The organism is Neobacillus sp. PVCKKU3, assembly GCF_058323225.1.
Genome location: NZ_JBLVQN010000004.1, coordinates 115,343 through 173,013 on the forward strand (window position 1 = coordinate 115,343; position 57,671 = coordinate 173,013).

General features: G+C 41.2%; 52 protein-coding genes (2 of these 52 running past the window's edge). 10 read left to right on the forward strand and 42 right to left on the reverse strand.

What is annotated here, in order from left to right; genetic code table 11:
- The 10 genes from ACNQGS_RS04370 to ACNQGS_RS04415 form a co-directional block, all read right to left on the reverse strand.
- On the reverse strand, positions 1 to 470 hold the 5' portion of the coding sequence (locus tag ACNQGS_RS04370) for a transketolase (RefSeq protein ID WP_464494071.1). 355 nt of this gene lie to the left of the window's left edge; only the first 470 of its 825 coding nucleotides appear in the window; its start codon is at positions 468 to 470; its stop codon lies off the left edge, out of view.
- Between the two features lie 373 nt (positions 471 to 843).
- Positions 844 to 1,599: an IclR family transcriptional regulator gene (locus ACNQGS_RS04375; protein WP_213140218.1), complete on the reverse strand. Its 756-nt coding sequence runs from the start codon at positions 1,597 to 1,599 to the stop codon at positions 844 to 846.
- 150 nt (positions 1,600 to 1,749) lie between these two features.
- Positions 1,750 to 3,006 (reverse strand): ArgE/DapE family deacylase, encoded by a 1,257-nt coding sequence (locus ACNQGS_RS04380; protein ID WP_491486288.1) that lies wholly within the window; start codon positions 3,004 to 3,006, stop codon positions 1,750 to 1,752.
- Positions 3,003 to 4,274, reverse strand: a complete 1,272-nt coding sequence (locus ACNQGS_RS04385; protein ID WP_491486289.1) for an allantoate amidohydrolase — start codon at positions 4,272 to 4,274, stop codon at positions 3,003 to 3,005. Before ACNQGS_RS04385 ends, ACNQGS_RS04380 begins: the two co-directional genes overlap by 4 nt.
- Positions 4,275 to 4,547: 273 nt before the next feature.
- Positions 4,548 to 5,060 (reverse strand): RNA polymerase sigma factor, encoded by a 513-nt coding sequence (locus tag ACNQGS_RS04390; RefSeq protein WP_423802205.1) that lies wholly within the window; start codon positions 5,058 to 5,060, stop codon positions 4,548 to 4,550.
- A 37-nt stretch (positions 5,061 to 5,097) separates the two neighbouring features.
- Complete coding sequence (locus tag ACNQGS_RS04395) at positions 5,098 to 7,326, reverse strand: sensor histidine kinase (RefSeq protein ID WP_491486290.1); 2,229 nt, start codon at positions 7,324 to 7,326, stop codon at positions 5,098 to 5,100.
- A complete protein-coding gene (locus ACNQGS_RS04400; RefSeq protein ID WP_491486291.1) occupies positions 7,304 to 7,996 on the reverse strand; it encodes a response regulator transcription factor in 693 nt (230 codons plus the stop codon). Before ACNQGS_RS04400 ends, ACNQGS_RS04395 begins: the two co-directional genes overlap by 23 nt.
- Before the next feature lie 870 nt (positions 7,997 to 8,866).
- A complete protein-coding gene (msrA, locus tag ACNQGS_RS04405) occupies positions 8,867 to 9,823 on the reverse strand; it encodes a peptide-methionine (S)-S-oxide reductase MsrA (protein WP_491486292.1) in 957 nt (318 codons plus the stop codon).
- Positions 9,824 to 10,071: 248 nt separating this feature from the next.
- Complete coding sequence (locus tag ACNQGS_RS04410; RefSeq protein WP_464494065.1) at positions 10,072 to 11,046, reverse strand: bile acid:sodium symporter family protein; 975 nt, start codon at positions 11,044 to 11,046, stop codon at positions 10,072 to 10,074.
- Complete coding sequence (locus ACNQGS_RS04415; protein ID WP_491486337.1) at positions 11,046 to 12,437, reverse strand: FAD-binding oxidoreductase; 1,392 nt, start codon at positions 12,435 to 12,437, stop codon at positions 11,046 to 11,048. Before ACNQGS_RS04415 ends, ACNQGS_RS04410 begins: the two co-directional genes overlap by 1 nt.
- A 165-nt stretch (positions 12,438 to 12,602) precedes the next feature.
- Between ACNQGS_RS04415 and ACNQGS_RS04420 the strand changes: the two genes are divergently transcribed.
- Positions 12,603 to 13,355, forward strand: a complete 753-nt coding sequence (locus ACNQGS_RS04420) for a FadR/GntR family transcriptional regulator (protein WP_491486293.1) — start codon at positions 12,603 to 12,605, stop codon at positions 13,353 to 13,355.
- Between the two features lie 46 nt (positions 13,356 to 13,401).
- On the opposite strand, the gene ACNQGS_RS04425 is transcribed toward ACNQGS_RS04420, so the two are convergent.
- From ACNQGS_RS04425 to ACNQGS_RS04450, 6 genes are all read right to left on the reverse strand, one after another.
- Positions 13,402 to 14,250 carry a VOC family protein gene (locus tag ACNQGS_RS04425; protein ID WP_491486294.1) on the reverse strand — a complete coding sequence of 283 codons (849 nt, stop codon included), beginning with the start codon at positions 14,248 to 14,250 and terminating at the stop codon, positions 13,402 to 13,404.
- A 136-nt stretch (positions 14,251 to 14,386) separates the two neighbouring features.
- Positions 14,387 to 14,734 carry a YrdB family protein gene (locus ACNQGS_RS04430; protein ID WP_491486295.1) on the reverse strand — a complete coding sequence of 116 codons (348 nt, stop codon included), beginning with the start codon at positions 14,732 to 14,734 and terminating at the stop codon, positions 14,387 to 14,389.
- 461 nt (positions 14,735 to 15,195) lie between these two features.
- Positions 15,196 to 15,522 carry a nitrite reductase small subunit NirD gene (gene nirD / locus ACNQGS_RS04435; protein ID WP_491486296.1) on the reverse strand — a complete coding sequence of 109 codons (327 nt, stop codon included), beginning with the start codon at positions 15,520 to 15,522 and terminating at the stop codon, positions 15,196 to 15,198.
- Positions 15,523 to 15,553: 31 nt separating this feature from the next.
- Entirely contained in the window at positions 15,554 to 17,968 is a 2,415-nt protein-coding gene (nirB, locus tag ACNQGS_RS04440) for a nitrite reductase large subunit NirB (RefSeq protein ID WP_491486297.1), read from the reverse strand.
- 108 nt (positions 17,969 to 18,076) lie between these two features.
- Positions 18,077 to 20,212 (reverse strand): assimilatory nitrate reductase catalytic subunit NasC, encoded by a 2,136-nt coding sequence (gene nasC / locus ACNQGS_RS04445; RefSeq protein ID WP_491486298.1) that lies wholly within the window; start codon positions 20,210 to 20,212, stop codon positions 18,077 to 18,079.
- On the reverse strand, positions 20,205 to 21,149 hold the full coding sequence (locus ACNQGS_RS04450; RefSeq protein ID WP_491486299.1) for a (2Fe-2S)-binding protein: 945 nt from the start codon (positions 21,147 to 21,149) through the stop codon (positions 20,205 to 20,207). Before ACNQGS_RS04450 ends, nasC begins: the two co-directional genes overlap by 8 nt.
- A gap of 216 nt (positions 21,150 to 21,365) precedes the next feature.
- On the opposite strand from ACNQGS_RS04450, the gene ACNQGS_RS04455 reads away from it, so the two are divergent.
- Positions 21,366 to 22,571: a nitrate/nitrite transporter gene (locus ACNQGS_RS04455; protein ID WP_491486300.1), complete on the forward strand. Its 1,206-nt coding sequence runs from the start codon at positions 21,366 to 21,368 to the stop codon at positions 22,569 to 22,571.
- 76 nt (positions 22,572 to 22,647) lie between these two features.
- Here the strand turns inward: ACNQGS_RS04455 and ACNQGS_RS04460 are convergent, their stop codons facing one another.
- The 4 genes from ACNQGS_RS04460 to ACNQGS_RS04475 all read right to left on the reverse strand — a co-directional run bounded on the left by ACNQGS_RS04460 (position 22,648) and on the right by ACNQGS_RS04475 (position 26,700).
- Entirely contained in the window at positions 22,648 to 23,961 is a 1,314-nt protein-coding gene (locus tag ACNQGS_RS04460) for an ammonium transporter (RefSeq protein WP_491486301.1), read from the reverse strand.
- Between the two features lie 5 nt (positions 23,962 to 23,966).
- Positions 23,967 to 24,326 (reverse strand): P-II family nitrogen regulator, encoded by a 360-nt coding sequence (locus ACNQGS_RS04465; RefSeq protein ID WP_378581639.1) that lies wholly within the window; start codon positions 24,324 to 24,326, stop codon positions 23,967 to 23,969.
- Between the two features lie 286 nt (positions 24,327 to 24,612).
- Positions 24,613 to 26,274, reverse strand: coding sequence for an AAA family ATPase (locus ACNQGS_RS04470; protein WP_491486302.1), 1,662 nt, complete (start codon positions 26,272 to 26,274; stop codon positions 24,613 to 24,615).
- 135 nt (positions 26,275 to 26,409) lie between these two features.
- A complete protein-coding gene (locus tag ACNQGS_RS04475) occupies positions 26,410 to 26,700 on the reverse strand; it encodes a hypothetical protein (RefSeq protein ID WP_213115825.1) in 291 nt (96 codons plus the stop codon).
- Positions 26,701 to 26,865: 165 nt separating this feature from the next.
- Between ACNQGS_RS04475 and ACNQGS_RS04480 the strand changes: the two genes are divergently transcribed.
- The gene (locus ACNQGS_RS04480; RefSeq protein ID WP_491486303.1) at positions 26,866 to 27,291 is read left to right on the forward strand and encodes an HIT family protein; all 426 of its coding nucleotides are present in this window, start codon (positions 26,866 to 26,868) and stop codon (positions 27,289 to 27,291) included.
- A gap of 48 nt (positions 27,292 to 27,339) precedes the next feature.
- Here the strand turns inward: ACNQGS_RS04480 and ACNQGS_RS04485 are convergent, their stop codons facing one another.
- The gene (locus ACNQGS_RS04485; protein WP_491486304.1) at positions 27,340 to 29,334 is read right to left on the reverse strand and encodes an acetoacetate--CoA ligase; all 1,995 of its coding nucleotides are present in this window, start codon (positions 29,332 to 29,334) and stop codon (positions 27,340 to 27,342) included.
- A 235-nt stretch (positions 29,335 to 29,569) separates the two neighbouring features.
- On the opposite strand from ACNQGS_RS04485, the gene pdxR reads away from it, so the two are divergent.
- Positions 29,570 to 31,006, forward strand: a complete 1,437-nt coding sequence (gene pdxR, locus ACNQGS_RS04490; RefSeq protein WP_491486305.1) for a MocR-like pyridoxine biosynthesis transcription factor PdxR — start codon at positions 29,570 to 29,572, stop codon at positions 31,004 to 31,006.
- Positions 31,007 to 31,405: 399 nt separating this feature from the next.
- On the opposite strand, the gene ACNQGS_RS04495 is transcribed toward pdxR, so the two are convergent.
- The 4 genes from ACNQGS_RS04495 to ACNQGS_RS04510 all read right to left on the reverse strand — a co-directional run bounded on the left by ACNQGS_RS04495 (position 31,406) and on the right by ACNQGS_RS04510 (position 34,698).
- A complete protein-coding gene (locus tag ACNQGS_RS04495) occupies positions 31,406 to 31,795 on the reverse strand; it encodes a DUF6010 family protein (protein WP_491486306.1) in 390 nt (129 codons plus the stop codon).
- A gap of 179 nt (positions 31,796 to 31,974) precedes the next feature.
- Complete coding sequence (locus tag ACNQGS_RS04500; protein WP_491486307.1) at positions 31,975 to 33,147, reverse strand: ABC transporter permease; 1,173 nt, start codon at positions 33,145 to 33,147, stop codon at positions 31,975 to 31,977.
- Positions 33,140 to 33,817 (reverse strand): ABC transporter ATP-binding protein, encoded by a 678-nt coding sequence (locus tag ACNQGS_RS04505; RefSeq protein WP_491486338.1) that lies wholly within the window; start codon positions 33,815 to 33,817, stop codon positions 33,140 to 33,142. The genes ACNQGS_RS04500 and ACNQGS_RS04505 overlap by 8 nt, the downstream gene beginning before the upstream one ends.
- An 11-nt stretch (positions 33,818 to 33,828) precedes the next feature.
- A complete protein-coding gene (locus ACNQGS_RS04510) occupies positions 33,829 to 34,698 on the reverse strand; it encodes an efflux RND transporter periplasmic adaptor subunit (protein WP_491486308.1) in 870 nt (289 codons plus the stop codon).
- A 191-nt stretch (positions 34,699 to 34,889) separates the two neighbouring features.
- Here ACNQGS_RS04510 and ACNQGS_RS04515 point away from each other — a divergent pair, with 191 nt between their 5' ends.
- On the forward strand, positions 34,890 to 36,581 hold the full coding sequence (locus tag ACNQGS_RS04515) for a ribonuclease J (RefSeq protein WP_491486339.1): 1,692 nt from the start codon (positions 34,890 to 34,892) through the stop codon (positions 36,579 to 36,581).
- Positions 36,582 to 36,620: 39 nt separating this feature from the next.
- Here ACNQGS_RS04515 and ACNQGS_RS04520 read toward each other — a convergent pair whose 3' ends face one another.
- Positions 36,621 to 37,508, reverse strand: coding sequence for a gamma-glutamylcyclotransferase family protein (locus ACNQGS_RS04520; protein ID WP_491486309.1), 888 nt, complete (start codon positions 37,506 to 37,508; stop codon positions 36,621 to 36,623).
- Between the two features lie 447 nt (positions 37,509 to 37,955).
- On the opposite strand from ACNQGS_RS04520, the gene ACNQGS_RS04525 reads away from it, so the two are divergent.
- Positions 37,956 to 39,062 (forward strand): AbrB family transcriptional regulator, encoded by a 1,107-nt coding sequence (locus ACNQGS_RS04525; protein ID WP_491486310.1) that lies wholly within the window; start codon positions 37,956 to 37,958, stop codon positions 39,060 to 39,062.
- A 71-nt stretch (positions 39,063 to 39,133) separates the two neighbouring features.
- Here the strand turns inward: ACNQGS_RS04525 and ACNQGS_RS04530 are convergent, their stop codons facing one another.
- The 8 genes from ACNQGS_RS04530 to ACNQGS_RS04565 all read right to left on the reverse strand — a co-directional run bounded on the left by ACNQGS_RS04530 (position 39,134) and on the right by ACNQGS_RS04565 (position 46,489).
- Positions 39,134 to 39,871 (reverse strand): response regulator, encoded by a 738-nt coding sequence (locus ACNQGS_RS04530; protein WP_491486311.1) that lies wholly within the window; start codon positions 39,869 to 39,871, stop codon positions 39,134 to 39,136.
- A complete protein-coding gene (locus ACNQGS_RS04535; protein ID WP_491486312.1) occupies positions 39,849 to 41,459 on the reverse strand; it encodes an ATP-binding protein in 1,611 nt (536 codons plus the stop codon). The genes ACNQGS_RS04530 and ACNQGS_RS04535 overlap by 23 nt, the downstream gene beginning before the upstream one ends.
- Positions 41,460 to 41,529: 70 nt before the next feature.
- Positions 41,530 to 43,056 carry a tripartite tricarboxylate transporter permease gene (locus ACNQGS_RS04540; RefSeq protein ID WP_423802176.1) on the reverse strand — a complete coding sequence of 509 codons (1,527 nt, stop codon included), beginning with the start codon at positions 43,054 to 43,056 and terminating at the stop codon, positions 41,530 to 41,532.
- A 64-nt stretch (positions 43,057 to 43,120) separates the two neighbouring features.
- Positions 43,121 to 43,576, reverse strand: coding sequence for a tripartite tricarboxylate transporter TctB family protein (locus ACNQGS_RS04545; protein ID WP_491486313.1), 456 nt, complete (start codon positions 43,574 to 43,576; stop codon positions 43,121 to 43,123).
- A gap of 60 nt (positions 43,577 to 43,636) precedes the next feature.
- Positions 43,637 to 44,677, reverse strand: a complete 1,041-nt coding sequence (locus tag ACNQGS_RS04550) for a tripartite tricarboxylate transporter substrate binding protein (RefSeq protein WP_491486314.1) — start codon at positions 44,675 to 44,677, stop codon at positions 43,637 to 43,639.
- A 236-nt stretch (positions 44,678 to 44,913) separates the two neighbouring features.
- A complete protein-coding gene (locus tag ACNQGS_RS04555) occupies positions 44,914 to 45,054 on the reverse strand; it encodes a YrzI family small protein (RefSeq protein WP_423802173.1) in 141 nt (46 codons plus the stop codon).
- Positions 45,055 to 45,250: 196 nt separating this feature from the next.
- Entirely contained in the window at positions 45,251 to 45,856 is a 606-nt protein-coding gene (locus tag ACNQGS_RS04560) for a TetR/AcrR family transcriptional regulator (protein ID WP_491486315.1), read from the reverse strand.
- A 93-nt stretch (positions 45,857 to 45,949) separates the two neighbouring features.
- Positions 45,950 to 46,489 (reverse strand): cupin domain-containing protein, encoded by a 540-nt coding sequence (locus ACNQGS_RS04565; RefSeq protein WP_491486316.1) that lies wholly within the window; start codon positions 46,487 to 46,489, stop codon positions 45,950 to 45,952.
- Between the two features lie 288 nt (positions 46,490 to 46,777).
- Between ACNQGS_RS04565 and ACNQGS_RS04570 the strand changes: the two genes are divergently transcribed.
- On the forward strand, positions 46,778 to 46,975 hold the full coding sequence (locus ACNQGS_RS04570; protein ID WP_213115843.1) for a hypothetical protein: 198 nt from the start codon (positions 46,778 to 46,780) through the stop codon (positions 46,973 to 46,975).
- Positions 46,976 to 47,068: 93 nt separating this feature from the next.
- On the opposite strand, the gene ACNQGS_RS04575 is transcribed toward ACNQGS_RS04570, so the two are convergent.
- The 3 genes from ACNQGS_RS04575 to ACNQGS_RS04585 all read right to left on the reverse strand — a co-directional run bounded on the left by ACNQGS_RS04575 (position 47,069) and on the right by ACNQGS_RS04585 (position 50,318).
- Positions 47,069 to 48,439, reverse strand: coding sequence for an MATE family efflux transporter (locus ACNQGS_RS04575; RefSeq protein WP_491486317.1), 1,371 nt, complete (start codon positions 48,437 to 48,439; stop codon positions 47,069 to 47,071).
- 190 nt (positions 48,440 to 48,629) lie between these two features.
- Positions 48,630 to 48,947, reverse strand: a complete 318-nt coding sequence (locus tag ACNQGS_RS04580) for a hypothetical protein (protein WP_491486318.1) — start codon at positions 48,945 to 48,947, stop codon at positions 48,630 to 48,632.
- An 87-nt stretch (positions 48,948 to 49,034) separates the two neighbouring features.
- The gene (locus ACNQGS_RS04585) at positions 49,035 to 50,318 is read right to left on the reverse strand and encodes an MFS transporter (RefSeq protein WP_491486319.1); all 1,284 of its coding nucleotides are present in this window, start codon (positions 50,316 to 50,318) and stop codon (positions 49,035 to 49,037) included.
- A gap of 196 nt (positions 50,319 to 50,514) precedes the next feature.
- Here ACNQGS_RS04585 and ACNQGS_RS04590 point away from each other — a divergent pair, with 196 nt between their 5' ends.
- Positions 50,515 to 50,796 carry a hypothetical protein gene (locus tag ACNQGS_RS04590; protein ID WP_213140248.1) on the forward strand — a complete coding sequence of 94 codons (282 nt, stop codon included), beginning with the start codon at positions 50,515 to 50,517 and terminating at the stop codon, positions 50,794 to 50,796.
- A gap of 694 nt (positions 50,797 to 51,490) precedes the next feature.
- Here ACNQGS_RS04590 and ACNQGS_RS04595 read toward each other — a convergent pair.
- A complete protein-coding gene (locus ACNQGS_RS04595) occupies positions 51,491 to 52,312 on the reverse strand; it encodes a hypothetical protein (RefSeq protein WP_491486320.1) in 822 nt (273 codons plus the stop codon).
- 172 nt (positions 52,313 to 52,484) lie between these two features.
- On the opposite strand from ACNQGS_RS04595, the gene ACNQGS_RS04600 reads away from it, so the two are divergent.
- Together ACNQGS_RS04600 and ACNQGS_RS04605 are read left to right on the forward strand one after the other, a co-directional pair.
- Positions 52,485 to 53,699: an MFS transporter gene (locus ACNQGS_RS04600; protein WP_491486321.1), complete on the forward strand. Its 1,215-nt coding sequence runs from the start codon at positions 52,485 to 52,487 to the stop codon at positions 53,697 to 53,699.
- 219 nt (positions 53,700 to 53,918) lie between these two features.
- Positions 53,919 to 54,656: a protein-glutamine gamma-glutamyltransferase gene (locus tag ACNQGS_RS04605; RefSeq protein WP_491486322.1), complete on the forward strand. Its 738-nt coding sequence runs from the start codon at positions 53,919 to 53,921 to the stop codon at positions 54,654 to 54,656.
- Positions 54,657 to 54,727: 71 nt separating this feature from the next.
- On the opposite strand, the gene ACNQGS_RS04610 is transcribed toward ACNQGS_RS04605, so the two are convergent.
- The 4 genes in view from ACNQGS_RS04610 to tenA are tightly spaced (at most 20 nt apart) and all read right to left on the reverse strand, a layout consistent with a single transcriptional unit that may run on beyond the window.
- Complete coding sequence (locus tag ACNQGS_RS04610) at positions 54,728 to 55,726, reverse strand: ABC transporter substrate-binding protein (RefSeq protein WP_491486323.1); 999 nt, start codon at positions 55,724 to 55,726, stop codon at positions 54,728 to 54,730.
- Between the two features lie 20 nt (positions 55,727 to 55,746).
- A complete protein-coding gene (locus ACNQGS_RS04615; protein ID WP_491486324.1) occupies positions 55,747 to 56,514 on the reverse strand; it encodes an ABC transporter permease in 768 nt (255 codons plus the stop codon).
- A complete protein-coding gene (locus ACNQGS_RS04620) occupies positions 56,504 to 57,241 on the reverse strand; it encodes an ABC transporter ATP-binding protein (RefSeq protein ID WP_491486325.1) in 738 nt (245 codons plus the stop codon). Before ACNQGS_RS04620 ends, ACNQGS_RS04615 begins: the two co-directional genes overlap by 11 nt.
- Positions 57,242 to 57,248: 7 nt before the next feature.
- On the reverse strand, positions 57,249 to 57,671 hold the 3' portion of the coding sequence (gene tenA, locus ACNQGS_RS04625) for a thiaminase II (protein ID WP_491486326.1). 249 nt of this gene lie beyond the right edge of the window; the window shows 423 of its 672 coding nt (coding positions 250-672); its start codon lies off the right edge, out of view — the gene reads right to left on this strand; it ends in the stop codon at positions 57,249 to 57,251.

Below are 57,671 nucleotides of genomic sequence, written 5' to 3' on the forward strand. Positions count from 1 at the left end.
CCTTCCTGTGACTCGCCATCACCAATCATCACGTAGGCTCTTCTTGGCTTGCCATCAAGTTTGGCAGCCATTGCTACTCCGTTGGCTAACGACAGCCCCTGCCCTAGTGAACCAGATGATGCATCAACCCCTGGGATATGCTCACCGCATGGGTGGCCATGAAGGCGGCCGTCCACATCTCGGAAGGTCATCAGTTCTTCAACTGGGAAGAACCCTTTTTCGGCCAAAACTGAATAATAAACTGGTGTACAGTGCCCCTTGGATAAGAAGAATACATCCCTTTCCTCCCAATCAGGCTCATTTGGGTCGACATTCATATGTTCAAAAAATAAATCTGTTAATAATTCGGTTGCTGATAAAGATCCACCTGGATGCCCACTACCCGCATGATGGGTCATTTTGACAATATGACGGCGGATTGTTTTCGTTAATTCCTGTAAATATTCTTTACGGTTAGATTCAAGCTGCATTATTCCTTCCTCCTTTGTTGCTTATTATGAAACCCAGTTTCTTTTAATGTGCAAAAAAATAATTATGCCATCTTTTTCGGGCCGCTCCTCCTGTTTGGTTGCTTATTAAGGAACGCCGTTTCTTTTAATACTTAAAAAAAAGAGCAATTAATTATTTTAACACATCTCAACTTAACGTTGCTTATTATGAAACTGCGTTTCTAATATGTTTTATTTAAAGAAATCATAACATCGCTTTAAAATGTTTTCAATAGCCTTTTTATGAATTTTCTAATTATTCTTTCGACAAAAAAAGTCATGTTTCTCGCAAAACAATGTCTTCTCACGTTAATGTAAAAAGACATGCTCGCCTGGAGTCATGTCTTTTTTTCACTTATTCTCCTTTATACCCAAGGCGTCTTGAAATCGATGAACCGACTTCAATTAACTTGTCCTTTAGTTCATCCAGCCTAGCTTCCGTCATTCTCATGGAAGGACCGGAAATACTTACGGCACCAATCACATTTCCAAGATGATTAAAGATTGGCGCAGCCATACAAGTAACACCAGGTTCATTTTCTTCCCGCTCTACCCCATAGCCCTTTTTACGGATTTTTTCCAGAATATCCAATAATTCGTCTTGGTCCGTTATCGTGTTGTCTGTGTGTTTTGGCAGCCCCTTTTCCTCGATCATATCCATGACCTCTTCAGTCGGCAAATATGCCAATAAAACTTTCCCAGCACTGGTGCAATGCATAGGAACACGTCTGCCAACCTGCGAGTGCATTCGCAATGTTTCACTGCCCTCTAATTTTTCAATATAGACCGCTTCTTTTTGTGAATAAATGATTAAATGAATCACTTCATTTGATAGATCTACCAATTCTTGCAAAAATGGCTTTGCTTCTTTTCGAATATCAATGGAATCTAACAGCTTGGCACTCAATTCCAAATATTTATAACCTAATTTATACTTCTTCGTATCTGGGTCCTGTTCAATGTAGCCGTGGGAGGCAAGGGTGGCTAAAATCCGAAATATAGAACTTTTATTTAATCCTAATTTTTCGGCCAGCTCCGTTACACCTAAACCGCCCTTCTGTGAACTGACATAGTTAACAATGGTTAAGGCTCTATCAATTGATTGTACCATGTTCCGACCCCTCTATCTTTGCTATTAATATTTATAAGGAGAATCAAATGCTGTACTTTTCATAGAATCTATTCTGTTCTCATTATATCACTATATTTTTAAACGAAGAAAGGATATTCTCAAATGAAGAATACCCTTTCAATATCCCTATTATTGTTGAGTTAATAAATCATATAAAGCTAATGTGACAATTTTGGTCGATTTTAACAGATCGTCCACTTTAATATGCTCGTCAGCACGATGTCCATTAGCCTCAAGGAGTGTACGCGGACCGGCTCCAAAGAGGACGACAGGAATGCCTGCTTCATAAAAATGACGGGCATCCGTATATAATGGCACTCCGTTCACCGGCAGTTCTCCACCCATAATTGTTGTCCAGTTAGTAGAAATTGATTGTACTAAAGGAGAATCAACTGGGACCGGCCCGAAAGCGCGCGCCAGCAGAATTTGGTTGATGTATGCCTCCACCCCTGCATAGCTTTCCAGTGCTTCAGCAATGACGTTACGAATTTCAAGCTCAGCAACCTGAGGATTTTCCTCTGGAATAAGCCGTCTGTCAATGCGGATGGTCGCCTCATCTGGTACCACGTTTGTATTAATGCCGCCAGAAATTAACCCTACTACGAGATTAGGAGAATCGATTCCAGGGACATTTGATTTAATTTTTGAAAAACCTTTTCTGTATTCGTATAATGCACTTAATACACCGGTCATGGCTTCAAGGGCGTCGTGGCCATATTGCGGTTCAGCAGCATGGGCAGATTTCCCCTTCAATTTCACTTCCAGATGAAGACAGCCGTTATGGGCATTCACCAACGAATAAGTGAATCCTGGGCAAATTGCCATATCCGGGTTAATTAGTCCTTTATCAAGCAGCCATTTTGGCCCAATGTCACCGCCAGTTTCTTCATCGAAAGTGAACGCAAGAGAAATTTTGCCCTTTAGGTTAGCCTGCAGCTTTCTTAAAGCTAGAACAGCAAATGTATAGGAAGCAATGTCCGATTTTGACACAGCAACGCCACGGCCATACATTTTTCCATCGACCACGTTACCGCCGTACGGATCTTGGGTCCAGCCAAGTCCCGGTGGCACTACGTCACCATGAGAATTTAGGGTAATTTCAGGACCTTCGCCGCTTCCGAACGTGGAGTATGCGACCACATTGGATGCTCTAATCATTCCAACTGCCTTCACTTTTTCTTCTTCTACTTCATTAAGTGATACGTTTTCCAATCCAAAGTCATCAAGGCGCTTATAGATATGTTCAGCAATTGCTTGGCAATCTCCTGGGGGATTATCGGAGGGGATTGAAACAAGCTCTTGCAAAAACTTAATTAGTTCAGCCTGGTTTTCCTCAATATAATTGATTAATTGCTGCTTCTCTGCACTTAATGTGTTTGTTTTCAATTTACTTTCTCCTTTTCCATATTTGAATTTTTAACTGTTAATTGGATCACAGTATCCAGCAAGACTTTGGCACCCATTTCAATGTCTTTTACGGCTGCGAATTCAGCAGGGTTATGGCTGATTCCTTCTTTGCAGCGGACGAATATCATTCCTACCTTTGTAAGATCTGCCATCGCCATGGCGTCATGACCTGCTCCGCTTATTAAAGAAATGGTCCTCATCCCATTTGAGAGAATAGACGATTCAATGGCAGCGATAATGTTTGCGTCACATAGTGTAGGGTCGGTTTCCATTATTTTTTCAACCTGGAAAGAGAGATTGCGTTTCTGGCAGATGGTGTTCGCGGCATGAAGAATTTCGTCAATCACCCTTGATTTTCGGACTGCATCGGTATCACGAATATCAAGCGTTCCTGTCACTTCCCCTGGGATGACATTGCTTGCCCCCGGATTTACCTGAAGCTTTCCGACAGTTGCGACAATCGGCGCGTTTTCTTTAGCTAATTTTTCTATTGCTAAAATGATTTCTGCCGCTCCAGAAAGAGCATCCCTGCGAAGGTCGAGGGGCACGGTTCCCGCATGACCAGCAAAACCAGTAACTTTAAAAGAAAACCTGGAGGCCCCGGCTATTCCTGTTACCACTCCACATGGAAGGCCTTCTTTTTCTAGTACAGGACCTTGTTCAATATGAAGTTCTATGTAACCAAGAACATCATTTGCATGTCTTGCGGCTGATTTGTATTGATACGGTTCTAAGCCCAATTCCTCAAGAGAACTTGCCAGGGTGATACCTGTTTCATCTGTAAGCTCTAATGTTTGTGGAGAAAAGGTTCCGGCGATGGCTTTGCTTCCAAGGAAGGTGGAGTGAAATCTGACCCCCTCTTCATCGCTAAAGCCGATGACCTCGATTGGGTGGTCCAGCCGTGTGTCATTTTCATAAAGTACCTGAACAATTTCGATTCCTGCAATAACACCTAACATCCCGTCATATTTTCCACCGTTAATAACGGTATCTAGATGGGAGCCAATCATTAACGCTGGTGCGTTTGGTTTTGCACCTTCGTAGCGGCCAATTATATTATTGAGATTGTCGACACGAACCTTCATGCCGGCATCACTCATCCATTTTTTCACCAAATCTTGGCCTCTTTGAAACTCTTTTGTAAATGATAGTCTCGTTACCCCATTTTTTGTTTCAGAGATTTCAGCTAAATCCTCCAGCCTTTGTGATATTCTTTGGCCACAAATCTGTCCTTTTTTTATCTCCAAACAAATCACCCCTTGTCTGGTTAATTTTCGTTGCTTATTACAAAACCTCGTTTCATATTGTTCGTGACTTTATTTTATCATCACAAAATTAAAATAGCAAGATTTTTCAGATAACTAATTTTAAATAAAAATGGTGATTTAAATGTTAATATTATTATTCTATTTGATTCCATAATTTCCTTTTTGCTACAGAAAAATGGGGTTTATTTACTGTTGAGAACTATCAAACTTTTAGGCAAAAAAAACACCGCCATCATCGACAGCGGCATTAATTTATGCAATTTTCGTTTCAAAAACCAATAGCTTTAGTTTTTTTCTGACCCGGTAGATCTTTGTTTTTACCGTATTGGGGTTCAATTGGAGTATATTTGCAATTTCCTCTTCTTTTAAACCTTTTGTGAACTTAAGCATCAGTAACTCCTGCTGCTCATATGGCAGTGTCCCAATTGCCTCATTGATCTCTTCAAAAAGCAAACCTGTCTCTACTTCCTGCTCTACATTCTGTTTTGTTTCTTTGCCCATCAGTTCCAGAAAATCGTGTTCAAAAGGGACAGCTTTTTTTCTTTTCTCTCGTCTGATAAAATCAATGGCAGTTCTGGCTGCAATCACCGCTAGCCAAGCTCCCATTTTCCCTTGCTCCTCAATCGTTCCCGCCTTATTCAACGCTTTAATGAACGTTTCTTGAACGACATCTTCGGCGTGAAACCGGTCCCTCGTAATGGAATAGCTAATCACAAACAACCGTTTATAATAGAGCGAATAAAGCTCTGTGAAATCAAGTTCCATCTCCCTTTCCCTTTCTAACGCTATTTTTTTCCTGCGTTTAATCCGCAAGCCGCAAAGTAATAATCACCTTAAATAAATCGCCGTCTGCTTCAATATCCAATTTCCCATCATGCAGGTCGATAATTGATTTGACAATGGCAAGACCGAGTCCAGACCCGTCGGTATGGCGGGAGGTATCGCCGCGCTTGAAGCGTTCATACAACTCATCGACATTATCGCTCAGTTCATATTTGGAGACATTTTTAAACGTGATGAGGGCTTGGTGTTCCACAGTTTTAATTGAAATATAGACACGAGTATTTTCATGCGAATATTTCAGGATATTGCCAATTAAGTTATCAAAAACTCTCCACAGCTTCTGGCCGTCGACAAGGGCATAAATCGGCTGCCCTGCTTGGTTAACCCGGAATTGCAGGCTGGATGAACGAATCGTTTCATCATATTCTGCGAGGGCCTGCTGCAATAGCTGGTCGAGATCCACTTTTTCCTTTACCAACTCAACACTGCCGCTTGCCATTTTTGAAACCTCAAACAAGTCATCGATCAGCACCTTTAATCGCTTTGATTTTCGGTCAATTATTTCCAGGTATGCTGATTTTTCCTCCTCCGATACATCATTGCCCTTTAATAATTCCGTATATGTAATGATGGAGGTCAGAGGCGTCCTAAGATCATGGCTGACGTTGGTAATAAGTTCCGTTTTTAATCGTTCACTCTTGGCCTGCTCGGACTGTGAGTGCTTCACACCCTGCTTCAGGACGTTAATATTGCTTGCCAATGTAGCCAAAACGGATTTCCCGGTTACATCAAGGTCCTCCCCAAGTTTTCCAGCCGCCAGCTCATTTGTTTTTTGGACAATCCGATTAAAATAACCCACTTTTTTGACCAAATACATTCCAAGTGGAAACCCTGCGCCTGCTAACAGAAAAATATACAAGATAACAAATATAGGATTCATCGCCACCATCAACGCCGCCGCACCAATGAAAAACACCCCAGCAAGCAGAATGAACACCTGCGTTCCTGTGCTTTGATCAAGAAACGCTTCGACTAAGGCCGCACGGACGCTTTTGAAAACCTTTTTGCCGCCCTGCCATGTTTTTACCGATAAACTCTTCTTCCATTCTTCTTTCACATGAGTCCAACTTTTCAGATCCATCTGTAAAAATTTACGCTGCACATGGGTGATAGCCACAAAAATGGCGGTCCCAAGCAAGGCGAATACGATTTCGCTTGCTAATATATAAAGATTGTTATAGATATTATAAAAATTGTCATTGACTAGAAAGATAAATATTATGGACAATAGGGCGGTGATCAGAAATAGGCCCACTCTAATATCAATCGGAAGCTTATTATAGATAGGCCGCCAGCTTTCCACTTGCGCATTTACAGCCGTCATTTTTTTTGAAAAATAAAGGCTTAACAGCAAGCCAAAAATGCCTGCCAAGCAGTAACTCAGGATAATGAGCTGATTGCGTTTAAAATCCTTGTACTGCTCCATCAGAGGGGACGATGCAGAAAGGGTTTTGGGAATTCCGATTTGGCCTTCAAGTGTTTTTCTTGTGTTGACTCCTAACACATCGGCCAAGTCCTCATATCCACCGGGACCATAGTGAATAAAGTAATCATTTGATATGCTAAAATCGGTTAAATAAAGCATATCTTTTTGTTTAAGCTGATTATCATTATTTTGATTGCTATAAACTTTTCCGGTTTCCGGGTCTTTAAAATAGTAGGTAAATTCTTTTTGGTATCTTAAAAAATCATACTTGAATTGGTCTCTTTTCTTAAAATACTCGTCAATTTTCGTTTCTTTTTCTTTGACCACCTTTGGCCTGACCCAGTCATCGCTGGCAAAATTGTTGCTGATGTCCTCTATTTTTGCATCTCTTTCCTTTATCAAGGCATTGGCAACCTCTTCATTTTTCGCTGCTTGAGCATCTTGAATGCGAGATTCATATTGAGCCCGGATGTTGGAATTTTGCTGTTCTAAACCACCATAGCGGAAGCGATGCTCATCTATATCGTCTTGCGTAACGGTGATCGCGGCTTTTGCCTCTTCAGGCGTAGTTTCGTTTAACTCAAACATGCTTAAATATCCTGCGAATTGATCAAGCTTGCTTTGAAATTCTGGTGTATGAAAAAAGTCTCTGTTCATGTACTGTGTTCCCGTTGTAAAAAAGGTTAAAACTCCACTTAGCGAAAATGTTAAGAGGGATGCCCAGAGATAAATTAGAACACTACTTTTCCATTTTGTAGCCAATGCCCCACACCACCTTTAAAAATCTTGGATTCTTCGGATCAATTTCAATTTTTTCACGGATTTTCCGGATGTGAACAGCCACTGTATTTTCTGCATTGTAGCCTGGTTCCTTCCAAACCCGCTCATAAATTTCATCGATGGAAAAGACCCGGCCGGCATTGGTCATTAACAGTTCGACAATCTTATACTCTATCGGCGTCAGCTTGACCGGCTCCCCATGTACCGTCACTTCTTTTGCTTCTTGGTCTAGGGTAAGACCGTTTAAATCGATTACTTTTTTAATTCCGCCATATGTACCTAATGTGACATACCTGCGCAGCTGGGATTTCACGCGGGCGACAAGCTCCATCGGGTTGAACGGTTTTGTGACGTAATCGTCAGCCCCTACCTGGAGCCCCAGAATCTTATCTGTGTCCTCACTTTTCGCGCTTAAAATAATGATCGGGATATTTTGTTTTTCACGGATTTTAAAGGTTGCAGAAATCCCATCCAGCCGAGGCATCATAACATCAAGGACAATCAGGTGAACGGTGTGTTCATTTAATATTTCGAGCGCCTCAATCCCATCCTTTGCCTTGAGGACGATGATCCCTTCATTTTTAAGGTAAATTTCGATGGCATCGCGAATTTCCTTTTCATCATCCACTACCAGCACAAAATAATTGTTCATTTCTCTCGCCTTCTTTCTTGCTTCAACATGTCTATATCGTAAACAGCAAATCTTAAATTCAAGTCAGGATAAATCTTAAGAATTTCTTAAGGTTTTATGATTATTCCTATTTAGGGAAAATCTGCAAAATCTATCATTCTTAGAATAGCAGTGTCCGTTCAAAGAATAAACCTCTTCTTTGTTGCAGACCTTGATTCAACCACCCAATAAAAAAAGCTGCCTCCATGACAGCTAATAATTAATATGCATTTGTAGAGATTTTCGTAATGACTAGGGTGAAGAATTGAACTCCTCTGGCGCTATTAACACTTCATCGGGTGTTATGCGCTTTTTTAACGAGCAGAATGGCAATTCATCTACTGGTTCATGCTTCGTACTTTTTATAAAATATCATAATCTACCAAATTTCTTCAGCACTCCATAAACTACATAAAAAATGAGCTGTACAATAAAAACCAATGAAGGAACCACGAGTTCCCATAGAAGAAAATCCCATTTGAAAAATGTAAATCCTGTGAGGTCGTTTTTATAACTAATTATTGAATAGATATGGTAAAGGACATTTTGTGCAGCCATTAGCGAAAACCATATCCAAAATAGAAATCTATTAGAGCTTTTCTTTAGCAGCTTAAAAGAGACTATTAAGGAAAAGATAACAACAAAATAGATAACTACCATGAGTTCCCTATCCCCGCTATGTTTCGGGATAAAGACTGTTCCTGCAAGAACAAGCCAGACCAAATACTTCACCATAATGTCCGCCAAAAAAATCAGCCAATATTTCAGAGCTTATTCCTCCAATAATTTCCTATTATTAATATAAAAATACCACAGTCAGCTTGTACTGTGGCATTAAAATTGAAATTATACCTAATCAAACAATTTCCTAAACTCGCCGTATCCTTCCTCTACTAGCTTTTCCTTTGGAACAAACCGAAGGGCTGCGGAATTTATGCAATACCTTGCTCGGTCAGGGCCGGGTCCATCATCGAATACGTGTCCTAAGTGGGAATCCGAGGTTTTCGCGCGAACCTCAATTCGCCTTAACCCGTGGGACGTGTCAAACCTCTCCTCAAGCTCGATGCGCCGTAATGGCCTTGTAAAGCTAGGCCAGCCGCAGCCTGCATCATATTTATCTGTCGAGCTGAAGAGTGGTTCTCCCGAAATGATATCAACATAGATGCCATCCTCTAAATAATCCCAATACTCATTTTTAAATGGTGGTTCGGTTGCGTTATTCTTTGTTACTTCGTATTGAAGCGGCGTTAATACCAACCTAAGCTCCTCGTCACTTTTCCGCTTTTTCCAATTTTCACGTATGAATTTAGCCCGTCCTGAAGCTTCGAAATAATGATTATAGTGAAAAGGTATTTTCTTATAATAATTCTGGTGTTTATCCTCAGCCGGATAAAACGGACCTGCCGGCAGAATATCGGTTACAATTGGCATCTGAAAACGCCCGCTCACTTCCAATTCAGCCTTTGATGCTTCAGCCAATTCCCTTTGTTTATCATTATGATAAAAAATTGCCGTCTTGTAAGACTCCCCTCTGTCACTGAATTGCCCACCGGCATCAGTCGGGTCGATTTGCTGCCAAAAAATCTGGAGCAATTTTTCATAAGGGAAAATGGTCGGGTCAAACGTAATCTGAACTGCTTCATAGTGTCCGGTTGAATTTGAGCGTACATCATCATAAGTGGGATTTTCCTTGTGCCCGCCCGTGTAGCCAGATATGACCGCTTTAATCCCAGGCTGTTCATCAAACGGCGATACCATGCACCAAAAGCAGCCGCCCGCGAAGGTTGCCTTTTCAAGTTGTTGAGACATTTGGATTTCCCTCCTTGAGTTTATTTCAATTATTAATTGTATCAAAAGGCCTAACAGTTTTTAAATTTACCGTTTTTAACCAATATTTTCCGGATATGCAGAAATACTTTCCGAATTAAGGCTTTTACTCCCAATTTGAAACATTTACTTCCAAAACTAACCACTTTACTTTCCACTTTTAACAAAATACTTTCCAACCGCTAAAAAAATAAAGAAAAGGCACCTAAACCAAAAGGTGCCTTCCTACATTAAATAGCCTTCTTTTCCTGTTCCTGACCGCTGCTCATTTGCCCCTGATTTGCTGGTCTCTTTGACCAATACGTAGCTAGAATTGGACCTGTAATATTGTGCCAAACGGCGCCGCAAACACTTGGGATAGCGGCTAATGGTCCAAAATGGGCAGTTGCCAGTGCCACACCCAATCCAGAGTTTTGCATACCGACTTCGATTGAAATTGCCCTGCGGGTCCCCTCATCAAGCTTCAAGACAAGACCAGTTAAATAGCCAAGGAGCAAACCAAATGCGTTGTGTATCATTACTGCAGCAAAGGTTAAAAATCCAGCGGATGCGATACTATCGGCACTTCCCGAAACAACAGCAGATACAATCAAGATGATCGCAACAACTGAAATCAACGGTAACACAGAGTTACATTTCTCTACCACTCCAGGTAGGAATTTCCGAATCACAATTCCTAAGATAATTGGAAAAATAATGACTTGAACGATTGACATAAACATCGCCATCGGATCAACAGGCATCCATTTACCGCCAAGCAACAAGAAAATTGCTGGCGTTGCGATTGGTGCCAAAAGTGTGGAAATAGATGTCATCGTAATCGATAGTGGAACATTCCCTTTTGCTAGGTAAACCATGACGTTTGATGCCGTTCCGCCTGGGACGGATCCTAGAAGAACAAGCCCAGCAGCCAATTCAGCAGGTAAATTCATAAAATAGGCAATCAAAAACGCGGTAACCGGCATGATAATAAATTGGGCACATACCCCGATAATAACCGGGATTGGTTTGGTGATAACAAGCTTAAAATCCACTGCTTTTAAGGTTAGACCCATACCGAACATGACTACGCCCAACAAAATCGTAATATAACCTTTGAACACTAAAAATGGAGCAGGTGCAATAAATGCAATAGTAGCAATTAAAATTACCCACACAGCAAAATATTTTCCAGCAATCGAACTAATAGATTCCATTATTTTCATCAGACTAACTCCCGCTTCACTTTGATAAGTTTATTTGGATTCAAGAGGTTTTCTGGGTCCAGTGCTAGTTTGATTTTTTCCATCACCTGCAGCGCTTGTCCATGCTCCCGCTCCTGATATTTCTGCTTCCCTACTCCGACTCCGTGCTCTCCAGTACAAGTACCGCCTCGTTCAAGAGCATCGATTACGATAACTTCATTGAATTCTTCTGATTTTCTAATTTCTTCAGGGTTATTCATATCAATCATGATGAGCGCATGAAAATTGCCATCGCCGACATGCCCCACGATGCCTCCTGGCAAATCTAATTTATTTAAAGCTGCTCTTGCGTTATCAATGGCTGCTCCCAAATCTGAAATGGGTACACAAACATCTGTTGTCATCATTTTTTTACCAGGATAACCGTGAATAAAGGCATAGGCCAAATTATGACGGGCTTCCCATAGCTGGTTTAACGCAGCCTGATCGGTTTCGTATTCAATGCCTTCACAATGATAGTCGGAGACGATTTCCTTCATAAATTCCACGTCCTGTTTTAAGCCTGCCTCATTTCCGTGAAATTCCATAAACAAAGTGGGCTGTTCCTTATAATTCGTATCGTTAAACAAGTTTACTTGTTTCATAGAGGGTTCGTCGACAAGCTCCACTCGTGCTACAGGAATTCCTGCCTGTAAAATGCCAACCACAGCCGAGACGGCATCTTGGACGGACGGAAATGATGCGCGCGCTGCCATCACATATTCCGGAATACCGTAGACACGCAACGTTAACTCAGTGAAGCAGCCGAGCGTTCCTTCAGACCCGACAAACAATCCGTTTAAATGCAGGCCGGATGAAGATTTTTCCGCTAAGTTACCCGTATGTATAACCGTGCCGTCTGCAAGAACAACCTCTAAATCACGGACTTGGTCGCGCATTACTCCATATCTGACTGCTGTCGTACCGCTGGCATTCGTTGCTGCCATACCTCCTAAAGTTGCATCCGCTCCCGGGTCAACGGAGAAAAACAGCCCATATTTTTTGAGTTCTTTATTTAATTGGGTGCGCGTAACTCCCGGCTGTACTCTCACGAGGAAATCATTTTCCCTTACTTCTAAAACCTTATTCATAAGAGAAAAATCTATCGTAATTCCGTGTTCATATGGAATGACGTGACCTTCTAAGCTGGTACCTCTTCCAAATGGCACGACCGGTACTTTGTATTGACTAGCCAGTTTCATTATCTTGCTTACTTCTTCTGTCGAAGCAGGAAAAACAACTACATCCGGCATACTTGGGGTATGATACGATTCATCCTTGCCATGCTGCTCTCTAATCGTTTCATTGATGGATACTTGTTCAGCTGGTAACACACTTTTCAGCGAAGCTACCAATTCTTCGGTTGTTAACATTACTTTCACCTGATTCCTCTAAATTTCTAAACAATAGGTCATACCAATTATTAATCACTTGAAATTGGTCCAACCTTTAATTTATTATAGTGAATAGTCTGAAAAAATCAACCATTTTGAATTATAAAATTGTAACTGTTGAAAAAATTTTTGTATGATAATATTATGATTGTTGGTGTAATTGAGAGGAATGAAAAAGACATGCAGCAGCCAAGGAAAAAAGCATATGAAGTGGTCATTGATCAAATAAAAGAATCTTTTTTAAATGGAAAACTTCCTCCCGGAGAAAAGCTGCCAACGGAGAGAGAACTCTCAAGTCTTTTTAATATCAGCCGGACATCGGTAAGAGAGGCATTGCGGAAGCTGGAGATTGAGGGCTTTATTGAAATTAGACAAGGCAGCGGGACCTTCTTAAAAGCAGTCCCTATACCAGATTTAAAGTGTGATTTTTCCTTCTCAATAGTAAATAATAAAAAAAAATTAATATTTGAAATGCTTGAGCTTCGCCGCGTTTTGGAGGTAGAATGTGCCTTCTTGGCATCACAAAGAGCCACAACCGATGACCTGGAGCAAATCCTTGATTCACTGGAATTAATGAGAAATTCCAATGATGATGTGGAACTTGGGCTTCAAGCAGATGTCAATTTCCATAAGAATATTGTCCGCGCTTCCCATAATTCTATTTTTTTACAGTTGATTCAGTCCCTTAGCGAACGTATGGAAGATACCATTCGGGCTACACGAAAACTGCGTTTGACTGATTCCGAAAGTGTAGAAGATACGTTTGATGAACATAAACAAATTTATATAGCCATCGCCACAGGAGATTCCCTTCTAGCCAAACAGCTGATGGAAAAACATATCTCTCAGATACGAAAAGAGATGACTGAATTTTTCTTGGAGCAGAACCTTAAATAAACCTTCCAATCCACATGATTGGAAGGTTTATTTATGACTCATTATTTTACAATAAAACCATTCGAATCCGATTTCCAGACGGGTCACAGGTCTCTACAAACCCAACTTTTTCTCTTACCGATGCGCCCAATTCACGAGCCCGCTTTACAACCTCTTCCCTCGCTGTTTCATCCGGAAAAACAAGAGTATACCAATTAAGTCCCACACTATTACGTGGTGGTGTCGGCGCCCCTTCCCCCTGCCAAGTATTGATTGCAATATGGTGATGATACCCTCCAGTTGACAGGAATACTGCTTGCGGATAATAACTTACAATTTCAAAACCTAAACCTTTTGTATAAAATTCCTCCGCTTTTTTCAAATCCCCAACATGAAGATGAATATGACCCATGATTGTTCCCGCAGGCAGACCAGTCCATTCCGCATTACTCTCAGCAAGAATACCATTACCATCCAGTTGTTCTGTGGCCATGGAAACTAGTCCGTTTTTCCACCTCCATTCACTCGAAGGACGGTCCCGATAAACTTCTATCCCATTTCCGTCAGGATCGTTTAAATACAATGCCTCACTTACATAATGATCAGCAGCGCCTAACGGGTAACCGGTCTCAAGCAAATGGCGTAAAAACACTGATAAATCTGAACGCGTTGGCAAAAGAATTGCAAAATGATAAAGACCGGAAGTACGTTCCACCTTCGGGATAACATCTTCAGGTTGCTCCAGCATTAATAACGGTGTTTTTCCATCTGTTGTTAAAACCGCACTACGTTCCGATCTTTCCAATATCTGCAAACCAATAATATTCTGATAAAAAGTAAGCGAGTAATCCAGATTTTTTACGTTTATGCTAACTTCTCCGACATAAACATTAGGTTTCTGATGGAATTTTTCCATTTGCCTCAATCCTTTTTTATTTATTTTAAGTTTTATTTTCAAAAATTATTATCTTGATTTGAAGATATTCTAATTCAAAGTACAAAATGTGTAAAGGAATATTCATTAAAAAAACAGGCGATATACCTATCCCCCATTATTGTTTCCATACAATCATTAAAATTTTATTTATAACCACAACAATCCCTAGTAACCAAGCAATCTCATTTTTTCCAAGCAGAGCAAGCAATAAGACTGGCAGGCCAAACACAATGATTTCCAAGATGAAATGAAGGGGTTCAACTAATTTTATCGGTGCTTTTGGGGATCCCATCAATCCCCATAATACAGCCAAAACGAAAGGGCCACCAACCGCGAGAATCCATTGAACAACAAGCCTGTCTCCAGTTTTATACCCCCAATAACCCACTGCGAAAAGAGAACAAAGTTCTAATAAAAATCGCAATACAACATTAAATGACTGCAGACCGGCAAGCAAGCTCATTTACAAAATCCCCCGTTCATTTGGATTATTCACTTACACAAATTTCTGAAACTAAACTATTTGTATTAATATTTTAACTAATTATATTAGTTTTATCAAGAGATTTTAATCTTACCTCGCTATAAATTTTGTTTTCAGTTAATTAAAAAGATTTAGTGGTGGAAGAACTTAAGCAAGAGTTTTCATTTTAAAGGGGGAACGAAGATGAACTGGAAATCCCCCTTGGTTTTATATCGATAATAATATTATGTAAACTGTAGGTAAGAACAAGACTTGATGATTCCATGATGGGCCAAATGCTCATCCAAATTCCATTGCTGTTTTTATTTTTTAGTAATGCGGTTTATAAAATAAGACCCTAGAAGATGAGGGGATATAACTTGGATTATTTTCTGGATTGTTTCCTTAGGTCAATTTAAAGAGAGCCCCACCATATTTGGGTGGAGCTCTCCTATTCCCAATTATCCTTCATCAATAAGAAGAAATACATCTTCCCCTTCAATAATTGTTTGATAGCTTTTCACACATCCAATATCGGGCTTTTGTACTTTTCCATCATGCAAACAAATTTTCCAATCATGCATCGGACAAAAGACAAACTCACCGCTTACGATTCCTTGACTTAATACTCCGCCGCGGTGTGGGCAGCGATTTTCAACTGCCCGAAAAATCCCGTTTGATAATTTGAAAACCGCCACTTCTATATCCCCTATCCGCACCGTTTTACCTAGACGCTCTGGGAACTCATGAACATCGCCAAGTGGAAATTTTGATATGCTTTTATTCACAGTAATTATCCCCCTCCACCTGTTATCGTCCTTACGACATGACCATGCCTTCAAACAGCTCTTTTTGCAGCTTTTCATCCTCGGTAATTACCTTCCAAGGGTCCCTAATAACTGATAGAGCTTCTTCCATTCTAGCGTTTAATTCTGCTCGTTTTTCCTGGTCATCTAACACAGTTCGGACATGCTCCAAACCAACACGCTCAATCCAGGCCGATGTTCGCTCTAAATAGTTCGCTGTTTCCCGATAATATTGCAGGTAGGCACCCGTTATCCTCATCGCTTCCTCTTCCGTTTTAACTTTGTACAATAAGTCTCCGCCGCGTACGTGGGTTCCCCCATTTCCACCAACATAAATTTCCCAACCGCCATCGATCCCGATAAAACCAATATCTTTAAACCCGGACTCGGCGCAGCTTCTAGGACAGGCAGAAACGGCCATTTTCACTTTATGTGGAGTTTGCAGCCCTTCAAATTTCTTTTCCAGCCTAATTCCCAGACTGATTGAATCCTGTGTGCCAAAACGGCAAAACTGTTCTCCGACACAAGTTTTTACCGTTCGAAGTGATTTTCCGTAGGCAAATCCGGATGGCATGTCCAAATCCTTCCATACTTTCGGCAGATCTTCTTTTTTTACCCCAAGCAAGTCAATTCTCTGCCCTCCTGTTACTTTAACTAAAGGAATATCATATTTATCCACCACGTCTGCAATCCGACGCAAATCTTGTGATTTTGTAACTCCTCCATACATCCGCGGAACAACTGAATACCTTCCGTCTTTTTGAATATTGGCATGCATACGTTCATTTACAAAGCGAGATTCTCTTTCATCTTCATAACCGGTTGGATTGACCATTCCTAAATAGTAATTCAGAGCGGGGCGGCATTTTGAGCAGCCTTCGTCCGTTTTCCACCTCAGGACAAACATGACTTCTTTTATGTGGGTCAACCCTTTTATTTTTATTTCTTCAATCACTTCATCTCTAGATAATGCTGTACAGCTGCAGATCGGTTCTTTTTGTATGGTGGAGTCGGCCTCAACTCCTAAGGTGATCTGTAAAATCTCTGCTACAAGCGGTTTACAGCCACCACAGGAACGGGATGCACTCGTACATTCCTTAATAGCATTGACACTTGTACATCCCTTTTCCTGAATTGCCTCGATGATTGTACCCTTTGATACTCCATTACAGCCGCAAATAATTTCTTCATTGCTCATGGCTGCAGTCAAGCTGTCTCCGGAATCCTCACCAGTTTGGTTTAAAATGGACACTTTTGTTAAATCGGAAATGTTCGTTTCCTTTTGAATCATGGAAACTAAGCGGTTTCCTTCGCTGCTATTACCAAATAGGACAGCACCGACAATTTGATCTCCTCGTAAGACAATTTTCTTATAAATGTTATCTTGTTCATCAAAGACTTTGATGGCTTTTTTGTCTTCCCCCTCATAAAAGTCTCCGGCTGAAAAAACTTCAACACCCGAAACCTTCAATTGTGTAAATAAAATAGAGCCTTTATACGGTTCCTTTCTAACCCCGGAGATTTGTTTGGCTAAAATTCTTCCTTGTTCATACAAAGGTGCCACTAAACCATACGCAATTCCGTTGTGCTCTGCACACTCGCCAACCGCATAAATATGAGGGATATTCGTTTCCATATAGTCATTGACAACAATGCCGCGATTGACAAGCAGTCCGCTTTCTTTTGCCAGCTCAACATTCGGTTTTATCCCAACTGCCATCACCACTAAGTCCGCTTCAAGTTCCGTCCCATCACTGAATTTCAATCCTTTTACACGTTCTTCTCCTAAGATTTCCTGTGTTTGTTTTTCTAATAAAAAGTTCACGCCTTGTTTTTCTAATTCGGTTTGCAGCAGTTTCCCGGCTGTTGTGTCTAATTGGCGTTCCATCAAATAGGGGGCAAGATGGATAACCGTAACATCCATTCCTAAGTTTAATAGTCCCCTTGCCGCTTCAAGCCCAAGCAGGCCGCCACCAATCACTGCTGCCTTTTTAAATTGTTTAGATGTTTCCAACATGACTTCAGTGTCTTTGATATCACGAAAGGCTGTTACCCCTTCTATATCTTTTCCCGGTATGGGAAGGATGAAAGGCAGCGAACCCGTCGCCAAAATTAATTCATCATAAGGTTCTATCCTGCCTTTATCTGTAATGACTGTTTTCCTGCTAGAATCAATTTTAATAACTGTTTCTCCCGTATATAACTGAATGTTGTTAGTACGATACCATGCCAAGTCATTTAAGGTGATATCTTGAACACTTGTATCACCCTGTAGAACCTTCGAGAGCAAAATTCTATTATAATTCGGATGCGGCTCACTACCGAAAATAGTAATCTCAAACAATTCTTTAGAAATACGCAGGATTTCTTCGATGGTTCTAACACCAGCCATCCCATTCCCTACTAAAACTAGCTTTTTCTTCTCCACCTGGCATTCCCTCCTTGTTAAGTTTTTTAAAATATATCACACCCTTTCTAACTTGTTACCATTCATGTAAGGTTTCCTAACGCAGTTTTTTAAAATGGAAGCTTTCATTTAAAAAAGCGGGCTTACTCGAACAGCACTCACTTTATAACCAGGCATTTTGCAAATCGGATCTAGTTCCTTTGCTACGAGCATGTTAACATTTTGTGAATCCGCCCAATGAAAGGGAACAAACACCGTATCCGGACGTATTGCTTCCGACCATTTGCTTCTTACGACGATACTCCCCCTTCTAGATTCGATTTTCACCAACTTTTCATCGCCAATTCCGTAGGCCATTGCCGTTGAAGGATGGATTTCCAGAAAGGATTCAATGTTTCTGGCGGCTAATGCCGGGCTTTTTCTTGTTTGCACACCTGTTAGATATTGTGAAAGGACTCTGCCTGTTGTTAGATATAGCGGATACTCTTCGTTTGCCTTTTCTTTGGAAGCGGCCAATTCATTCGGCACTACCGCCATAACCGCTTTACCATCCGGATGGGCAAAAGAGGTTTCGAACAATCTATTTGTCCCATTGCTGGATTCATCCGGACACGGCCATAACAAACCGCATTCCTTTTTTAAACGATCATATGTTATGCCGAAATAATCAGCGATTCCTCCACGGCTCGCCATTCGTAACTCATTAAAAATTTCTTCCGGTGATGCATAGGAGAAATATTTCCCTTTGCCTAGAGCTCTAGCGATGTCACAAATTATCTCCCAATCATGTTTCACCTCTCCAGGACATGGAAAGCTCGCTTCCCTTAACAATACCCGTCCCTCTACATTCGTCATTGTCCCTGTATCTTCAAGATAAGAAGAACTTGGTAAAATTAAATCTGCTAATCTAGCAGTCTCGGACACAAATAAATCTACGGCAACAAAGAATTTTAATTTTTTTAGAGCTTCTTGTACGAAAAAAGCATTCGGATTGGAAACAATCGGGTTGGAACACATGAGCAGCATTCCCGTTATTTCACCTTCATGAATTTTTTCCATCATTTCATAGGCTGAAACGCCCTTTTCGGGCAATTCCTCCACAGGGATTCCCCAGACACGGGCCATAAATTCGCGATGTTCCTCATTTTCAATTGAGCGGTAACCTGGAAGCTGGTCTGCTTTTTGACCGTGTTCTCTTGCTCCTTGGCCATTTCCCTGACCGGTAATCGCTCCATAACCACAATTTGATTTCCCGATTTTACCTGTAACAAGCAGAATATTCAGGAAATTACGGACAGCAAAAGAGCCATCTGTTTGCTGCTCCACCCCTCTGGCGGTAAAAATCATTCCTGATTCTTCTTTTCCAAACTTTCTCGCCGCTTTTCGAATTTTCTCGACTGATACTCCTGTCTGTTCTGCAATTTGGTCCAACTCCAAGTTGAGTACGTAGTCTTTAACAGCTTCAAAACCATTTACCCGCTTTTTTAAAAACTCATGATCCAAATAGCCTTCGTTGATGATGACCTTTAATAACCCATTGACCAGCAAGGCATCTGTTCCCGGTTTTAGTTGCAAATGCAGATCAGCCATTTTCGTTGTTGCCGTTTCCCGTGGGTCAATAGCTATGATAAAAGCACCGTTTTCCTTTGCCTTCTCAAAATATGGCATGATAGTAGGCTGGCATTCGGCAATGTTTGTTCCAGCTAAAATAATGCACCGTGTAAACGGAACTTCAGATAAGCTGTTAGTGAAGCCCCTATCCATTCCAAACGTTTGGCTTGCGGCGGAAGCTGCGGCAGACATACAGAAACGGCCGTTGTAATCAATATATTTAGTTTTTAATGCTACCCGTGCAAATTTCCCTAACAAGTAAGCTTCCTCATTTGTGATAGATGCACTCCCGTACACGGCCAAGGCATTCTGACCATCCTCCGCCTGAATTCGGGTAAACTTTTCTTTGATGTGGTTTAATGCCTCCTCCCAGGAAATGCGAACAAATTCTCCATTTACTTTTAATAACGGGTATTTCAAACGATCACGATGGAAGGCATGTTGATGGGCATTTGCACCCTTCATGCATAAGCGACCCTCGGAAGTTGGGTTATCCTTGCCCACTGTCATATATCTTTTCCTAGAAACAATCGATTGTTCGATCAACTGCATCTTACATTGCATGCTGCAAAATGGACATTGTGTATCGTACGTTTTTTCCTTTTCGACTTCCTGTTGCTTGGTTCGAAAATACTTTAACAATAACTCAGTCATGGACGCCCACCCTTTTCTTCCTTATCGATTCATCCTCTCTTAACCTCTCAAGCAATTGCTGGCGAAGCTCATCGTCAAACAATACTTCTCTTACATGGATTAGGCCCGCTCGATCTAACCATTGCCATGTCCGCTCACGGTAATTGGCCGTTTCTCTGTAATATTGGATAAAACCAGAAACCATTTCGATTGCTTCTTCCTTGGATGCTGCAATACATAATAATTTTCCGCTCAGAGGGACATGCCCAGCGCTGCCGCCTACATAAATTTCCCAGCCCCTGTCAATTCCAATCAGTCCTATATCCTTTGTTACAGGAACCGCCACCTTATGCATACATGGGGAAATGTCAATTTTTATAGGATAGGGGGTTAATAGACTTTCAAATTTCATTTGAAGACACTCAGCTATTTGAGGACCGGAATGCCAGTCACATTTACATATTTGTTCCCCGATATTAGTGTTGATGTTACCTGGCACGTTGGCTTGTTTATCCACATATTGCGGATCTATCATGCTTAAATAATATTGAATCGCTGGGGTACAGGTCGGACAGCCAGTCGCATTTTCCCATTTGAGAACCGCTCTTACCTCTTGGACAGTAGTTAATCCCCTCAATTGCATCTCCTTAACCGCTTCTTCTTCTGTTAATGATGTACAAGAACAAAAGGGTTTTAATAAATTCTCTTCTACAAATTGATCACTCTGAATTAAGGATAGGAGATCTGTTACTAACGGTTTACATCCCCCACAAGAACTAGCTGCTTTTGTGCAAGTTTTTATTTGTTCAACGGATGTTAACCCATTTTTTTGAACCGCCTTCAAAATAGCCTCTTTGGTTACTCTATTGCATCTGCAAATGACTTTGTTTAGAGGCATGGCAGCTGCTTTTAAGCCCCCTTTAGTCATTCTGTTACCAACTAGGGCTGGTCTTTCCATAACCAAATAACACCTCCACTAGTGATGAAATAATTGAATATCCCACATTATTTCATAAAAATCAAAAAAAGAAATTGAACACGTTACATTTTCTAACATGAAAATTTCCGTGTTAGATGACCTTACAGGCTTTGAGACAAAACAAAATTGACCTATTATTCTTGAAAACAGCAAGGGAATTATCTAAAGCACTTAATGAGCAATGGAGGAATGGAGATGAGATTAATAGAATTAAGAAAAAGCGGGCATGCCCCCTCGCTGCTGTCATCGTTTTTATACTTTGATGTCAGTTTCATGGTTTGGGTAATGTTAGGGGCACTAGGAGTCTATATTGCAAATGACTTTAATCTATCACCATCTGAGAAGGGATTCATCGTCGCCATCCCGATTCTTAGCGGCTCTTTTTTCCGCCTTATTTTCGGGGTTTTAACAGACCGGATTGGCCCCCGAAAAACGGCCATTTTCGGAATGTGCTTCTCATCGATTCCCCTCGTGTGGGGCTGGCAATTCGGAGATACTATAGCTGAACTTTATTTGATAGGCATCTTACTTGGTGTAGCTGGGGCAAGCTTTGCTGCAGCCATTCCGATGGCGAGCCGCTGGTATCCACCGCATTTGCAGGGGCTGGCAATGGGGATTGCAGGTGCTGGAAATAGCGGTACACTTTTCGCTACATTGTTCAGCCCTCGTTTGGCTGAAGCTTATGGCTGGCATAATGTAATGGGACTGGCCTGTATCCCGCTTTTAATTGTTTTCATCGTTTATATCATTTTGGCGAAAGATCCTCCTTCCCAACCAGAATCTAAACCAATAACGGATTATTTGCGAATCTTCAAACAAAAAGACACTTTGTATTTTTCCTTGTTTTACAGCTTTACTTTCGGCGGATTCGTGGGACTATCCAGCTTTCTGGGCATCTTTTTCGTAGATCAATACCACTTATCAAAAGTTCAGGCGGGCGATTTTGTAACCCTTTGTGTAGCTGCCGGTAGTTTTTTTCGCCCAATCGGGGGTTATATTGCGGATAAAATAGGCGGGGTTCGGCTGCTTACCTTTTTATTAATTGCAGCAGCACTCAATATGTTCGGTGTAAGCCAGCTTCCTTCCCTTTATTTGGCGATAACTTTTTTATTTATCGGCATGCTTTGCCTCGGAATGGGCAATGGCGCGGTATTCCAATTAGTTCCTCAACGGTTCTCAAAGGAAATTGGAATGATAACCGGCATTGTCGGGGCAGCTGGAGGGGTTGGCGGATTTTTTGTCCCGAATATTCTTGGTACACTCAAACAAGTAACCGGAACATACCAAATTGGTTTTATCGTTTATGCAGTCTTGGGTGTGGCTGTACTGATTGTCCTTGCCAACGCTCAGCAATCATGGCGAAAAAAATGGATTTCAAATGAAGCTTCGATAAAAATTTAATCTTTTCGTTAGGGAGGTAACCTTTGATAAAAGAAATAAGCCAGTAATATCGGATTTCGATATACTGGCTTTTAAATTATACCGCATCCCTGGAAACTTTTTTCCCTCCGCTTGGAGCTACGGTGATACCTGTTGACTCTTCAAAATTGTACAAGCTGGCAGGCAAATCCGCGAATCGCTCTAATTCGTTATAGGCTGGAATACCGTGAAAGGACATATCCAATCCTTCTTCTTCCTCTCGTTCCGTCGCCCGGAGTCCAACCGTTTTCTCGCATACAAAAGCCATAAACGATCCGCAGATAAGTCCCCAAACAACTACGGCTGCAGCACCCAAGAGTTGAATTTTAATAAGAGAAAAATCCCCTGAAGTGAATAACCCATGAGACTGATCAAACAATCCAACCGCGATGGTGCCGAATACACCATTAAACCCATGAACCGCCACTGCACCTACAGGGTCATCGACTTTTAAATAGTCCACTAATAACGTTGCGTATATGACAATGATACCGCTGATAATACCAATGATGATTGCACTCCATTGCGAAACAAAGGCACATCCTGCTGTTATAGCCACTAACCCAGATAATACCCCATTGATCATCATACTCGGATCCGCTTTACCAAACTTCTTCATCGTCATAAAAAGAGCTGCTGTTCCGCCGCTCGCTCCTGCAAGCATCGTATTAATGGCTATAGAAGCAAAGGCTTTATTAGAAGCATCCAAGGTGCTGCCAGTATTAAAGGCAAACCAGCCAAACCACAAAATGAACGTTCCGGCTGAAGCTAAAGGTATGTTACTTGGAGCAAATACATTCGTGCTTCCATCGGAATTGAATCTTCCTTTCCTCGGCCCCAGCCATTTCGCCATAGCAAAAGCTGCAAAGCCACCTACCGCATGAATAGCGGCCGATCCGGCAAAATCCTTCATCCCCAGTTTCGCAAGCCAGCCGTTTGCGCTCCAAATCCAATGTCCGGAAAGTGGATATACAATGATACAGATTAAGGCAGCTGTTAAAATATAGGCTTTAAAGTTCATTCGTTCGGCAACAGCACCAGAGACAATCGAAATACAGGCAACCGCAAAGCCCATTTGAAACAACACGAAGGCCGTGCTCGGCAGGTCAATGGAAAGGGTAATATTTTGCGGATGTCCAAAAAGTGTGGTTCCAAAAAATCCATTAACATCCTTCCCAAACATCACACCAAATCCAATCAGCCAGAAAGCTAAAGCGCCAACCGTTAAATCCACAAAAATTTTCATGGTCACGTTTACGGCGTTTTTTGTTCGAACCAGGCCAGCTTCGAGTAGACTAAATCCGCCTTCCATAAACAGCACCATTGCCGCTGCAAGGACGACCCAAACCGAATTTAAGTAGATCAGTTCCATGATACTCATCCCTCCTTTTTCTGCAAATCATCAATATCATCATCCGTTTCACCTGTCCGGATGTTATACGCCTCTAAAATCGGATAAACATAAATTTTTCCGTCCCCATCTTCTCCAGTTTGCGCAGCGCCCACAATTGTCCGAATGGTCCGTTCCACCATGTAATCGGAAAGGATAATCTCCAATTTTACTTTTGGATGAAGAGTCACTTTGTAATTTTTCCCGCGGTATACACCTTGGGTATCTTTCTGCTTCCCTCTGCCAACCACCTGCGAAACGGTAAACCCAGTAATACCTATACTCTTTAGCCCTTTTATGGTCTCAGTAAGTCTTTCAGGCCTGATAATGGCTTCAATTTTTTTCATTAAGGTGGACCGCCTTTCTTTATGTTAGCTTTTATAACATATAATGATAAATAATATAACATTCGCAAAATTACTGTCAATTAAAATATAAATATTACAGTCTTTAACCCAATTTAATAGAAAAAGGAGCATCCCTTTTTTCCAAAAAAGAGAATGCTCCTAAATATTTCACAGCTTATTGGTTTACCTCTTTCAAGCACTTTACCAATATACAAAATGTGTAAAGGATAAATTCTATAAAATAACCAGTCAATCAAAGGATCAACTGGTTTCTTTTTTTTTATAATTATGCCCCGACCTCTGGCATTTCCAGGCTCTGTTGGCCATTTAGTCCTTTATATATTTGTTCAATTTCATCTCCTGTTAAATCGCCCCGCTTAAGCAGTTCTTCTGCAATCGCGTGGACGAAGGCAGCATTCTCAAGAACCAGCTTTTTCACATTGGTCATTTCATCCTTTAACAGCTGGTTTATTTTTGTACGAAGAGCCCTTAGGCCATCGGCTCGCGACCCTAAGGCAAGCCAACTGAACAATTCATCTCCCATCCCAACAATACCGAGGTATGCACCGGCAAGCTCTGTTGCCTGCCGCAGGTCAGATGTGACGCCATTTAATTTTTTCCCCAGGAATTCTTCCTCCACCGCCCTGGCGGCAAGACAAACTTGTATTTCTGCAAGAATTTCACTGTCACTGCGGTTATATCTTTCATGGGTTGGTTTCGTGGCCGCAAGACCGAGGGCTCCTCCACGGCGAATGATAGTAACCTTCCAAACTCGTTCATGCGGTTTCAACAGGTACTGTGCTACCGCATGACCAGCCTCGTGATAAGCAACATTGCGTTTTTCATCTTCGCTCATTGAACGAAGCGGCTGTTTGAGCCCCCATTCATATGTTTCCATTGCGTTTCGGAAATCCTCATAGCTCGAAACCTGTGCCCCGCGCTGATGAGCGATGACAATTGATTCGTTGACAATATGCTTAATTTGGGCTGGACTATAGCCGATGGTATCTAATGCAGCACGTTCTGGAGTCAGCGACTTATCACGCTTGATTTTTTGAAGATAATAGAAGAAGACATCGACGCGACCATCATAGTCAGGTGAATCGACCCAAAGCTTTCGGTCGAAACGGCCAGGTCTGAGCAGCGCTTGGTCAAGAACATCCGGTAGGTTGGTCGCTCCAATCGTCAAAACCGGAGGCCGTTCAGCCTTTTTACGCCTTAAGCCTAGCGTGCGCAGAAGCTTGGCAAACCAGGAGCTGTCAATATTCGGGGGATCCATTTGCAAGAGGAGCTCATTTAAAAGGCCGGCGCCGCCCATTCCCATCATCCCTCCCATCATTCCGCCGCCTCCGCCGCCTGATTGACGGCTCATTCCGATGGCATCGATTTCGTCGATGAAGATAATGCAGGCACCATATAATTTTGCAAGTTTTCTAGCTTTTTTATATAAACCCATGACTTTAAGGTTTCCTACACCGAAGAACATATTTTGAAAGCTAGGTGCAGATGCATAGGCAAATGGTACTTGTGCTTCATTCGCTATGACTTGGGCCAAGTAAGATTTTCCTGTCCCGGGAGGTCCGCAAAGCAATAATCCCCTTATAGCTTCGCCCCCCATTTCCTTAAATTCCTTCACACCTTTAAGGAGGGTGACAATACGCTTGGCATTTTCTACAATTTCAGGGTTTCCTCGATAATCATCCCAAGAGGAACCTGTTTCACCTGGCAAGATCCAATAGGTTCGCCCCCTGGCCAGAAACCAAAATAGAGCAACAAACTGAATAATCATAAACATCATGGCAAAAAACAATTGGAAGACAAAACCTAAAATAGTTATCGCGATATTCCATGCTGCAGGTCCTCCTTTTACCAACAGCATGACTAAAAACACGAAAACCGCAACCCAGAGGATAATTTTCCGCCATTTGACCCACTGATAGTTCCTCAAGGTCTCACATCCCTTCTTAAATTTGTGAAATATTCTATGAAAAATAGGCTTCCATGTTGACAGGAAAGGTGTCAGGCATGAAGAAATATTTTCATCAAAAAAACCCTCCGCAAAGGAGGGTTTCTATAAACCAGATTATTTAAATTTCTTATAAATATCAAATAAATACTTGAGAGAAATGGCGATACCGCCAATAAAATAGAAGGTTACCAGTATCCATCCTGACGGGTCTATGGAGAGCATTGAAATGAGGATATTTAATGGGAAGATGAAGTAGAGGACATCCTTAAGATAGTCTAAAACTAATGTTGGGCTGAATGAGCCTTTCCAAAATGATTTTACAAAAGCTATCAGAAAATCAATAAGCATAAGTCCGAAAGCAGCCCACAACGTATACAGCATCCAATCTGCAAGTGCAAAAGACATTATTCATCACCTCCTTACTACATAATATTCGAGTAGAATTAGCTGGTGAGAATAGTGAAAAATTTTATTATAAACAAAATAGTTTAAAATTAGACAAGATATGAGCACAATAAACGAGAAAAATTTATATTTACTATATTAAACTAGAGAAGAGGATGAAAATGGATGGAATTAAATAAAGATTGCATGTATTGCATGGAGGATGAAAGACGAGACAATCTTATGATTGAAATAGCCAAACTTGGTGTTTCCACAGTTTTTCTCTTTAAAGAGCAAACCTATAAAGGCAGATGTAATGTAGTATATAAGGATCACGTAAAGGAACTTTTTGAACTTAATGACCAGGAATTATCTTTATTTATGAACGATGTAAAAAGGGTAGCAGCTGCTATTGACAGGGCTTTCCAACCAAATAAGATAAATTATGGTGCATACGGTGATACATTACATCATTTACATTTGCATGTCGTCCCAAAATATGAAGGAGAAGATAATTGGGGATCAACCTTCGTAATGAATCCCGGCAAAGTTTATCTGACTGACAAAGAATATTCAGTTATGATCAAAAAGATTAAAGCCAATTTAGATTAATCCTGAAAACAATAATAAAGCCGCCCACCTTGTGAGCGGCCTAAAAGTTTATTTTTGTAAGCCGTTTAGATTTTTCTGAAATTCTATGAAATATTGTAAAGTATCAGGATTCGCTAATGAGCCTGTATTCACTGCCTTTTCAACAGGCGTTCCCATCAAAATTTTCTTGATCGGTACCTCTAGCTTTTTGCCATTTAAAGTTTTCGGCAGCTCATCTACTAAAAAAATTTCATTTGGCACATGACGCGGTGAGCAGTCCTTGCGGATGGCCTGATTGATTCTTGACTTCACATCTTCAGTCAGCACGGCATCCTCTTTCAATACAACAAAAAGCGGCATATAAGATTGCTCGGCACTTAGCGGCAGATCGACAACTAAGCTATCAAGAACTTCAGGCACTTTTTCCAATGCACTATAAATTTCACTCGTCCCCATCCGGACTCCGCCGCGATTAATCGTTGCATCCGAACGTCCGTAGATAATAGCACTTCCTCTTGAAGTGATCTTAATAAAATCACCATGGCGCCAAATGCCTGGGTACATGTCAAAATAGCTGTCGCGGTAACGCTCGCCGCTTTCATCATTCCAAAAATAAATCGGCATCGATGGTGTCGGCTCGGTTATGACGAGTTCACCTATTTCATCTGTCAGCTCTTCGCCCTGTTCGTTAAATGCCTTTACAGCAGTACCGAGCGCCCGGCACTGCAGTTCCCCAGCATGAACTGGCAGGGTTGGAGCACCGCTAACGATTGAGGTACAAATGTCCGTTCCTCCACTTGTCGAAACGAGCCAAAGGTCTTCTTTCACATGTTCATACACCCATTCAAATCCGCTGACAGGAAGAGGTGACCCCGTTGACCCGATACTTTTTAAATGGGAAAGGTCAAACTGTTCCCTCGGCTTCAGGCCAGCCTTCATGCAAGCCGTAATAAAGCCTGCACTGGTTCCGAACATAGTCATTTTCGAGGAATCGGCAAATTTCCATAATGTATCATAATTTGGATATGCTGGATTACCATCATATAATAGAATCGTTGAACCCACCAGTAAACCGCTTACAACTACATTCCACATCATCCAGCCAGTTGTGGTATACCAGAAGAAACGATCATCTTTAGAGATATTGCTTTGCAGAGCCATCATTTTAAAATGTTCTAATAAAATTCCACCCTGACTTTGGACAATCGCTTTTGGTTTGCCAGTAGTACCGGAGGAATATAAAATCCACAGTGGATGGTCAAATGGCACTGCCTCGAATGATATTTCTGCCCCTGTTGTAATTTCAAGCGGATGATTCCACAAGACAGCGTTCGTTAACTGTCCGATATTTGGCTCTTCTTTTATGTTTGGGATAATGATTGTTTGCTGTAGAGTTGGCAGTTCCGCTTGGATTTTTTTCACCAGTTCAAGGCGATCAAAGTCTTTTCCTCCATACCGGTAGCCATCAACGGCAAACAATACCTTAGGTTCAATTTGCTTAAAGCGGTCAATTACGCTCATGATCCCAAATTCAGGTGCACAGCTTGACCAGACGGCCCCGATGCTGGCACAAGCAAGAAAGGCTGTAATCGTTTCATGAATATTGGACGCATACGCTACTACACGGTCTCCCGGCTGAACTCCAAGTGATTTAAGATATTCGGCAATGGCCGCGGTGTTCTTTTTCAATTCAGCCCAGGTTATTTTCCCTTGCGTCCGGTTTTCACTTTCGTATATAATTGCTTCTTTTTCAGGGATTTCATTACGAAATACATGCTCTGCATAGTTTAAAGTTGCTCCAGGAAACCACTGAGCCCCTGGCATTTTTCTTACCTTTAAAACCTCTTCATATGGCGTTTTCGCCTGAATGTCAAAATAGTGCCAGACGGCAGACCAAAAGCCTTCAATCGAGGTAACTGACCACTTCCATAACTGTTCATATGTATCAAAGTGCAGTCCCCGTGTTTCTTCCAGCCATATCATGAATTTTTTCAAATTGGATTCATCCTGGAATTGTTGTGAAGGCTCCCACAACAACTTTCCTTCCATTTTTTCAATCGTCATTGCCATTCCCCCAAATGTCGTGTTCGAATTGTTTTAGCTACACTTACCATATACGAGTTTAGGATAGTAATTTCCTTCTTAATTTTTCAAAAAATGAAAAAACTCTTAAAAGAAAAGCTGCCATGTTGCAGGCAGCTAAAATACGAGGCACCGACTATCGTGTCCAAAATGAAAAATGCTTTGAAAAAGTATACAATTATAAATAAGACCTAGTTTAAGTTAAAGGATGTAGCTAATGGATTGGAAACCTAACAGAGATTCTAAAATACCCATTTATAAACAACTTGCTATATATATCGAGAACGGGATTGCGGATGGAACTTTTCCCCAAGATAAGCCATTGCCTTCTGAAAGAGGCTTGGCGAAAGAACTCGGAGTAAACAGAAGCACCGTTATTGCGGCTTATGACGAGTTGGAATCAAATGGACTGATTGAGCGAAAAAAAGGCAGTGGAACAACCGTAAGCAAAGATATTTGGGGAATGGCTAAGAACCGTGTTCCAAGCTGGAACAGGTATATTGAGGCAGGCTCATTTCTTCCCAATTTACCTGTAACGCAAAGAATTCACAAAGAGATGGCTGAGCAAAAATTAATTAATTTAGCCAGCGGCGAATTATCTCAGGATTTATTTCCCTTATCGTCTCTTAGGGAAATTACTATGAACAGATCCTTTATCGGTACTTTGGGATATGACCATCCACAGGGTAATTTGATACTCAGAGACACACTAGCTAAACATGTTAAACAGTTCCGAGGGATCGAAACGAATCCTTCATCTATATTGGTTACTTCGGGAGCACAGCAAGCTTTGCATCTTGTGGTGCAATGCCTGTTAAAACTAGGAGACTCAGTTGCCCTTGAGAATCCTTCCTATCATTACAATCTGCCTGTATTTAAATCTGCAGGAATCAAAACCTATTATTTAAAGGTTGGCAAGGATGGGATAAACCCAGACGATATAACCGATTTATATAAAAAACATCGAATTAGGATGATTTTCTTGAATCCAATTTTTCAAAATCCTACAGGAACGCTTTTGTCCCTAGAACGGAGGAAAAAGATTCTTGAAATATCATCTGAATTTGGGATTCCAGTGGTGGAGGATGACCCCTATAGTTTAACGCCTTTTTCAATGAAGAAAATCCCAACTCTTAAATCATTGGACCATCATGGGAATGTTTTATATATTAGTTCTTTGACAAAAATTGTTGCCTCTGGGCTGCGGATAGGATGGATTATTGGACCGAAACAGGTCATTGAAAGGTTAGCAGATGCAAAACAGCAAGTCGATTTTGGACATGCCAGTTACTCGCAATGGATTGCAAATGATTTTTTAGAATCAAATGATTTTGAATCTCATATGAAAAGGTTAGTTAAGAGGTTGGAAAACCGCAGGAATCAAATTGTTAATAGCCTGGATACGTTTTTAAAAGACCAAGTCGAATTTAATATCCCACAAGGCGGCATTCACTTGTGGTGCCGAATTAAAAATGGATGTGATGAAATCCAATTGTTGGAGGAATCGATAAAAAGAGGTGTAATATTTGTCCCTGGTTCAACGATGGGGACTGAAAAGGGTTTCGTCCGTTTTACCTTTGCAAGGGAAAATGAGGAAATGATCAATGAAGGAATTCGAAGGTTTGCTGATGCACTTGAGATTGTTTCAAACTAAATGGGGAAAATAATAAGACCATCCTTCAAGATGGTCTAATCAACCCCAATATAGATTCCAAGTGAAATTAAAGCGATGCCGATAATAACAACATATATTAAAGTTAAGTTTGTGGTGTTTCTTTTTGTTGAACCTCTGTAGTTTTCATCAGGTTTCCTGGTAATTAATAGCGTTGAAACTACAGAAAAAATAAGGATTAATATTACTAAACCGATCATTATATTCATACTGCACCTCTAATTAAAAAGCTTTTACTACCTATATAATATCGAAAACATATTGATTATTGACCATCCAATTCATCTAAAATAAGACCATCCACTTTTTAAACGTGATATAAAGGGGAATAATCCCACTCCAGTATTTGAGAGTTCATTTCATTCTTACTTTACAATCAGTCTAATAGAACCTGAAAACGAAAATTGCCACTATAAAATCAAATGCAGCGCACAATGGCGGGAACCATCTTACCACTTTCGTTTTAATTATTTTTGGATGATGGAGCATATCCCAGATTCCATGAAGGATAAAACCAATGCCAACCCAAATGGGAGAGTACAACAGTCCCCAGACAGCACAATTAAAAAACAGCAGCGCCATCACAGATTCAATAGAGAGCCAAATTAAACGCCCATCCGACAATGAAGCACCTGCATACACACAAGCAGTAAAAGCCAGAAATAATGTGAACAGCTGATATGAAACTGGAACGGTAAAACTGTAAAAAAGTCTAACAGTCAGCAATGACAATAAGACACCAGCAACGATATTCCTTACATTGGATTTCATCTTAATATCTCCTCTCCATTTACTTATTTGGTATGCTTTCATCTTATTTCAGTTTGGTTCTTTTCTAGCCGCAAATTATGTAGTCTTCCCCGCAAAAAAATGAGGGCTCCATGCAATCTTTTTCTTTTAATCAAAAAGGCCGGATCTGCACCGGCCTCTATCATTAGTTATTTTATTTCTTATACACTTCTTAACGCATCAATTGGATTAAGCCTTGAGGCCTTCCGTGCTGGAGCAATACCAAAAATAATCCCAATGGCAGCAGAGAAGCCAAACGCAAGCACCACAGTAAATGCCGAAAGTGCAAAACTTGCCCCAATCAAAAAACATACAGCGTAAGCTATTAACACACCTAGCAATAAGCCAATCGTTCCGCCAAAGAGTGATAAAAATACCGCCTCCATGAGAAACTGCTGTTGAATCCGCTTAGGCTCTGCTCCAAGGGCTTTTCTTAGCCCGATTTCGGTCGTTCTCTCTGTAACAGAAACAAGCATCATATTCATAATCCCAATGCCGCCAACGATTAGAGAAATGGAGGCAATTCCGCCCAGCATGAGTGACATCATGGTTGTTACCCTATTGATGGAAGACAACATATCCTGCATATTGATAATGGTAAAACCGTCTTTATTGTAGTTAAATGCCTGGTTTAAAACAGCTTCGATATCACTAGTTATTTTTTCAGAATCATTGGCATCGCTCATAAACACGTCAACATTGTTAATATATCCGGTTCCTAGCAGACTCATCGAAGTGGTATAAGGAATAATGACGGCATCGTTATTTGACGAATCCGAAAAACTGCTTGATTCTTGAAGTGTTCCGATCACCGTGTAGGTTACACCGGCTATTAACATTTTTTTACCGATTGGGTCTTCCCCCCAAAACAGTTCTTCTGCAATATTGGCCCCAATAAGGCATATTTTATTTTCATTATCAATATCCAAAATATTGATGCCTCTTCCAGTTTCAATAAGGTCTTTTGTCTTTGAAAAATACACATCATTTTTACCTTGAACGAACACATCCTTTTTTTCATTTCCGTTATAGACCACTGTTGTGTTTCCGGTAAGAGTCGGTGATATTCCGGCAACATCCTCGATCTCTGATAGCTTTTGAATGTCACTGTCGAGTAAGCCTTGTTTAAGTGGTGTTCCGATGGCTTGAACAGTTATTTTATCGGCCCCGAAGGAAGAAAACTCACTTGTCATTCCGTCCATCGCACCTTTCACAATCGTAATCAAGGCAATGATGGAAGCAACGCCAATCACAATCCCTAACATGGTTAAAAACGAGCGCATTTTGTTATGGATCAGATTCATCCAGGACATCTTGATATTCTCTTTAAACATAAGCAAACTCCTCTCTCAGTTTGCCGTCTAATATGCGGACAATTCTACTGGCATTTTTTGCAATTTCGATATCATGTGTAATCATGATAATCGTTTTTCCTTCTTCATGAAGCACGTGAAATAGCGCCATGATTTGCTGACCGGTTTTTTGATCGAGTGCACCGGTTGGTTCATCGGCCAGCAATATGGTTGGGTTGGTCACCATTGCACGTGCAATGGCTACCCTTTGTTGCTGCCCTCCGGAAAGCTGATTGGGACGATTTAGCAATTTATCGCCAAGCCCGACTCGCTCGAGCATTTCCCTTGCCCTTTGTTTTCGGTCTTTTTCCGGCACTCTGGCATAAACAAGTGGAAGCTCCACATTTTGTATCGCATTAAGCCTTGGAAGCAACTGGAATTGCTGAAATATAAATCCGACCTCCTTGTTGCGGATTGCTGCTAGAGAAGCTTCATCAAGTTCATCAACTTTTTGATTCGACAAATAATAATCACCGCTCGTCGGTGAATCGAGGCATCCTATAATATTCATCAGTGTCGATTTCCCTGACCCAGATGGTCCCAGGATAGCTACAAAATCCCCTTTATTTACAGTCAGATTAATATTGTTTAAAACCACCTGCTCTTCCTCACCCATCACGTACGTCTTTGTAATTTGAGTCATATTCAGAATTTGTCCGTTCATTATGGATTACCTCCATGCATCATCGCAGGAACGGCATTATCTTTATCGACGATCATCACTACATCACCCGCGTCTATACCTTCTTTAATCTCGATAATTGTTCCGTCGTTAATGCCCGTTTGAACATATTTTTTGACTTGGGCACCTTTTTCTGAAGGAATTAAAACATACGGCTTATTTTTGCTGTCAAAATTGATGGCTTTCATGGAGAGAGTAATGATTCCCGATACATTTTGTTTCAATATTTTCGCCTCTGTACTCATCCCTACTTTAATCGCATCGTCATTGTTGAGGTCAATCGTTGCAGAAAAATAGGAAACACCGTTTTCGTTAGAGGCTTCCTTTGAAATGGCGGTGACCGTTCCTTTAATTTCTTTTTCGAGCGCATTTACAGCAACATTCACTTCTTGACCAACAGAAAGGTATTTTAGGTCATATTCGTCAACTTTAACAGTTGTTTGTAATACGGCATAATCGACGATGTCGACTAATTGCGCCCCTGCCATAACCTCCGCGTTTTTTTCTACATAGATTTTTGTAATTTCTCCGTTAATTGCTGCTTTTATTTTTTTACCATCCTTCGTTTCTAACAAGACATCGCCGCTTTTCACCTGGTCGCCTGATTTCACCTTTATTACCATAATCTGCATTGGAGCATCACTTGTAATTGTCTTTCTGTTTTTAGCTTCGACCGTACCTGAAAAGGTGTAGTAGGTGGTAATGTCGTCAATTTGAGCTGTTTCCTTTTCGAAAGTTCCTAATCCCTTTGGCGTAAAGATTACTGCTGAAATGATGGCTATTGCTAATAGTCCAACTATTGACCAAATTACTATCTTCTTTTTACCTTTCTTTTTAAGGTTTGTATTCATAAATTAATCCCCTCCCTTATTCGATAATTTCATTTTACGGCGGCTCCCTTTCCTTCTAACCGCATACTTTTGGATAACCCACCGCAGAAATCGGTGGTACCTCCGCATGATTTTGGGGTTGGATTTTTTGAAAAATATGGAGTTCACAGTAAATTAATGTAGGTTTCTCCGGGTATATTATGAAAAACAGAATGTATCGGGAGGAAGAAAAAGTGAGTAACAATACCCTATCCTTTTTTGCTTTAGGCGGCATTAATGAAATTGGCAAAAACATGTATGTGATTCAATATAATGACGATATCGTGGTGATTGATGCAGGCGGAATGTTTCCTGATGAAAGCTTGCTTGGAATTGATTTGATCATCCCAGATGTGACCTATTTGGAAGAAAACCGTGAGAAAATCCGTGCTTTAGTTGTGACCCATGGGCATGAAGATCATATCGGCGGAGTTCCATATTTTTTAAAAAAATTAAATGTTCCCATCTATGCAACTCGTTTTACCCTCGGTTTGATTGAATTGAAATTGGATGAGCACCGGCTGAAACGGGATACGAAACTCGTACCGATTGATGCAGATTCAGAGTTAGAGTTTGGTGAGATTAAAGTCTCGTTCTTTAAAGTCAGTCACAGTATTCCGGATTGCTTGGGGATTGTGTTTCAAACCCCGGAAGGGAATGTTGTTCATACAGGGGACTTTAAATTTGACCTCACCCCGGCTAATAGCGATCAATATTCCGATATACATAAAATGGCTGAGATTGGCCAAAATGGCGTTTTGGCATTAATTTCTGAAAGTACGAATGCAGAACGAAAAGGGATCACTCCTTCTGAGCAAATGGTGGGTAGTCATATGTTGGAAGCTTTTCTTCGGGCTAGGGGGAAAATTTTCGTTTCGACTTTTGCTTCCAATGTTAATCGTGTGCAGCAAGTAGTAGAAGCCTGTCTTGAGACAAATCGAAAGCTGGCCTTGCTGGGCCGAAGTATGGTGAATGTCGTTGATGTTGCCATTGAACGTGGCTATTTGCATGTACCGGAAGGAATGCTGATAGCAGCAGGCGAAATCGAAAAATTTGCCCCCGAACGAGTCGCCATCCTATGTACCGGAAGTCAGGGCGAGCCAAATGCCGCTCTCGGGCGGCTCGCAAGCGGAAGCTATCGGGATGCTTCGATTTATCCCGATGATACTGTTATTCTAGCAGCATCCCCTATTCCTGGGAACGAAAAGGATGTTTCCCGGATTATCGATAACTTGTTCCAGCGGGGAGCGCATGTTATTTACGGTTCCGGAAGCTCAACCGGTATGCATGTATCGGGCCACGGTTACCAGGAAGATCTAAAACTGATGCTTACTTTGATGAAGCCCACTTACTTTATTCCGATTCACGGCGAATACCGGATGCTTCACCATCACCGGATGCTTGCGGAATCGGTTGGAGTGGAAAAAGGAAATACCTTTATTATCCGGAATGGGGATGTTGTGGATATTCAAGACGGGGTTGCGAGGCAGACAAGATCCGTCCCAGCAGGTGATACATATGTTGACGGTGTGAGTGTCGGTGATGTGGGAGAGATCGTGCTGCGTGATCGGAGGCAACTGTCTGAAGATGGCATGCTGGTAATCGTCTTAACGTTGAGCAAACGGGACCAAAGGATTATCCAAGGACCCGACACGATTACGCGCGGATTTGTGTATGTAAAGGAATCTGAGAATTTGATGAGGGAAATTAACAGCCTTGTCAAAAAGACGGTCAATGACTTACAAGAAGAAAACATTCGGCAATGGAACGTCATTAAACAAAACATTAAAAAGACTGTAGGACAGTATCTCTTTAAAGAAACGAAAAGAAAACCGATGATATTGCCGATTATTATTGAAATCTGAATTAGAGTCAGGCACCCTTGTAGGTGCCTGACTCGTTTTTTAAAGTGTTTTCACATGTTCTGTCAACTCAGCAATATACGAATCACTTAAAAACCCGTTGCCTCCACGGATAATTTCCTCGAAATAATGGTCAGGCGGTGCTGTTTCAGGGTCTTTCGAAACGACTATGAATGTTAGTACATCTTTGATTGTCTGGCCATCCATCTTGACATCAATTAAAGAAGGCCGGTAGAGACGAGTATGAACGCCCTCGCGCCGGTATAAATATTCGAGACATTCATATGGAATCTCGTAAACCTTCCCTTCCACAACGCCTCCCTCTTCCACAATGTCTGCCCGCCCGCCGTCAGGCATCTTTTTTGTAAACCGAAGGGTGTAACCCTTAAGCTCTGCAACCCCTGCTAATTTTTGAAAATAATGATCGACCCCAGCTAGCTTAAACCTGGCATGATCCAAACAGCTGCCATATGCAAAATACAGAACGTTCCCACTTTGTTTTTCAAACTGGTACACCTTCCAGTCACCTAGTACGATTGGCGTACTTAACATGCTTTCGTTGTGTTTGGCAACCGTGTAGATATAGGCTTCCGTCTTCCTATTGTCATGAAAAATGATTTGTTTTTTTCGGTCGTATAAATTGTCGTGACTATGTTCCTCATATTCTTCCAATTCGTCCAGGCTGCATAGATGATTATCTGAAACCAGGTATAATTCCCCATATACCGTATCCGATTCTGATTCTTTCACCGCGGGATATCCTAGTCCGGTGTCGAATAGTCTTCCGTTTGTCCAAGCCTGCTCAGCTACAAGCTCTGCCCCCTGCAACAAATGATGATATTTTTCATTCTTTCTCAGTGTTCCATAAACGAAAACGTAATGTTTGTTCATTTTTTTAGCAATCCCTTTCGTTGAACTAAATTCATCCATTCTAAACTTATCTTTACTTCGGCATAAAAATCCTAGATTCCTTTTACAGTTAGAGTAATTTTTTTTGGATTCCTTTCTATACATGGACTGCTGGTTTGCTAGAAATAATAGCATTTAGTTAAAGTGAAGGGGGCTTTTTATGGATCTCAATATTTTTAGAATAATAAATAAAGTGGCTAGCCGTTCTCGCTTTTGGGATATGATCATGATAACCATTTCGAAAAAAGCTCGTTATGTATAGGTATTATTATTAATTATCTTGTGGTTTCTCAATAAGAAATTCTCGCTATTAACGGGGGTATCGGTTGGAGTTACTCCTTCATGAAGCCATTATTCCCAAAAGTATTGCTTTAAAATATCAAGGATCAATAAATCATGGTAAAATGATGATAATAGTGGAGTATTTGAACATCACACCTTATATATTTCCAGAATGAAGGGTTATCGTTGACAAAATTTCTGAACATTAATGACAATAAAACAAATCGCTTTTTTATAACACTCATCATTGCCTTAATCGGCGCGCTGATATTTCAATTCCTTCATACCCCCATTCCTTGGCTTTTAGGACCAATGACTGCTGTATTCATTGGCTCGAGGTTTAATCGAATTAATTTATATTGGCCTAGATGGATACGAGATATTGGATTAATCATTGTTGGTTATTCGATTGGGCTGTCCTTTACCAAAACAGCTCTTTATCAAATTGCGGCAAATTTGCCTTCCATGTTGTTAACGACCACTTTACTAATTTGTTTTTGTGCTGGCATTGCCTTTGTTGTAGCAAAGCTGACTGACGTTGATTATCCAACTGTTCTAACCGGAAGTATCCCCGGTGGTCTATCGCAAATGATTACCTTTGCCGAAGAGATGAAGGGAATTGATATTACAACGGTGACGTTTCTTCAGGTTGCCAGATTAATGATGATTATCTTTTTTGTTCCGTTTCTTGTGTTCGGACCGCTTTTTCAGAATACAGGAAAGGGTAATACAGACTCCTCACTTTTACAAAGCGCAGATCAAACATTTGCTGGAAATTTTCCTCTGATGCTAATTTTATTTGCTGTCATTAGTGTTCTAAGTGCCCTGCTAGCGAAAAAAATAAAGGCTCCTACGCCGTTTTTACTTGGACCGATTTTGGGAACAGCTGTCTTGACGATTGGCGGACTTCACGGACCTGCCCTCACGCCGCCTGTATTAGACCTCTCGCAATTTATGATTGGCGGTTATATAGGACTGTTGTTGAAACCTGAAAAACTGACAAATAAAGCAAAAGTTATTACCCTTGCCATTATCAGCGGGGGACTGATGATTCTCTGCTCATTAGGATTAAGTTTGCTTTTGGTATACTTTCGGTATTTCACTCCATCCACCAGCTTCTTGAGTGTCGCCCCAGGAGGAATGGATCAAATGGGCATCCTCGCTCATGCAATAGGAGCGGACTTATCAATGGTGAGTGGCTTTCAGCTATTCCGGCTGTTTTTCATATACTTTGCCGTCCCGCCAATCCTAAGATGGATATTCAAAATCAAAAAAAACGCAAAATCCACTTAGACTTACCAACATAACAAAAAGTGTAAAACCTAAAGAGGTCTTACACTTTTTTGTTTTTAAAAGTTTCCGCCTTAGGTGGACATTTGTCTTTTGGTGGCGTCTGACACCAAATAGACACGTTCAGGGCGGCCAACTGTTCCGTAGGCTAAATCGGCTTCGATTTTGTCCTCGGCGACAAGGTGTTCGAGGTAGCGGCGGGCGGTGGTACGGCTGACACCGATATCTTTGGCGACTCGTTCTGCGGTGAGACCGCCCTCTGCTCGTCCGAGTACTTCCATTACCTTATCTAAGGTAAGCGGGTCGATGCCCTTTGGAAGGTAAGGCTTGTCCCCCGCTCCTGCGGCCCCCTCAACATCCTTGCGCAACAGCTGGTCGACCTGTTGCTGGGTGACGTGCGGATTATCTTGTCCCAATTGAACAAGCTTTCTATGAAACTCTTGATACCGCAGCAATGATTGCTTAAAACGCTCAAATACAACTGGTTTAATGATGTAATCAAAGACACCTATACTAATTGCCTCTTGAACTTTATCAATCTCTTTTGTGGCCGTAATCATAATGACGTCCATTTGCTTTGCCTGCTGTTTTGTTTCCTTCAGCAAATCTAGTCCGTTCATATCCGGAAAATAAACATCCAACAGAAGCAGGTCCGGTTGCAAAATCTCGATTAACGTTTTTGCTTCCAGATAACTAGCCGCAATTCCCACCGTTTGAAAGCCTTCGAGTTGTTCCAAAAACCTCTTTTGGATTTCCGCCACACGTAAATCATCCTCAACAATTAACACTTCAATATCTCGGTTCACCTTCATGCAAACTCCCCCTGCGTTTTGGAATCGCCACTGTAAAAATCGTTCCTTCTCCCTTGGCCGATGAAAACGTCACGTATCCCCCTAATTCGTGAATTTCCTTTTGAACGAGACTAAGACCGATTCCGGAATTGGTTCCAGAATTCTTTGTTGAAAAACCTTCTTTAAAAATCTGATCAGTCAACTCGGCGTCAATCCCTGCGCCGTTATCTTCTACTTCGATAATCAATTCCCTGCCAAGGTCTGTTAAAAACAAGGAAACGATTTTTTCCACCTTGTCATTTGCCCTCACAGCTTCAAAAGCATTGTTGACGAGATTGCCAATAATCGTGACTAGTGAATCCCGGCTGATGTCACCAGGAAGATCCCTAAAACTGCTTTCACTATCAATCGTAAACTGAATTTTCAGCTCGCTAGCCAGGCTGACTTTCCCTAGAATAAATCCGGCAATAATCGGATCAGGTATTTCCTTCATTAAAAATCGAATGAACGATTGGGTAACATCCACTTCTCTCGATATGAAATCGATTGCCTCTTTATAGGAACCTAACTGAATCAACCCCAGCAATGTATAAAGACGATTGGAATACTCATGTGTCTGAGCGCGCAGCCCTTCCGCATAAGCCTTGACATGAGATAATTCCTGAAGCAGGTGCGCCAATTCAGATTTATTCCGCAAACTCGCTACAGCCCCGATAACGGTACCTTTGTTATTAAAAATTGGCACTCGGTTTGCTAAAAAGATTTCCCCAAAAATCATGAATTCCCTGTCATATTCGGCCTGACCGGTCCTGACTACATCGAGCAAATGCGTATTTTCCAGCACTTCTTCAATCCTTGTCCCACGTAGAACGGTATCGCAAGGGACCTGTAAAATTTTATGCGCTGTTTCGTTGACAACCGTTATTCTTCCATTCGTATCAATGGCAATTATTCCTTCATGAATGGATTCAAGGATCGCATGCTTTTCCTGATACATCCAGGCAATCTCCTCTGGCTCAAGCCCCAAAAGTGCCTTTTTAATATTAAACGAGATTAATATAGCAGCCAGAAGACCGCCTAATAAAATAATCATGATGGCCCAAAAGACCTTCTTCTGAATTCGCGCCACTTCTTTTTTAATATCTGTCTGCAGGTACCCTACAGAAACGACGCCGGCAACCTGTCCACCAATAAAAATTGGAGCTTTTCCTCGTAAAGAAGGTCCAAGTGTCCCAACTGATTCCGATATAATTGATTCTCCATTAAAAACACGGTCATTATCTCCACCAACCATTTTTTTGCCTAAACGATTGGGGTTAGGGTGTGAATAACGGACCTCTTCTCGATTTCCGATAACAATAAATTCCGCACCCACCTGTTTGCGTATTTTTTCCGCAATGGGCTGAATAATTAAAGCGGGGTCCTCCGCACTAAACGCCTTTTGTATTTCCGGCATGTTCGCAATCGATTGTGCAACGGATAACGCCTTCGTTCCAATCTCATGCTTCAAATTCGTTTCCATGATATTTTTAAACGTAAATTCTATGATGGTCCCCATTATAATAATAACTATAGAGATTCCCAGCATCAGTTTTGTATGTAAACGCACGCAAACACCTCTATCTTAATAATATATTAAAAAAACTCCTTTAAAAAGGAGTTTTTTGTAATCTTCAGATTTATCCCTCAACATTAATGATAACCTCTTTGCCCCTGCGCTTCATCATGAATGGCACGACGAGCCATAATAGGGTGATTAATAGAAAAATTAATGAAATTGGGCGGGAAAGAAATACCGTATAATCACCATTCGAAATGGTCAATGCTCTTCTAAGGTTATTCTCAACCATTGGGCCTAAAACAAGTCCAAGAACAAGTGGAGCAATCGGATAATCATTTTTGCTTAAAAAGTAACCAAGAACACCGGAGGCTAATAACAAAAGTAAATCGTAAGTCGATACTTGGACTGCATAAACACCGAAAATCGAAATGGCAATAATCATTGGAATCAAGTACTTCTTTGGTGTCTCGATAATTTTTGCAAATACTTTTACTAGAGGCAGATTTAAGATTAATAGCATAAAATTTCCGATAAACATACTGGCAATCAAGCCCCACGCCACTTGTGGATGGTCTTCAAATAATAATGGACCCGGTTGGACATTGTACATCATCAGGGCCCCCATCAAGATAGCAGTAGTCCCAGAACCCGGAATACCTAGTGTTAATAAAGGGATCATCGCTCCGCCTGATGCAGCGTTATTAGCGGATTCAGGAGCAGCAACTCCAGCAATCGTACCTGTTCCAAATTTTTCAGGTTTCTTTGAAATCTTTTTTTCTAGCAGATAAGAGAAGAACGATGCGAGTGTTGCTCCTGCCCCCGGTAGAATACCGACGAAAAAGCCGAGTAGTGATCCGCGGACAATTGGAGCTGCAGACTCCTTGAATTCCTCCTTGGACGGCAGCATATTGTTGATTTTGGCAATTTCTCCGTCATCCTCTTCTTTTTCAAGGATGGTTTTGAACACCTCACCAAGTGCAAATAAACCGACCGCGAGTGTCAAAAACTCAATTCCCTGGTATAACCATGGGATCTCGAAGGTAAACCGGGCAATCCCCGAAACATTGTCAATTCCAATCGTTCCTAGCAAAAGACCGCAAACCGTCATAATCAACGCTTTCGTTACCGATTTTCCAGCTAATCCGCTGACCGCCCCAAGCCCAAGAAGCATAAGTGAAAAATATTCTGCTGGACCAAATTTAAGAGCAACGTTTGATAATGGCTTTGCTAATAAAATAAGTGCGATAATTGTAACAATCCCGGCAAAGAACGAGCCGATTGCCGCAATCGAAAGGGCGCTCCCCGCTCTCCCTTTTTTCGCCATTTGATAACCGTCCAGGGTCGTCACAACGGAGGACGATTCTCCCGGTGTATTTAATAGAATCGAAGTTGTCGAACCCCCATACATCGCCCCGTAGTAGACACCAGCAAGAAGAATGATGGCGCTGGTCGCTGCCTGCTCCGGTGGAAGTCCGCCGGTTATCGATGCTGTTACCGGAATCAGGAGCGCGACACCGCTCATAGGTCCAATTCCCGGAAGCACCCCAACCGCGGTACCGATTAAAACCCCGACAAAAGCAAAGATGATATTATACCAGATAAGTGCTGTTCCAAAACCTTGTAATAAATAATCAAGTATACCCATGTCCGTACTCCCCTTTCTAAAAAGCTGACATTTCCTTAAATGCAGAAGGTCTTTTGCTACAAACCTACGAGAACCAAATTGGCCAGCCTGGCAGTGTCCCTTTTAAAACCTCCACGAATAAAAAGTAAACAAGTCCAGAAAATGCTGCTGATATGATAAGCGAATTGATCCATTTTGAACGTTCCATCGTTTGAAAGCAGACAAATAAAAATAAGAATGTAGTGATTACATAACCAATGGATTCCAACGTTAAAATATAAAGCAAAGTCGCAATAAAAATAATGATAAATGGTTTGTATTCTAATTTTTCTTTATTTTCCTGCTTATTTTTGTTTTGGAACGTCTCAAAAAACAAGCGAATACTTAACAACACTAGTGCGTTTCCAAGGACGAGCGGGAAAATATCCGGCCCGACCACGCTTCCGTAAGATGAACTGGCAATATGCCGGCTGCCGATGATAAACAATACGCCTACTGCAAGAAACAGGACTGACGCAATACGGTCGAATTTCAATTCCATTGGAAGTCCTCCTTTTTGAAAAAATAAGGGAAGGAGAAAAGCAACTCCTTCCCGCCTTTATTACTTCTGCATGCCTAATGCTGATAATAATTCTTTGACTTGCTTATCCTGATCTCCTAAGAATTTTTGGAAGTCAGCGCTGTTTTTGTATTCCAATTCCCAGCCTTGTGTTTCAACTTCTTTTTTCCATTCAGGTGACTGGACCAGCTTGTCGATGGTCTTTTCCCAATAAGTTTTAGCTTCTTTAGACATTTTTTCCGGTCCAAACACTCCGCGCCAAATCGTGAACTCGGCATCTACACCCTGTTCCTTAGCTGTTGGAACGTCTTTGAAATCGCCGCCTAAACGTTCAGTTGAAGTAATCGCCAATACGCGAACCTTGCCTGCTTTTAAAAATTCTTTTACGCTCGAAGCATCTGTGCCGATCACGTCTGCGTTACCGCCAAGCAATGCGGTAATTGCCTCACCGCCGCCATCATAGGAAACGTACTTGATTTTGGTTGGATCCACTCCGTATTTAAAGGCCGGAAGAATAGAAATCAAGTGGTCCATAGAGCCAGGTGCGGAACCGCCGGCAAATGTTAGTTTAGTAGGATCTTTCTTCACTTCATCTAATACTGACTTTAAATCTTTGAATTTTGAATCAGCTTTTACAACGATTGCTCCATAATCCTTTGTCAGCTGTGCCAATGGTGTAGTGTTTTTATAACCATATGGGCTGTTACCTTCTTTTTTCAGATTGTTAATAATGATTGGCGGTGAGTTGACAAACAGCATGTCATTGTTTGTTGCTTGCTGTGTGGCGTATTCCGCCATAAACACGGCACCGCCGCCGCCCGGCTTGTTTTCAACCGTTAACGGCTGCTCCACCAATTTGGTTTCGCTTAAGATTTTTGTGAAGGAGCGTGCTGTTAAATCCCAGCCGCCGCCTGCCCCGGATGGTGCCACAACGGTAATGGCTTTTGTTGGATAGCCTGTCCCTTCTTCTTTTTTGGCTGCTGGACTTGAAGTTTCTTTGCTGGCACCGCTGCTACATGCAGCAAGGCTTAACGCCAATGCTCCCGCAGTCACCACTGTTGAAAATTTTTTGAAACTAAACATCTTTTTAATTCCCCCTTGTAAACGTTTACCTAATTCTACAAAAAATTTAGAATATTGAAAGTTTATATACTTAAACAGCATTAAAACCTTATTAATCATTTTGTTCATTTTGTTCACAATGAGGCGTGGGGACGGTTCTCGTGCCTCGAAATTTCGTTAAGCGGACCTCTTGAGACCATTCATCCGGTCCAACTAAGCAAAAAAAAAAGCTAGGGCCTCTGCCCTAACCTCTATGATTATTTAAAATATCTCATCGAAATACGTTGATTTTTATTCGCATCATGTAGTTTTTCTATATAATCATCCTGTACTGCCTCTTTTAAACTTTTTGTTCGTTTTGTAATGGTGACGGTTAAAAACAAAATATTTAGAGTCATAATTTGCCCACCTTTCTTTCACTTTTTAAAATGACCAGTCGGTTTATTTAGTCTCTAAAAAAATAACCTTCAAAATAGACTGTAAAGTCTATTTTGATTTTATTATATATTTATGCTGAATTCAATGATTTTGCGCTGAAATTTTTGAAAAAACCACATGTGGATGAAGTTTGTTCCACATGCGGTTCTCGTCAGGCTAAGCCTTAATTTTTCTTAAAAACATTTCCTTCATCTCGTTAATCACATCATTACATGGAAACTCGGGATAGATCGTTTGAATCATTGCCCCATCAATCATCGACCAAAACACATTGGCATAAATGTCTGGCTTCAGGTCCTTCTTTATCTCACCTGATTGCTGACCCTCTTTTATGATTTGTGAAAAAAGCTGGATAAAATACTCATGTCTTCGCTGGTTCAATTTTTCCAATAATTCTGGGTGACGAGAGGCATGAAGTTTAAATTCATCGTGGACAACAATATTGCCGATATCCTCTCGATCCTTTGGTGATAAATACATATCAAATAGATGTATTATTTTATCTATGGAATTGGTGCATTTCCCCAATTCGGCGGTTAGTTTTTCATACGTAGCCTCTGTACTCGCCTTCATCAATTCCAGAAAAATTTCATCTTTGCTTTTGAAATAATTATAGATGGCCCCTTTGCTAATTCCGGAATGCTGCACAATGTCGTCAACGGTAGCAACTAGGAATCCTTTCTGAGCAAAGCAGACAAAAGCGCTATCCAATATCTCTTTACGCTTTTTTTCTTTATAGGAATCGGATACAATTGGCGGCATGGCTGTTCCCCCTTTTGCTGAACGAAAAAATATTATGACCAGTCGGTTTATTTTAATTATAGTTTTAATCACCATAAATTATCAATGACTTCATCATTTTTCTACATATAATTTATTTGGCAATTCTTTATACGCCAGTTTCAAAATGATTTCTCTATGCTGAGGATATTTTTGTAATAGCTCGTCCTGTGTAAACAATTCAAAATCCTGAAAATCAAAGCCAGGTGAAACCATGCAGCCTACAAGCGAGCATGTTTCTTTCTCCATTACTGATGAACCGAAAATAGCATTTTTGGGGACAAGCGCTTGCGGAACTTCGCCATTGTTAAAATTCAATCCAAGCCTAATTTCCTCATATTCTCCATTTTCATGAATGATATGAATAGTCAAAGAGCTTCCACCATGAAAATACCATAATTCGTCTGACTTCAACCGATGAAAATGGGAAACGTCATTAGACGTCAATACAAAATAAATACTTGTATACAGCTTTCGTTTTCCATTATAATTCACAGCTAACTCTTGGTCAGATATTTGCTCGGAAGATTCAAAAGTTCGTTTATAATAACCGCCTTCGGGATGAGGCTCTAGTCCTAAATTTGTCACCAAAGATTCCAGCATTTGAATATCCATATATTTATACTCCTCTTCATATATAACTATTTAAAAATAATTTTTATTTTTGGTTTTAGATCACGCTTTTTGGAATATTACGTATAAATAGAATAGTAAGATAAATTTTCCTCCGAAAGTATTTTTTTAAATGTTAATTTGTCTATTGAGAAAAGTCAAATCTATGAATCAGCTTCTAGGAGAATATGAAAAATTTGTATAAATTTGATACAAAATAACGATGGACTATTTTTAAAAGCCTGCTATAATGCAATATATAAATATATTACACACGTAAAGGTGGGCATTATGGGGAACACTTGTAGATATGTTGTCAATGCTCTTGGTAAGGGTGGGGAAACATATTATACACAATGCAGAGATAAGCAAGAATTGAAAAAGTGGATTACTGATAATCAAGAAAAATTAGTTATGAATGAACTGCAAATCACAGATAAAAACCAAAATCCATTACTAAAATTATTTGGAATAAAAAAGTTTTTTTAACAAAAAGACGCCATTCTGATGCAATGGCGTCTTTTCATTTTATTAACAGAATTTCAGAGTGATTGATTTAGTGAAATAGCGTTTCAGGCAGATTTACCCCACTTCCAACATTTCAACGTTAGTAAATTTGTGTTTTTGGATGTAGATGAGCCTGATGGCTAAGGCGATTCCTGCGGCAAGGAGACCGATGGTGAGGCCGATCCAGTAACCCCTTGCCCCTAATCCGGTATAGTGTGCCAATACGTATCCAGCAGGCAAACAGATGAGCCAGTAGGCAACTAATGTCATCATAAAGGCCAAATTCACATCTTTATAGCCTCTTAACGCTGCCTGGGCTGTTGCTTGGATGGCATCGGAAATTTGAAAAAACAGGGCGAAAATTAAGAAGTTTGCCGTCAAACTTATAACCGCCGCCTCATTCGAGTAAAACCCTGCGACCTTGTAGCGAAAAGCCACCACAAATAATCCTGTCACAAGCGCGATCATCACCGCCAAAACAATACCTAGCCAGCTATAGACCTTGGCATCCTTATAGCGGCGGGCACCCACTTCATATCCGACTAGGACGGTCTGGGCCATTGAAATGCTGATAGGTATCATGTACAGGAACGACACGATGTTCAAAGCCGATTGATAGGCAGCAACAGTTGTTACATTAAACTTACTGATTAAAATAGTAACGACTGCAAACATGCTTGTTTCAAAAAACGTCGACAACCCCATCGGCACTCCAATTTGTAAAATCTCTCTGCACTTCGTCCACGAAAATTGCTTCATATTGCTAAATACGGGGTACGTAGAGAACGGTTCTTGTTTTAACACAATCAAAACCGTAAAAGCTAAAATCACCCAATAGGTAATCGATGTAGCATAGCCTGCACCTGCACCACCTAACTCAGGAAAGCCCCATTTGCCAAAAATAAGCACATAGTTTAAGAGAAAATTTACAGGCAGGGATGAAATCATGATCACCATAACAACACGGGTTTTTCCCAAAGCATAAATAAACGAGCGTAATACATTAAAAATAAAAAGCGGCAAAATCCCATAACTAAGCCCGATAAGATAGTTAAAAGCTGTATCCTGCACTCCTCTTGGAAGATTCATCGTTACTAAAAGCGGTGCCAATAAAAAGAAACCAAAAACAATGATAACCAATGTTAAAATGATGGAAAGATACACACCATGCTTAACCACGGCTGCAATTTCATGGCTCTTTTTTTCGCCAAAATATTGTGCAGCAATCGGCGATACTGCCAGGAGAATGCCGCTCAAGCCTGTAAAAATCGGATTCCAAATTGAAGAACCAATCGCGACACCGGCCAGGTCGGTTGAATGATATTTTCCCGACATGATCGTATTGAAAAACACCATGGAAAACATCCCAAGCTGGGTGATTAAAATTGGAACTAACAGAACGAAGATTTGTTTTATTTTATCCTTTAAGGTGATAGCCTGATTCATGGGTAGTAAACTCCTTAAAAATACATTCAAAAAATAATTATACTAAATATTTGTTCCATTTTCCTCTATTATTTTCGTTTCTGTGGTCACAATATCCGCTGGGAATTAAACAATAAGCTCGCAAAAATTAAAAGCAGGAGCCATAGCCCCTGCTTAATTCACGAACAACCTGTTCTGTTAATTAACCTTTTCAGCCTTGGCCTGGCTGGTAGGTACCGTGGCCGTGATGATATCCGTGGCCTGGATAATAGCCGCCGTGGCCGTGGTGATACCCTTGGCCCGGATAATACCCGCCGTGGCCGTGGTGATACCCATGGCCTGGATAATAGCCGCCGTGGCCGTGATGATACCCATGTCCCGGATAAAAACCGCCCTGGCCGTGATGATAGCCCATTCCCGGATAACCAGGATAACCCATGCCTGGGTGCGCACCTGGATATCCCATTCCCGGATGACCAGGTGGTGCATAACCTCCGCCTGGTAAACCAATTGTTAATTGTCTATCCATTCTTTATCTCCTCCTCAAAATGGTTACAAATTAGTATATGTGTCCAAATTGAATGAGGGATAGGCTTATTGCCCAATTACTCCAAGCTTATACAATTGCCTCTTCACTTGGCCTGTTCACTTCGCGCCGATTTTCCTTGATCATCATTCCGCCGAGTAAGCCAATCAGGGCGAATGCGGCAGGAATAATAAACCCATAGTGGTACCCCACACTTGCACCGAATGAATGAAAATGGTCTAATACCTTACCAAAAATGCTCGGTAAAAGTACCGCGCTGATAAACCCCCCTGTGTTCGCAAATCCTGTGACTACGCCAACCTCCTTAATAGGGAAAGACTGACGGACGACCGCAAAGGTTAATGTACTGCCGCCATTTCCGTAACCTATTAAAAAGAAAAGCATATATAGGAGGAAAACAGGCGGATTTCCACCGAAAAGCAGAATGACAGTCCAGCTTAGAAAAATAACAACATGAACCAGGACATATGGTCTTTTGAGTGAATCAATCCGTGCTGAAAACCAGCTTGTTACAGGCGCACCGATGATGGCGCCAATCAAGCCAATCATAACCAGCTGGCTGGCAGCGGATCTTGTCATGTCATATACATGCATTCCGTATGGTACAGCCCATGAACCAATAAATCCAACATATGTCCCTACCGCTCCAAAATGACAGAAAAAAGCTGCCCATGCCTGACGATTTGAAAAAATACGGCGCAGCATCACCAAGGTTTTTTCCTGCCTCGGCTGTTTTTTAAGATAAGACTTTTGCGGCTTGGTTTGGTTTAGGCCCATTTGATTTGGCTTCATGACCAAAACGTAATATAAAAGAATTCCAGTAAGGCAGAGAATAATACCCGTTGTCAAAAAAGGCGGTCTCCAGCCAAAGGTGGCAATTAATGCAGAGAAGGGAACTGTCGCCAATAAAAATCCTAAGCTTCCGGCCATTCCTGCTAAGCCAAGCAATTTTACAAATTCATTGGCTCTAAACCACCTGCTTAAAATCAACACCAAATTGACCCAAATGGCGGCATCCCCTATTCCTACCAGCAATCTTGCAGCAAAAAGGATGGCTTCATTCGAGGCAGTACTATAAATAATTGTCCCAAGCCCCGTTAGGAGGGTTCCGCCAATAAGAAAATAATTTGGACCCAAACGGTCAGATAAAATCCCAATCGGAATTTGCAGTCCAGCATACGCCAAAAACTGTATACTTGCCAACAAACCGATCGTGGCTGCTGGTAAATGGAATTCCTTCATTAATTGATCCGAAATTAATCCAGGTGCTGTTCTTTGACTTACAATGATAAAATATGTAAACAACACTGCCGTAAAAACTATCCATCTATACTTGCTGTTTCGTTTTTCCAATGTTTCATACCCCAGTTGTATTGATTATTTCCCTTATTATACTCCATATTTCCCTAGATGAATTCCCTAATTTCCGATGGAGGCGGTTACATATAAAAAAATTTCAGTTCTCGAAATAATTGTTATTTGTGATTCCCGTCACCCCGTTCCTTCATCCATTTTTACTAAAATAAAACTACAGGGGAAGGTGATAAAATTGGAAAAAAGAATATCTAATTTTTCTATTTTTGAGAATTACCATGATAGGCAGGTCGTTTTAAACTACTATGAGGACGAAGATTTTTTATGGAAAAGAGATGGGTTTCATTTTGATAAAATACAATTTTTAAATGGAGTGCTTTTATTTACAAAAAAAGATGGAAGAACCTTTTCCATTTCCATTAAGGATTATGAAACTGTATCACTAAATACTGATTTTCAAAACTACTTCATGTTACGCAAGGGCTGTGACCGTATGGAAATGTATTTTCCAAATTGAACCGTCGAGAAAGGTTATTTTTCTCGGCAATTTTTTTATTTGGTCTCAATCTAGATTGAAAGTCTCTGCAACTAGGCCTGTTGATTTCCTCTCCGGGCACTCGCTTTCCGCGGGGAGGTCCTGAAGCCTCCTCGGCGCTTTGGCGCCTGCGGGGTCTCCAGTGACCTCTATATCCCGCAGGAGTCGAGTGCCCTCCGCTCCAATCAACAGGGAGACAAATTAATCTAAATTATTGCCACACACTTTTTCGAACCTTGCTAAGTGTATCGCCTTTATGAGGGACTTTTCATTCACATATCCCTTTGATTTTGTCCTTCATCGGCTTTATGAAGGACATATCACTCTCAGATTCCTTCAATTTTGTCCTTCATCAACTCTGGTAAGAAAATACTTGTTTCATCTTGTAAAATTGAAGTTTTAATTTAATGAACCTGTTGATTGGCGCGGAAGGCACGAAGACTCCTGCGGGAGTACGGGGCAGGGGAGACCCCGCAGGAGCTTTAGCGACGGGGAGGCTCCCCGGCACGCCCGCGGAAAGCGAAGTGCCTGGAGCGCCAATCAACAGACTTGTTGAAAAGACTGATATTAATAATATAATATCAAATTAACGCGGTTAATCATTAAAAATATGAGTAAAATAAAAGGCTGTCGATAGTTTCTCGACAGCCTGGGGGACCAATAAAGGTCCCTGTTTTTATTGTTTCGTTATTTTTGAAGGATTATTAATTTTATATAAGACTGGCACTTCGACAGTGAACTCCTCCGCCGCGTCCTTCCCTTTTGCAAGTTTTTTTGCGGCCACCTTCCCATCGAATTCGAGCATATCCCCAGGGGCAAGCTCAAACTTTTTCAATGTTTTGCTGTGGCTGCACCAGGCTAGACCAAGTTCGAGAGGGTTTTCCTGGACGATTTGGACATTTTCAAGGACAACGACTTCATCGTTTTCCTCATTAAAAGCATTGTAAGTCAGGGCAAACTGCTTCACAGTGGCTGTAAAATGCACTTTATCTGCAGGCAGATCTATTTTAGGCGCCTTTTCCTTTTTAGGTTTAGCCTCTTTCACTTTTGCCGGTTTGGCCGGCTCGGCTTGGGTGTTGATTTCCTTTGTTTCTGCTTTACTTTCCAGGTCGATTTTTGCAGATTCCTCCTCACTAACTGTGGTATCTGCTTCCTCTACCTTCATATCCCAATCCTCAAGCTTAAGCATGCTTTCCTTCCCGAAACTTGCCTGCTGCATTTCCTTTAAATAAGCCGGGTGAATACAGCTAAGGGTTCCATCTGAAAATTCTATTACAAGGGTGTAGTTTTGATTTCCGTACATTTCATAGCCTTTTATGCTTACCAGGCATTGAAATCCTCTGTCCTTATACCAAAATTCTTTTTTTGCTGCTGACAACCCCCATTCCTTCAACTTCCCTTTAAAATCCTCTTCGCTTTGAAAGCTCTCATATTCTCCCATTGGCGGTATGTATTGGGTTGACTTCTTTTTCGTCAATTGAGACTGCTGTGCTGCCAAATATTGCACATCCTTCCATTATTAATTTGTATTTTATTATAGCATGTTCTTCCTGACTGGCCTAAAAACAGCGATAGTGATGATGGGTTTATTTTTTGAAAAATACTTAGTGCAACGAAGATTTTTGGATGTATAATAGCTTTGTATATTTAAAGATGAACGGTGGAGACAGATGCGTAATTATAATGAAAAAGTCAGCATTTATCATGGAATGGTGTCGACAGTTGCGACAAACTTGGCAAGCAATTATTTTCCCATCTTTGCCATTTCCATCCTTGGTGCAAGCAATTATCAGGTCGGATTAATCAGTTCTCTACCGCCACTTGTCGCCCTCATTATGACCATACCTGCTGCCGTTATCTTAAATCGGTTGGAAGAGCAAAAGAAAACCGTTGCCTTGTCGGTTCTTTGGGCAAGGGTATTGTTTTTATTGCTCATTGGTGTAGTTTATTTGCAGTCATCCATGCAGTCATGGACCTTTTTATTGATTATTGCCTTAATGAATGTTCCTGGTACCATTTCAAACGTAGGCTGGCAGACATTAATCAGCGGGATGATTTCCGAAGAACGAAGAGGTACATTTTTCAGCGACCGTAACCGGCTTTTAACGTTGGTAGGAATGATAACAACACTGATTATCGGAATTGTCATGAAGAAAGAAACAGATAACGCGGCTGCATACCAGACCTTATTTTTTATGGCCTTTGCCTTTGGTGTACTGGAAGTTGTTTTTTTGATGAAGCATAAGGAAACGATACAGCCTAAACAGGTGAAGGAACCGAAGAATTCTTCAATGGATTGGTCAATTTTTAAGGACCGCGGCTATAAATGGTTTCTGATCGCTGCCCTTTGTTTTAATTTCACTTGGCAAATGGCTTGGGGTCTATTCAATATTTATAACGTAACATATGCTCATGCCACGATTCTGTGGATTAGTATTTTCTCTGTTGCGAATCAGCTAGTACAAATTTTTTCCTATCCGCTCTGGAAAAAATGGGCGGATCAAAAATCCAATACATTAATGCTCGTGTGGGTGGCAGCTGGAATGGCTACTGCGCCTTTCTTAAATGCTCTATCTACGAACCTTTATTATTTAACGTTTGTCAGCATGACTTCGGGATTCTTTGTTTCAGGGACCGTTCTGCTGTTGTTTAACCTATTGCTAGAGCAATCACCGAAGGAAAAGAGAACCTATTGCATCACCACCTACAACGTTCTCCTCTCCTTCGTCGCCTTCATCGCACCGCAAATCGGCATCTGGCTGCTCGAAATCGGCGGAATCATCACCGCCCTAAACATCAGCACCGTATTTAGATTCATGAGCGCCCTCGTCTTTCTGCTCATGTACATGAAATCCTTAAAGCAGTCATTGAGGGTATCACAATGAAGGTGTCAATAAAGGCGTCAATAAAGGTGTCAAGCGCCGCGCGTGGACATTGTCCACCTTAGAGGGACACATAAAATGAAAAATGTTAAAAAAGTTAGGGTTACTGTCCTAACTTTTTTTGTTTTTAATGCTAGTCAAAGAAGAATATTTTTAGTGTCACAAAGCGGGATTATTCATAATGTAAACGTAGGCTGATATCTGATTTCGGGGGGGGAAAATATGATTCGTATCAATAATCAGGTTGTTAAGGCTGAGGAGCTTTATAAACTCATCACCGACCAAGAACAGCGGAAGATAATAAAACAAATGACTGCTTATGAAGAGGTTTATTCGTATCAAACCGTGGAGCAGCTTAAATTCGAACTGACTTTTCGGTCCAATACGATGAGAGCTGCCCGCGAACTGAATAAGAGCGGAGCAATATTTACAACCTTTACCTATGCAATCTGCAATAAAAAATATTGGGACCGGCTCGGCAACGGAGGGTTCCTACTGAAGCCAGGGGCAAGTCCTTCGACTGCTATTCTAGACATCTTAAAAAACGGAAAGCTATATGCTTTTGAGTGTTCCACTGCTATAGCCATTGTTTTATATATTGCTACCCTTTATTCAATTGGCAGAACGCGGTTTGATTTGCTGTTTGAACGCCTATATTTAATGGACTGGCAATTTGATGAGGATTTGCCGATCTACCAAAAATTCGGTGATGATTATTTACCAGGAGATGCTCTTCATTTCAACAATCCAGATTTCAGTCCAAAGGAACCACATTGGAGAGCGGAAAATGTCATCTATTTTGGCGGCGATCAATACTATGGCCACGGAATCGGTATCCGAAACGCCAAAGTTATTATAGACTTCCTAAACAAAAAACGAAAACCCAGCCCCAACCACTCAGCCTACCTGATGAACATGATCTCTCGCCCAAATTATTCATATTTTCTAACATATCAGTAATGGTTTCAGGCACCGCGTGTGGACATTTGTCCACTTACGGTGCCTGACCATGACATCAAGATTATTATTTATTAAAAGTTAATATAGGCATCTTGTGGTTTGATATCTTTATTGATGATTTTGGTATCCTTTAGCCATTTAGCAGCATGTTCCCAGACTACAGAATCCTGGTAGCCGAATGGTTTATCTCCTGCATCCATCAACGGCAGCAGAATTTCGAGGCTCTTCGTCTCGATGTCCTTTTCCAGTGGCGATGATTTGTCTTCATGCTTTAATAGAATGGACAGCCCCTCTTCTGGATGGTCCGCAACATATTTTTGTCCATCTCTTATGGCAGCCATAAACTTCTTAAATACTTCAGGTTTTTCCTTTAACCCTTTTTCACTTCCTACCAGCACCAATTCATAATAGTCTGGTACACCATAATCTGCTGGATTTAACGTACGCATTGGGTGTCCCTCTTTATCAAGCAATAATTTCTCATGATTGATATAACCGCCAATCAAGGCATCGGTTTTTTTCGTAGCCATCGCCGGAATCAAGTCCCAGCCGACATCGACCATTTTTATCTTTCCAGCATCTCCGCCATCTGCCTTTACCATCGTTTGAATGATCGCCTCATCTAAGGGAATAGATGGATAGCCGATGGTCCGTCCAGCCAAATCCTTCGGTGATTGAATCGGGCTATCGGCTGCAACCATTAATTGGTTAAGCGGATGTCTAACGAGAGCAGCGAATGACCGGACAGGAATATCCTCTCCACGTGCTACTAATACCTGCGGCTGGTAACTGATCGCCATGTCAAATTTACCAGCGGCCACAAGTTTTAAAGGATCGTTCGTGTCTGCAGGCATTTGAATGTCGACATCCAGTCCTTGTTTTTTAAAATAGCCCTTTTCCTGTGCTGCAAAAAGAATCGAGTGAACGGCATTCGGATACCAGTCAAGCATCAAGCTGACTTTCTGGAGGCCCTCCTCTTTAACGGGGGACTTATCGGCCCCTGCCTTCCCGCATGCGCTAACTAACAGAAGCAGCATACTCACCATAACCAATAAACTTTTTTTCACCATAATAACTTCCTTTCAGCAAATTAACGAATCTTATTTTTTATTAACTTTTTTTCTAGTAAGCTTATCAACAAAAACAATACAATTCCCATTAAAGAAAGCAGAAAAATAGCTGCAAAGACTGAATCTGACTGGAGATTTGAAGACATCCTCCGGCTAAAATAGCCCAGCCCTTCACTTGCCCCCAGCCACTCTCCGATAGTGGCGCCGACGACACAATAAACCACCGCCATCTTCAAACCGGACATGATGGATGGCAAGGCCATCGGAACCTGCACCTTTTTAAAAATTGTCCAGCGTCCGGCCCCCATTGTTAACAGTAATTCACGATATTCGCTTCCGCCCGCTTTCAACCCGTCATAAGTACTCACAACGATTGGGAAAAAAGCTACCAATATTGTCACAGCAACCTTGCTCCATATCGTGTAGCCGAACCACATGATAAAAATCGGCGAAATGGCAATCATCGGGATCGTTTGAGAGATGATTAGAAAAGGATAAAGCACTTTTTCTAATATCCTAGAAAAATGCATACTAACTCCTAAAAGCAGCCCTCCTATAAGCGAAAGTCCAAAGCCAATCAAAACCTCTAAGAATGTCGCCGGTAAATGCTCGCCCAAAAGAATCTCACGATTATTCACAAGTGACTCGCCGATTGCCGTAGGTGCAGGCAATATAAATGAAGGCACCATTCCAGCTTCAACTACCCACTGCCAAATACTGATTAAACAAATGGCCGTCAGCAAAAACAAACCGTATTCTCCGGCCCATCTTTTCCATTTACTCCTCATGTTGTATCAGCCGCTCCAATTCTTTACGCATCGAAATAAACTCTGGTTGATAAATAGATTCTGAATTTCGTGGTCTTGGCAGGTTGACCTTGTATTCCAGGACTCCTCTATTTTGAAGGAGAAGAATTCTATCGCTTAATAGAATTGCCTCCTCGAGATCATGCGTGATGAACAGGACGGTCTTTTGAAGCTCACCCCATAGCCCCAATAACCAGCTATGCATGGTTCGTTTCGTTAACGAATCCAGCGCCCCAAACGGTTCATCCAACAATAAAAGTTCCCTGCCTGTCATAATGGTCCGTAAAAAGGCGACACGCTGTTTCATTCCCCCTGATAATTCATCTGGATAAGCATTCTCATATTCCTTAAGGCCAAAACGGGATAACCAAGCACGGATTTCGTGTGACTTTTCCCGCTTGTCCTCCTTCGCGATTTCTGAGGGCAACAGCACGTTTTCCATTACCGTCCGCCAAGGGAGCAGTAAATCTTTTTGCGGCATATAGCCAACTTTTCCTAGTCTGCCTGAGGATAGATTCCCAGCAATTTGTATTTTTCCCTGGCCCGGTTTAAGCAGTCCGGTAATTAATTTAAAAAGTGTACTTTTCCCTGACCCACTTGGGCCAATAAGAGAAACAAACTCCCCCGCCTTTAAATCGAGCGAAAGTTGTTGAAAAATCGGCTGCATATCCCTATCAAACGTATATGTTAAATCTTCGATGTGTAACATATTTGAATTAGACAGGCCAATCTCCTCCCTCATAGACCATGTCCCAGAACATATACTCAAACCTGGATGTGGTGAGAAAATGCTCTTCTAAAACCGCCAATTCTCTCTCTGGTTTTCCTTCCGTTAATTGATCTAACAAATCGATTAGCCAGAGAGCCAGCGACCCAAATTCATCAGAAGAGTACATTTTCACCCAGTCGCCGTATAATAGATGATCGCTAGAGTTTTGATAGTTTTCTGCTAGCATTTTACCGATTTCCCAATAGCTCCACATACATGGCAGCAGACTTGATATTAATTCCTCCAAAGAACCATTTTGAGCCACATTTAACATGTAGCGGGTGTAAGCTAAATTAATCGGAGTAGCTTCGGTGCCTTCAAGATCCTGTTCCGAAATTCCAAACCGTTTCGCATACTCGCGGTGAAGGTC

Coding starts and splice junctions, on each gene's coding strand:
- ACNQGS_RS04465 (WP_378581639.1), bottom strand. CDS start 24,326: ATGAAAAAAATTGAAGCCATTATCAGGCCTGAAAGACTTACTGAGACC.
- ACNQGS_RS04550 (WP_491486314.1), bottom strand. CDS start 44,677: ATGTTTAGTTTCAAAAAATTTTCAACAGTGGTGACTGCGGGAGCATTG.
- ACNQGS_RS04475 (WP_213115825.1), bottom strand. CDS start 26,700: ATGTCTTTTGCACTTGCAGATTGGATGCTGTATACGTTGTGGGCTGCT.
- nasC (WP_491486298.1), bottom strand. CDS start 20,212: ATGACTGAGTTATTGTTAAAGTATTTTCGAACCAAGCAACAGGAAGTC.
- ACNQGS_RS04480 (WP_491486303.1), top strand. CDS start 26,866: ATGGAATTAAATAAAGATTGCATGTATTGCATGGAGGATGAAAGACGA.
- ACNQGS_RS04560 (WP_491486315.1), bottom strand. CDS start 45,856: ATGCCGCCAATTGTATCCGATTCCTATAAAGAAAAAAAGCGTAAAGAG.
- ACNQGS_RS04510 (WP_491486308.1), bottom strand. CDS start 34,698: ATGAATACAAACCTTAAAAAGAAAGGTAAAAAGAAGATAGTAATTTGG.
- ACNQGS_RS04420 (WP_491486293.1), top strand. CDS start 12,603: ATGATTGTTGGTGTAATTGAGAGGAATGAAAAAGACATGCAGCAGCCA.
- ACNQGS_RS04545 (WP_491486313.1), bottom strand. CDS start 43,576: ATGGAATTGAAATTCGACCGTATTGCGTCAGTCCTGTTTCTTGCAGTA.
- ACNQGS_RS04410 (WP_464494065.1), bottom strand. CDS start 11,046: ATGAAAATAATGGAATCTATTAGTTCGATTGCTGGAAAATATTTTGCT.
- ACNQGS_RS04450 (WP_491486299.1), bottom strand. CDS start 21,149: ATGGAAAGACCAGCCCTAGTTGGTAACAGAATGACTAAAGGGGGCTTA.
- pdxR (WP_491486305.1), top strand. CDS start 29,570: ATGGATTGGAAACCTAACAGAGATTCTAAAATACCCATTTATAAACAA.
- ACNQGS_RS04540 (WP_423802176.1), bottom strand. CDS start 43,056: ATGGGTATACTTGATTATTTATTACAAGGTTTTGGAACAGCACTTATC.
- ACNQGS_RS04495 (WP_491486306.1), bottom strand. CDS start 31,795: ATGAAATCCAATGTAAGGAATATCGTTGCTGGTGTCTTATTGTCATTG.
- ACNQGS_RS04570 (WP_213115843.1), top strand. CDS start 46,778: ATGGGGAACACTTGTAGATATGTTGTCAATGCTCTTGGTAAGGGTGGG.
- ACNQGS_RS04390 (WP_423802205.1), bottom strand. CDS start 5,060: ATGGAACTTGATTTCACAGAGCTTTATTCGCTCTATTATAAACGGTTG.
- ACNQGS_RS04485 (WP_491486304.1), bottom strand. CDS start 29,334: ATGACGATTGAAAAAATGGAAGGAAAGTTGTTGTGGGAGCCTTCACAA.
- ACNQGS_RS04605 (WP_491486322.1), top strand. CDS start 53,919: ATGATTCGTATCAATAATCAGGTTGTTAAGGCTGAGGAGCTTTATAAA.
- ACNQGS_RS04600 (WP_491486321.1), top strand. CDS start 52,485: ATGCGTAATTATAATGAAAAAGTCAGCATTTATCATGGAATGGTGTCG.
- ACNQGS_RS04565 (WP_491486316.1), bottom strand. CDS start 46,489: ATGGATATTCAAATGCTGGAATCTTTGGTGACAAATTTAGGACTAGAG.
- ACNQGS_RS04455 (WP_491486300.1), top strand. CDS start 21,366: ATGAGATTAATAGAATTAAGAAAAAGCGGGCATGCCCCCTCGCTGCTG.
- ACNQGS_RS04400 (WP_491486291.1), bottom strand. CDS start 7,996: ATGAACAATTATTTTGTGCTGGTAGTGGATGATGAAAAGGAAATTCGC.
- msrA (WP_491486292.1), bottom strand. CDS start 9,823: ATGTCTCAACAACTTGAAAAGGCAACCTTCGCGGGCGGCTGCTTTTGG.
- ACNQGS_RS04580 (WP_491486318.1), bottom strand. CDS start 48,947: ATGGATAGACAATTAACAATTGGTTTACCAGGCGGAGGTTATGCACCA.
- ACNQGS_RS04375 (WP_213140218.1), bottom strand. CDS start 1,599: ATGGTACAATCAATTGATAGAGCCTTAACCATTGTTAACTATGTCAGT.
- ACNQGS_RS04415 (WP_491486337.1), bottom strand. CDS start 12,437: ATGTTAACAACCGAAGAATTGGTAGCTTCGCTGAAAAGTGTGTTACCA.
- ACNQGS_RS04460 (WP_491486301.1), bottom strand. CDS start 23,961: ATGGAACTGATCTACTTAAATTCGGTTTGGGTCGTCCTTGCAGCGGCA.
- ACNQGS_RS04520 (WP_491486309.1), bottom strand. CDS start 37,508: ATGGATGAATTTAGTTCAACGAAAGGGATTGCTAAAAAAATGAACAAA.
- ACNQGS_RS04575 (WP_491486317.1), bottom strand. CDS start 48,439: ATGAATCAGGCTATCACCTTAAAGGATAAAATAAAACAAATCTTCGTT.
- ACNQGS_RS04615 (WP_491486324.1), bottom strand. CDS start 56,514: ATGAGGAGTAAATGGAAAAGATGGGCCGGAGAATACGGTTTGTTTTTG.
- ACNQGS_RS04555 (WP_423802173.1), bottom strand. CDS start 45,054: ATGACTCTAAATATTTTGTTTTTAACCGTCACCATTACAAAACGAACA.
- ACNQGS_RS04515 (WP_491486339.1), top strand. CDS start 34,890: ATGTATCGGGAGGAAGAAAAAGTGAGTAACAATACCCTATCCTTTTTT.
- ACNQGS_RS04620 (WP_491486325.1), bottom strand. CDS start 57,241: ATGTTACACATCGAAGATTTAACATATACGTTTGATAGGGATATGCAG.
- ACNQGS_RS04610 (WP_491486323.1), bottom strand. CDS start 55,726: ATGGTGAAAAAAAGTTTATTGGTTATGGTGAGTATGCTGCTTCTGTTA.
- ACNQGS_RS04430 (WP_491486295.1), bottom strand. CDS start 14,734: ATGAGCTTGCTTGCCGGTCTGCAGTCATTTAATGTTGTATTGCGATTT.
- ACNQGS_RS04500 (WP_491486307.1), bottom strand. CDS start 33,147: ATGTTTAAAGAGAATATCAAGATGTCCTGGATGAATCTGATCCATAAC.
- ACNQGS_RS04530 (WP_491486311.1), bottom strand. CDS start 39,871: ATGAAGGTGAACCGAGATATTGAAGTGTTAATTGTTGAGGATGATTTA.
- ACNQGS_RS04425 (WP_491486294.1), bottom strand. CDS start 14,250: ATGGAAAAATTCCATCAGAAACCTAATGTTTATGTCGGAGAAGTTAGC.